Consider the following 56,944-nt stretch of genomic DNA (forward strand, 5'->3'; position numbering starts at 1 on the left):
GCCTGCCGGCCATCTCCCCCCTTGTGGGGGAGATGGCCGGCAGGCCAGAGGGGGTCTTGTCTCCCATTCGCCCCGCGTCCTCGCCCATTCCGCACAGGAGGCCCTTCATGCCCCTCGTTCCTGAAATCGACTATGGCACCCCCGCCTCGAAATCCGCAGACCTGGTGACGCTCACCATCGACGGTCGCGAAATCACGGTGCCGGCCGGGACTTCAATCATGCGCGCCTCGATGGAGGCCGGCATTCAGGTGCCAAAACTTTGCGCGACCGACATGGTCGATGCCTTCGGTTCCTGCCGTCTCTGTCTGATCGAGGTGGAGGGCCGCAACGGCACCCCCGCCTCCTGCACCACGCCCGTTGCGCCCGGCATCGTCGTCCACACCCAGACGGAGCGGCTGAAGGCGATCCGCAAGGGCGTGATGGAGCTTTACATCTCCGACCATCCGCTGGACTGCCTCACCTGCGCCGCCAATGGCGATTGCGAGCTGCAGGATATGGCCGGTGCCGTCGGCCTGCGCGATGTGCGCTATGGTTACGAAGGCGAGAACCATGTGAAGGCGCGGTCTGCCGAGGGCGGCATCAATGCGCAGTGGATGCCGAAGGACGAGAGCAATCCCTATTTCACCTATGACCCGTCGAAATGCATCGTCTGTTCGCGCTGCGTGCGCGCCTGCGAGGAGGTGCAGGGCACGTTTGCGCTGACCATCGAAGGCCGCGGTTTCGACAGCCGCGTCTCGCCCGGCGCGCATGAGGCCTTTCTCTCTTCCGAATGCGTTTCCTGCGGCGCCTGCGTGCAGGCCTGCCCGACGGCGACGCTGACGGAAAAGTCGGTGATCGCCATCGGTCAGCCGGAGCATTCGCTGGTGACCACCTGCGCCTATTGCGGCGTCGGCTGTTCGTTCAAGGCGGAAATGCGCGGCGAGGAGCTGGTGCGCATGGTGCCCTGGAAGGATGGTCAGGCCAATCGCGGCCATTCCTGCGTCAAGGGTCGGTTCGCCTATGGTTACGCAAGCCACAAGGACCGCATCCTGAACCCGATGATCCGCGAGAAGATCACCGATCCCTGGCGCGAGGTGACGTGGGAAGAGGCCTTTGCGCATGTCGCCTCGGAATTCCGCCGCATCCAGTATCAGTACGGCCGCGAAGCGATCGGCGGCATTACGTCGTCGCGCTGCACCAACGAGGAAACCTATCTCGTCCAGAAGCTGATCCGCGCCGGCTTCGGCAACAACAATGTCGATACCTGCGCCCGCGTCTGTCATTCGCCGACCGGTTATGGTCTCGGCCAGGCCTTTGGCACCTCGGCCGGCACGCAGAATTTCGATAGCGTCGAGCATTCGGATGTCGTGCTGGTCATCGGCGCCAATCCGACGGACGGTCATCCGGTGTTCGGTTCGCGGTTGAAGAAGCGGCTGCGCCAGGGCGCAAAGCTGATCGTCATCGATCCGCGCCGGATCGATCTGGTCAAGACTCCGCATGTGGAGGCTGCCTTCCACCTGCCGCTGAAGCCCGGCACCAATGTCGCGGTGCTGACGGCGATTGCTCATGTCATCGTCACCGAAGGCCTGTTTGACGAGGCCTTCATTCGCACCCGCTGCGACTGGTCCGAATTCGAGGACTGGGCGGCTTTCGTCGCCGAGCCGCAGCACAGCCCGGAAGAAACGGAAAAGTTCACCGGTGTTCCGGCGGAAGACCTGCGCGGCGCGGCGCGTCTCTATGCCAAGGGCGGCAATGGCGCGATCTATTACGGCCTGGGTGTCACCGAACACAGCCAGGGCTCGACCACGGTCATGGCGATTGCCAACCTGGCGATGGCCACCGGCAATATCGGTCGTCCGGGCGTCGGCGTGAACCCGCTGCGTGGCCAGAACAATGTGCAGGGCTCCTGCGACATGGGCTCCTTCCCGCACGAACTGCCGGGCTATCGCCACATCTCCGACGATGCGACGCGCGAAACCTTCGAAAAGCTCTGGGGTGTCACGCTCAACAACGAGCCGGGGCTTCGCATTCCCAACATGCTGGATGCCGCCGTCGAAGGATCTTTCAAGGGCATTTACATCCAGGGCGAGGATATCCTCCAGTCCGATCCGGACACCAAACACGTCTCCGCCGGTCTGGAAGCCATGGAATGCGTCGTGGTCCACGATCTCTTCCTGAACGAGACCGCCAATTACGCGCATGTCTTCCTGCCGGGCTCCACCTTCCTGGAAAAGGACGGCACGTTTACCAATGCCGAGCGCCGCATCAACCGCGTGCGCAAGGTCATGACGCCAAAGAACGGTTACGCGGATTGGGAAGTCACCCAGAAGCTGGCGCAGGCCATGGGCCTTGCCTGGGCTTATACGCATCCGTCGCAGATCATGGACGAGATCGCCGCGACGACACCGAGCTTTGCCGGCGTGTCCTACGACTATCTGGAGAAGAAGGGGTCGGTGCAGTGGCCCTGCAATCAAAAGTTCCCGGATGGCTCGCCGATCATGCATATCGACGGCTTCGTGCGCGGTAAAGGTAAGTTCATCCGAACGGAATACGTCGCGACCGACGAACGCACCGGTCCGCGTTTCCCGCTGCTGCTCACCACCGGCCGCATTCTCAGCCAATACAATGTCGGCGCCCAGACGCGGCGTACGGAGAATGTCGTCTGGCACGAGGAGGACCGGCTGGAGATCCATCCGCACGATGCCGAACAGCGGGGCATCAAGGATGGCGACTGGGTGAAGCTCGCAAGCCGTGCCGGCGAGACGACACTGCGCGCGCTGATCACTGATCGGGTGGCGCCGGGCGTGGTCTATACCACCTTCCACCATCCGAACACGCAGGCCAACGTGATCACCACCGACTTCTCCGACTGGGCGACGAACTGCCCGGAATACAAGGTGACGGCCGTGCAGATCTCGCCCTCCAACGGTCCGACCGAATGGCAGGAGGATTACGAGGAACTCAGCCGTCGCTCCCGCCGCATCGCTGGCAAGCTGGAAGCGGCGGAGTAGGGCTCCCGATGGCGGAAAATACCAGCCGTACGGTTCGGGAATGGCGCTTCCGGCAGGGGCAGATGGCGGATGGCCATCGCATCGTGCCGGAAGAGGTGCCGATCGCCTTTTCCTATGGCGGTTCCACCCATGCGGTGATGATGGCGACACCGGCCGATCTCGTCGATTTCGCCTACGGCTTTTCGCTGGCCGAGGAGATCATTGCGTCGGCCGCGGACATTCTCGATGTTGAACCGGTCGAAGCCGGTGCCGGCATTGATGTGCAGGTGACGCTGAAGGATCAAAGCGCAGACGCGCTCACGGCGCGGCGGCGCCGCATGGCGGGTCCTGTCGGCTGCGGGCTCTGCGGCATCGAATCGATCGAGCAGGCGGCGCGTGCCGTGGCGCGCGTGCCGGAGGGGCGTCTTGCCCTGACGCCAGCCATGGTGGCGGATGCGGTGCGTGAGCTCGGCGACGGCCAGACCCTCAACCGCGAAACGCGCGCTGTGCATGCCGCCGGCTTCTATCGTCCCGGCCGGGGCATCGCCGCAATCCGCGAGGATGTCGGCCGCCACAATGCGCTGGACAAGCTCTGCGGCGCCGTGATCCGCGCCGGTCTCAAGCCCGCAGATGGCGTGGTGGTCGTCACCAGCCGCCTTTCGGTGGAAATGGTGCAGAAGACGGCGCTGCTCGGCTGCTCCTGCCTCGTGGCGGTCTCCGCCCCGACCGCGCTTGCCATCGAGACGGCGGAGGAGGCCGGCATCACGCTGATCGGCATTGCCCGCGGCGATGAATTCGAAGTGTTTACCAGGCCTGATCGTCTGACGACGGGAGAAAGCAGCCATGTCGCTTAGCCACACCGATGAAAAGCTTGTCCGCATGGCAAACCAGATTGCCACCTTTTTCGCCTCGCAGCCGGAGGCGGTACGCGTGGATGGCGTTGCGACCCACATCAACAAGTTCTGGGAGCCGCGCATGCGCCGCCGCTTCTTCGAGATGATCGATGCCGGTATCGGTGGCTTCCTGCCGCTGGTGATTTCGGCTGCGGCAAAGATCAGGCGCCCCGAAAATCCAAGGACGGAGGACGTCGGGCTCGGTGCGGATGCAGCAAAGGGCGCGCCGGGCGGCAAGGGACCGGTTGCCGGCGAATCCCTGTCGGAACCCAGCGTTCCTGCGGGCGTGGCGTAATCGGTTCCGGTCCGGAATCAAGTCCAGGACGGCCGTTTGATGGTTTCGCTGACAGGTGGCCCGATGACGGAGAGGTCGCCAGTCTATGTTGCCCGCGCATTGGCTGCGCGAGCGGAAATTTCATTGTCCTGACAGTCCAAGAGGGAGGAGTTCGTCAATGGCAATCGCAGGCGTAAGTGGAGGGGATCTGGCCGGCGCCGGTATTCTCGACCGGGAGCGCATCATCGCAAAACCCGGCTTCAATCGCTGGCTCGTGCCCCCTGCGGCGCTTGCCATCCATCTGTGCATCGGCATGGCCTATGGTTTCAGCGTGTTCTGGCTGCCGCTTTCCAAGGCGCTGCCGGCCACCGATCCGAGCTGCTCGAGCTTGACGCTGCTCGGCGCGCTCACCACCACCGCCTGCAACTGGCGCGTGGCGGATCTGGGCTGGATTTACACACTCTTCTTCGTGCTGCTCGGCTGCTCGGCTGCCATCTGGGGCGGCTGGCTGGAACGGGTCGGTCCCCGCAAGGCGGGCTTTGTCTCCGCCTGCTGCTGGTGCGGCGGCATTCTCGTCGCCTCGGTCGGCGTCATGACGCATCAGCTGTGGCTGATGTGGCTCGGCGCCGGTGTGATCGGCGGCATCGGCCTCGGTCTCGGCTATATCTCGCCGGTGTCCACGCTGGTCAAATGGTTCCCCGACCGGCGCGGCATGGCGACCGGCATGGCGATCATGGGCTTTGGTGGCGGCGCGATGATCGGCGCACCGCTCGCCAACCTGCTGATGACCTCGTTCAAGACGGATGTCTCGCCGGGTGTGTGGCAGACCTTCGTGGTGATGGCGCTCGTCTATTTCGTCTTCATGATGGGCGGCGCCTTCGGCTATCGCATCCCGCCGGCCGGCTGGCGTCCGGATGGCTGGACGCCGCCGGTGGCGAAAAGCAACATGATCACGCACCGCCACGTGCATCTGCGCGATGCGCACAAGACGCCGCAGTTCTGGCTGATCTGGGCCGTGCTCTGCCTCAACGTGTCCGCCGGCATCGGCGTCATCGGCATGGCCTCGCCCATGTTGCAGGAAATCTTCGCGGGCTCGCTGATCGGCCAGCCGGGCGTGGCGTTTGCGCAGCTCGATGCCGGACAGAAGGCGCAGATCGCCGCGATTGCCGCCGGCTTCACCGGCCTGCTCTCGCTGTTCAATATCGGCGGCCGCTTCTTCTGGGCCTCGATGTCCGACAAGCTTGGCCGCAAGAACACCTATTTCTGCTTCTTCATCCTCGGTATCGTCCTCTATGCACTGGCACCCACGCTTGCGCTGATGGGCTCCAAGGCGCTCTTCGTGCTCGCCTTCGGCATCATTCTCTCGATGTATGGCGGCGGCTTCGCCACCATCCCGGCTTATCTCGCGGATATCTTCGGTACGCAGTTCGTCGGCGCGATCCATGGACGGCTGCTGACGGCCTGGGCGACGGCCGGCATTGCCGGTCCCTTCGTCGTGAACTACATCCGCGAGGCACAGATCGCCGCGGGCGTGGCACCGGGGCCGGCGCTCTACACCAGCACGATGTATATCCTTGCCGGCATGCTGGCGGTCGGTCTCATCGCCAATGCCTTCGTCAAGCCGCTGTCGGATAAGTGGTTCATGTCGGATGCGGAGGTTGCGGCCCTGCAGGCGAAGACCGCCGCCGCCAATGCCGGCCCGACGGGTTCCTTCGGCATCGGCAAAGGTGGGCTCGATGCAAAGGCAGCTCTGGCCTGGGCCGTGGTCGGCCTGCCGCTTCTCTGGGGCGTCTGGGTTACGCTGAAGAGCAGTTTCGCGCTGTTCGGCTGAGGCCCGCACCTTATGTCAGAATCCTGCGGGAGCCGGCCTAGTGCCGGCTCTTGCCGTTTCGCCCGTCAGTTCAGCCAGAGATGGATGAGCGCCGCCTCCGGTGTTTCCAACCCGCCGTTCTCGATCCCCGTGCTCCACAATCCCGCACCCGCCGCATAGGTGCCGGGTGTCAGGCCGCCTGCCTCGCACTGGCTGACGGCGCGCAGGCGTTTTCCCGCCGCGACAGCCTCGGCAAGCGCGCCAAGGATTGCCGGATCCTCCATCGCCGTGCCGGAGCCGAACACCCGCAGCACCGCGCCGTCCAGCACCGACAAAGCGGCGGAGAGAAGTTCTGCCGTCATGCCGGGCGAGAGTGTCAGGATCGCCAGCCGGCGGGCCGCATCGAAGTCGCGCCGGCGGGGCGGTGCGGCTTCTGCCTGCGGCTGGGCGCGAAAACTGTCGGCGGCATGGCTGTCATGCTTCACAAGGCCGGCGGCCGGCAGCAGATGTCCGGCAAAGGCCAGATGGACGCCGGCTCCGGGGACGAGTGCTGCGTCCAGCGCCAGCTGAAGATTGCCCTCCGCGTCGCCGCCTTCGCCGAGCGGCACCATGGATCCGCACAGGATGATGCGCCGCGTCTCGCCGGCCATCGCCTGCGTCAGCGCAGCACCCGTGAAGGCCATGGTGTCGGTCCCGTGAGTGATGATGACCGGCAGGTCGGGATGCGCACGGATCGCCGACAGCATGTCGTTCCAGTGGCGCGGGCCGACATTGGCGCTGTCGAGCAGCGGCGAAAATACATGGGTTTCAAGCACGGCATCCGGTGGCAGCAAGGCGGCCAGCGCACCTTCCACCAGTCCCTCGACCGGCCGAAGGCCCTCCGGCCCCGGTGCCATGCCGATGGTGCCGCCGGTATGGATGAGAAGCAGACGCATGGGACCTCTCCGTGACATGCAGGGAGCTGCTTCCTAGACCATTTCCGCTGCAAACGGAATCCATCCTCCCGGTCCCTGGTTTACGCGGTTGCGTCGGCTGGAACGCAAAAGGCAGCGGTGGTCGCCGCTGCCTTTCGGTCTCGATAGTGTCGCCGGACGGGCTCAGGCGGCGAGATCGTCCAGATCGCTGCCCTTGAACATCTTGGAGAGGTTCAGGAAGCAGATCATGCCGTTCTCGCTGGCGATGATGCCTTCGGAGAAGGACTTGTCGAACGAGGCGGAAACTTCCGGTACCGGCTGGATCTGGCTCGACGAGATGGTCAGGATGTCCGAGACCCGGTCGACCAGCATGCCGATGACCATGTTGTGCACTTCGGCCACCACGATGGCGGAACGCTCGTTGGCCACCGTGCTCTTCATGCCGAGCTTGTAGGCGAGATCGATGATCGGGATGACGGAGCCGCGCAGGTTCATCACGCCGATCACGTCGGACGGCGCATGCGGGATCGGCGTGGACGGGGCCCAGCCGCGAATTTCGCGGATCGTGGTCGTCTTCACGCAGAATTCCTGGTCATGCAGCCGGAATGCGATGATCTCGAGGGTCTCGCCGCTGAAGCTTGTCGTGGTGATCGTCGTAGCCATCAGATTTCTTCCCAGTTCTTCGATGCCTTGACCGCGGCGGCTGCACCCGATGGCACCTGCGACCTTAGCCGTGAGTGAGCGAACCGGGCATGCAAGGGCGTGCATCGGGATCGCGCGAAGAAAAGTCTAATGAAAGAATGTTTCTCAAAGCTGAATCGGCACTCTCACTTCTTGCAGCGATTTCTGGGACGCCTGCAGAGAGGTACGTGTCGCCGTGAATGTGCCCCCGGGCTCAGTACTCGCGTTCGTAGAAGACGCCTGCCGAGCCGCCGTCGCTGCCGGCGGACCCCTTCAGCTTCACGCCGCGCCCGACATCCAGATTGATCGAGGCGCGCGCGCCACCGCTGCTGCCGCCCTGCTCCAGCTGGAAATAGGTCCGGTTGTTGATGTAGCGCCCGACGGAAACGGTCGTCTGTCCGCTCGAATCCGTGTTGATGTCGAGATCGTCGACGCCAAGGCTGCTGCGCAGCGTCTGCAGGAGGGAGGTAGATCCGCCGCCGGCAAGCTGCGTCACCGCATCGGCCAGCTGGGCGATCTGCACCGGCGAGAGCTTCGAGATCGACTGACCGAAGATCAGCCGTGCCAGCACTTCGTCCTCCGGCAGGGCCGGGGAGGAGGAGAAGCCGATGGTCGGGTCATTGGCGAGGCCTGTGACAGAAACGGTCACTGTCGTCTGGTCGGCGGTGTTGGAGGCAGCAAGATCCAGCACCGGGATCAGACTGCCGCCAAAAGTAATCTTGCCGGTCGAAAAATCCAGCCGCCGGGTGAGGATCACGATACGGCCGCGCCGCATCTCGAAAGCGCCCGTCACGTTTGGCTCGGCGGCCGTGCCGCGGATGGTCAGCGAACCGCCGAGTTCGGCATCAATGCCACGGCCGCGCACGAAGATGTTGTTCTGGGCCGCCAGCGTAAGGTCGAGGCCGATGCCGGCATTGGTGCCGTTGCCGTCCTTCTTGCCGTCGGGACCGATGCTTTCCAGGAGCGCCCTGACACTCGGCGGTGCATTGACATGCGCCACCTTCAACTGCGCGAGCGAAGCGGGCAGGCTCGCGGGAACCGTGATGTTGGCCCGCCGCACCGTCAGCCGTCCGCCGAGCATGGGCGTCGCGCGCACGGGCCCCGTCAGCGTCAGCGCGCCGTTGACGGTTGCGGTCAGCAGGTTGCCGTCCACATAGGTCGCCTCGTTCAGCGTGATGCGCAGATTAGCGGGCAGGTCACCGGTGATGCCGATGGAGCCATCCACGGCGATGCGGCCGCCGGGCGAGAGTGTGCCGCCAAGGCTGGAGATCACCGCCCTGTCGCGGTTGAAGGTCACGCTGCCGGCCACATCGTTGATTGCCAGATTGCGTTTCACGTCGATCAGCCGCGCGCCGGAGGTCGTAACGCTCCCATCGATGGCGGGGGCTGTGGCCGTGCCGGCGATGGTCACATTGGCCTTCGCGCCACCTTCCAGCACGAAACCCTGATCGGCAAGCAGGGGGCCGAGCAGCGCAAACGGCACGTCGCCGGCAATCTTCATGTCGAGCGGCCGCTCGCCCGCGAGGCCAACCGCACCGCTTGCCGTCAGTGCAAGACCGCTTGCACCGCCAAGCTCGGCCTTCTGCAGGGTGAGGCGATTGCCCTCATAGCGACCGGCAGCGCTGATGCGCATGGACGTCAGGCCTGCTTCGCGCGTCTGCGACAGCGAAGCATCCTCCCAGGAAAGGTCGAACTCAGCGCCACCGGCGCCAGGACCGGGCAGTGCCTTGACCTTGCCGGAAATGCGGCCGGTGGCGCCGAGACCCGGCACGAAGGCATTGGCAAGCGTGGCCGGCAGCGAGAGGATATCGGCAGAAAGATTGAGGACCGGCCCCTGCGGGTCGCTCGGCACTACCGATCCCTGCGCTGTCAGCGACAGGCCCTGCGGACCGCTCAGCACGGTCTCGTCGAGCGTCAGCCGCCCATCCGCGAAGCTGCCGCTCGCCTTCAGCGACAGGCCCGAAAGCCCGGCATCGCCCTGACGGCGGATCTCGCCATTGGCCCATTGCAGGTCATAGCGCAGTTGAGGCGCTGACAGCGTGCCGCCAATGGTGGTCGAGCCGGACACGGTTCCGCCAGCCTGCAGACTCGGCACAAATCCGGACATCAGGCTGGCCGGGATGCTGGCAAGGTCTGCCGAAAGGGCGAGCGTCCGGTCGCCGGATAGTGCCACGCTGCCACGCGCCGAGGCCGACAGTCCGGAGGGACCGGTCAGCTGCATTTCCTCCAGCTTTACCGTGGCCGCTTCCAGCGTGCCGCGCGCCGTGACCGTTAGGCCTGCAAGACCTGCGCTGAGTGTCTGCTGCAGCTGGGCGTTGCGCCAGCGCAGGTCGAAGCGGGCCACCGGGGCCTCCGCCGGGCCGGTTGATGCAATCGTGCCGGAAATGATGCCGCCGGCCTTCAGGTCCGGCAAAACGGCATTGGCGAGCGTGGCTGGCAGCGCTGCGATCTCGGCATTGAGATCGAGTGCCGGAGCGTTCGGGCCAGTCAGGATCACCCGGCCGGCCGCCGTTGCGGAGAGGCCGGAAGGGTCGCTCAGACGTGTTTCGCCAAGTGTCAGTACACCGTTCTCGAAGGAGCCGCGGGCGCGAAGGCTGAGGGCACGCAGGCCCGCCTCGCGGCTCTGGCTGGTTGCGATGTCGTTCACTGTCACGTCGTACTGGGCAACCGGTGCCGTCAGCGCCCCCTTGGCGGCGATGGTGCCGCTCGCGGTGCCGCTCGCTGCAAGCCCGGGGCGGGCAATGTTGGCAAGGGCTGCGGGAAGTGACTGGAAATCGGCTGTGACATCAAGCGTCGGTGCAGAGCCGAGTGCCACTGTCCCGCCGGCGTTCAGTGACAAGCCGTCTGCGCCCGTCAGTTTCGCTTGTGTCAGTGTCAGCGTCTCGCCGGCAAAGCGTCCACTGGCGGACAGTGCCATGGGAGCAATGCCGGCGGCGCGTGTCTGAGCGAGGCTCAGTCCATTAAGGTTCAGCTCGAAGGTGACATCCGGTGCCGGCAATGTGCCACCGATCCGGGCGGTGCCGGACAGGCGGCCCTCCGCGGCCAGATCCGGCATCACCATGTTGATCAGGCTTGCTGGCACCGCGCCGAAGCGGGCCTCGATCAGCAGCGAGCGCTCGCCGCCAAGGTTCACGGTGCCATTGGCATTCAGCGAAAGATCCTGCGGTCCCGTTACCGCCAGCCGGTCGAGCCGCAGCGTCTGGTTTTCGAAATGGCCGTTGGCAGTGGCGCCGATGCCCTCTAGCCCTGCAGCGCGGGTCTCGGCCGTGGAGCCGCCCTTCAGCACAAGCGCAAGATCGGCGATCGGGGCACTCAGCGTGCCGGTCACGGTCGCGCGGCCGCTCAGCATGCCGCGCGCCTCAAGGCCGGGTTTCAGGCTGTTGGCGAGTGCTGCCGGCAGTGCAGAGAGGGTGACGCCGAGCACGACCTGCTGGCTGGATCTGACGCTGATCGTGCCGCTTGCGGTGGCGGCAAGGCCGTTTTCGCCATCCAGTTCCGCCTGGTCGAGTGTAACCGTGCCATCCTCGAAACGGCCACGCGCCAGCACAGAAATGGGCGCGATTGCGCGCTCGCGCATGGCCGCGACGCTGGCATCGGAGAGGGTCAGGCTGTAGCGGATCACCGGGGCCGCCGCCGTGCCGCCGATCGTCACGGCTCCGCCCAGATCGCCTGCGGCGCCGAGATCCGGCACCACGCTGTTGGCAAGCGCTGCCGGTACGTCGCTGGCGCGGAGTGCCATGTTCAGCTGCGGGCCAGCGCTGCCGTCGAGAACCAGCCGTCCGTTGCCGGTCTTCAGGGTTAGGCTCGCGATTTCTGCGCGCCCGTCGACCACGCGGATCGTCGCCGGTTCGGTAAGGGCAAGGGCAATGCCGGCGGGCGCGGCGGTGAAGCGGTCAAGGACAAGGCTCATGCCGGCCGCGTCGCGCGTCACCGCGCCGTCCAGCGTTACCGGTGCACCGGCATAGCGTGCATCAAGGCCGAAGCCGGTGGCAGACCCCTTGTCCAGGAGGGTGAGGCGCGGGGCTTCGATCAGCTGCCCGCCGGTCTCGACCCGATCGGCCGCCACGCTGCCATCCACCTTCGCCTGCAGCAGGTTGCTGCTGTTCAGCGCAACCTTTGGAGCGGCGACCGTAAAGCCCGCGGCAGTGAGCGTCTGGCCGGCGGCATTGATGCTGGCGGACAGAACGCCGTCCGTGTTTGACAGTTTCGCCGTGCCGGAAAGGTCGCCGCGTACCTGCTGGTTGGCAAGGGCCGAGAGAAGGCCGATATCCGGCAGCTGGAACTGCAGGTCGCCGGCCGGCAGATAGTCCTTCGAGAAGGCAAGGGTCCCCGTCACCCGGTTGCCGCCCGCCTCCAGCAGAAGCTTTGGCAGAGCGATCAGGCCGCCGGTCTCGGTGAGATCGGTCTCGATACGGATCGGCTTGCCGTCAACGCGGCCGGTGCCGGTAACATTGCCGCCTTGCTGGCCATCGGCCATCTTGCCCTGCAGCTTGAGGCTGATTGCCTCGAACAGGTGGCCGCTCAGGCGCGCTTCCGCGGAATTGACCTGTGCGGTGGCCTGGAGCGTGTCGAGCGGGCCGGCGACACGGATATCGTAGCCGATCGCGCCCTTGGCGTCCGGCCTCAGGCGCGAAAGGTCCGGCAGGCGGCCGGCAAGGCCCGCCTCCAGCTTTCCGTCCTTCAGCAGCACATTGCCATGGCCTTCGATGATGTTCGACTTCACCACGAGGTTTTCGAGGCTCATGCGCCCGCCGATGGTGGCGTCGACATAGCCCTCGAAGCCGATCATGCCGTTGATATAGTCGCCGATCGCCTCCGGCAGGCCATCCGGGTTGAGCGACATGCGCACATTTCCGGTGACCGTTTTCTGCGAAAGATTGTAGGCGCCGCTGATTGTGCCGGAAATATTGGCGCTTTCGAACGTTGCGGCGTCGAGCCCGATGGCAGGCGGCGCCAGCCTGACCGGCGCATCGAGACGGATCGGCCCGTCGATCAGCCGGTCCAGGTCCGGGTCGGCGAAGTTGGCCTGGGCGGCGCTCGAGCGGGTCCGCACGCTGCCCGTCCAGGCGGAGAGGTTCAGGTCCTCGCTTTCCGCCTGCAGCCGCACCTGGCCGAAGCTGGCGCCGGAGACGGAGACGGAGCGCAGCGCCGCCGTGGCGTTGAAGCGCGAGGCGGTGGTCGGTCCGGTCAGCGTGAAGTTGAGATTGTCGAGACCGACGCGCAGCGGCTCGCCCTGCAGCGGCCATTCCAGCGCGACCGCGCCATTGGTGGCCGCCACACTGGCCGTCAGGCTGTTGTCGCCGGAGGGATCGAAGGTACCGGCAGCGGCCACCTTCATCGCGCCGGTCACGAATTCGCCCTTGCGGATCTCGATACGGCCGCTGCGACCGATCACGGCGCCGAGATTGATATCGGTGCGGCCTGCAAACAATGGCCGAAGCGTCGGCGGCATCAGTTCCGCCAGCTGCCCGCCGCCCTCGATCTGCACGCGGTGTGCCCCTTCCGGCGTCAGTATGTGCTGGCCGTCCATACTTATCACGGGCTTGCCGTCGACGGTACCGCGCAACTGGCCGTTCCAGTTGGAGAGCGGGCCGTAGCCATCGAGCGCCAGCGCCACGGACGGCGCGCCCGGCAGCAGCAACAGTCGCGCCAGAAGCCCGCCCTGCGGCTCGGATACCAGCGCCTGCAGCTTCAGCTCGTTCTGGGCCGGGGCAAACAGGATGTCGGCCTTGGCGATGGCGTTCGGCGCATCCTTGCGATGGGCGGTCAGTGCCAGCGCCACGCGCTGGTCGGTCGCGTCAAGGGCGCCGGTCGCGGCGAGTTCGAACTGCCGGCCGGTGACCGCCGGTTCGATCGTGATGTCGGGCAGCGCCAGACTGTCGATGTCGATGGCGATGGGCAGCGAGAAGCCGTTGTTTTTGGTCTGCGTCGTCTGCTGTGCCCGTGCCGGTGGCGGCACCGGCGGCCGCTCCAGCGCCAGCCGGTCAATGGCGATGCGGTTGGCATGGAAGGTGCCGGAGAAAAGCGCAAGCGGAGACCAGTCCACCTCGATTCCATCCGCCGAGGCAAACATGCCCTCGCTATCCGACAGCCGCACGCTGTCGATCCGGAGCCTTCCTGTCAGCAGGCCCTGAGGCGCGGAAAGTTCGATGGATTGGCCCGGCGATGAAATCAGCGAGGACACCAGCGCGCCGACCAGCCGGTTGCCGGCCGGCGCGAAGCCGAGAAACAGCACGAGACCCGTCAGCAGGACGAACAGGGCCGCCACCGCGCCAAGCGCGATGCGGAAGATCCCTGCCCTGGTGCGGGATGATGACGTCATGAACGCGGGGTCACTCTTGGCTGCCTCTTGGCTGTGCTTATCCTGATCTTCGTTCGCGCGCGACATCAGAATGCCTGTCCGATGCCCGCATAGATACCGTATCGGCTGCCGCCATCAAAGCGATTCAGCGGCAGCGCAACATCCAGCCTCAAAGGGCCGAACGGCGTTGCATAGCGCAGGCCAAGGCCAGTGCCCATACGAATATCAGAGAAATCGGGCACGATTTCGGTCGAGACGGTTCCGATGTCGAAAAACGGAACAATCCCGATCTTTTCGTTCACTTTGAAGCGGGCTTCAAGAGAGGCCACGGTGTAGGAGCGACCGCCGGTCGCCTCGTTGGCATCGTTGTAGGGTGAGATCTCCTGGTAGGCGTAACCACGCACCGAGCCGCCGCCGCCGGCAAAGAAGCGGCGGGTGGTAGGAATGTCCTTCAGGCTGTTTGCACCCACCACGGAGCCGGCGGCCAGATGGCCGGCCAGCACCAGCCGGTCGCTGTTGCCGATGCCGAGATAGCCGGAGGCCGAGCCCTCGAAGGAGGAGAACACGGCGCCGCCGAGCGCCTCGTAGCTTGGTGTCACTCCGGCCGTCAGGCGAAAGCCGTCGGTCGGATCGAGCTTGTTGTTGCGCGCGTCGCGCTCGAAGGTCATCGGAAGCGAGAGGGTGAGGTAGGTATTGCTGCCGAAGGCATCCTCGCTTTCGCTGAGCGCCACCTCGAAACCTGCGCCCACGGTGTCTCGGTCGTTCAGTTCGTAGGAGAGTTTCGAAAGCGCTGTCAGCGAGTTGGCGGTGTAGGTATCCGGCGTTTCGCGCTTGGCCACCAGGCTCGCATCCCAGGTGATGCGCGGCAGGAACGCGCCGGGCTTGGTGAAATAGATGCCCGCCTTGTAGTCGAAGGACGTGTAATCCGTGGTGGCGCCGAGGCCCGACACACTGCCTTCGATGCGCAGGGTTTCCGCCTCGCCGAACAGGTTGCGATGGCCCCAGTAGCCGTTCAGGCCCGCGCCATCCAGCGAGGAATAGCTGGCGCCGACCCCGAAATAGCGGAACTTGCCTTCGGACACCTCGATCGTCAGCGGCAAGGAGCCATCCGGTGCGAGATGATCGGCCTCGCGGATGGTGACGCTGGAGAGCGCGCTCAGCGCCCGCAGGCGCTCGGCGGCTTTCTTCAACTGGTCCGGCGAATAGGTCTGGTTGTCGTCCAGGCGCGAATAGCGGCGGATGAAATCGGAAGAGACGGCGCGCGCGCCCTTGACACTGACGCTGCCGAGGTCGGCGACTGGTCCGCTTTCGGCTTTCAGCGTCACGTCGACGGTGCGGGTGGCGTGATCGGCCACCACGTCACGCGTCACCAGCCGGGCCAGCGGTCTTCCTTCGGCCTTGAGGTCCCGCACGATGCGTTCGCCCGCCTGGATGAGGCGCACGGATCCCGCCTGTCCGCCCGGCACGAGTCCGTAGGTTTTGGGGTCAAGCTTGGCGGCATCGCCCTTGAGGTGCACGGCGCCGAGGGTAAACACCGGGCCGGGATCGATGGTGATCGAGACCGGAACCGGCCGGCTGCGGTCAAAGCTCGGCGTGGGGGGAAGCCTGTCGAGATCCGTGCCGGCAATCGTGATGCGCACCACGCCGCCATAGCGGGCCTCCTCGTAAAGCACGGCCACCAGCCGCTCCCGGTCCTCGCGCGCCTTGACCACGAGGCCGAGATCGCCCGAGACCGGCGCATTAGCGTCCTGCACCAGGGTGGCGGTCGTCTCCAGCCGTTCCGTCAGCGCCGTGTCGGCGCCGGGCGCCGAAAGGGACGCAGTATAGGCGACCGGATCGATCACCTCTTCCTTCTCCTCGTCGCTGCCGAACAGCGTGATGCCGAAGATCTTGAAGGCGTGGGCCGATTGAACGAATCCCGGCCATGACAGGGCGCTCGCTGCAAGGAAAGCTGCGACTGCGGCCCTCTGCAGCGCACGCGCGCGTCCTGGCCCCGGCATGTCGTTACGCACACTCAGTTTCGGCGTTCCCACCCTGCGGACCGTCATGGCCCGATTGATATCCTGCTAATTTATCAGTGAATTCAGCGATTGAATATCGGATTCCTGTCATTGTCCGATGAAAAGACCCCGGAGTTGCCCCCGGGGCCAGCGTTCATGCCTGGACGAAACCCTGCCTCAACGCGGGCAACGGTCCACGTAGCGGTTGCCGTAACGGTCGCGGTAGTAGCACTGTCCCGGCTGTTCCGAGACCGAGCCGATCAGCGCGCCCGAAACGCCACCGATCGCGGCGCCAACGGCAGCACCGCGCACATTGCCGGTTGCCAGACCGCCGATGATGGCGCCCGTGCCGGCGCCGATGCCGGCGCCCTTTTCCGTCTGCGAGCAACCGGCGACGGTGAGGCCCATCACCAGAAGTACCAAAGCCTTTTTCATCATGACTCTCTCCGTTTTCTTGTCAGCGTCGGCCGTTTCGAAGCCGGTCGTTCCCGATCTGCGGCCACCCGAGGCAACCCCGATGGAGAGGAGGATAAGATTCGAAAACCGTAAGTCCAGACGCATCTTTCGGCTTTCGCTTAACAAAATGGCAATCTCGTGCCCTGACAAATAGGAAATGCCCGGAAAGTAACTGTTGATCCCCCGCCAAAAAAGGCAAATGATGGGCACCGTGTTTGAGGAGACACGCGCCCCTTCCATGGGGCAGGAGGAGGACAATATGGCGAAAGTGACGTTGACGGTGAACGGCCGGACGATGTCGGGCGAGTGCGACGACCGCACCCTGCTCGTGCACTTCATCCGCGAGAAGCTGGGGCTTACCGGCACGCATGTGGGGTGCGATACCACCCAGTGCGGCGCCTGTGTGGTGCACATGGATGGCAGGTCTGTCAAAAGCTGTTCCATCCTGGCGGTGCAGGCCTCCGGCTCCACCGTCACGACCATTGAGGGCATCGCCGCGCAGGGCGAACTGCATCCGGTGCAGGCGGCCTTCAATCAGCATCACGGCCTGCAATGCGGCTTCTGCACGCCCGGCATGGTGATGACCGCGGTGGACATGATCGGCCGCCACGGCGGCGCGCTCGACGAGGCGACGGTTCGCCACGAGCTGGAAGGCAATATCTGTCGGTGCACCGGCTATCACAACATCGTCAAGGCGGTTCTTGCCGCCAATGAAGAGATGCACGGCGCCGCGCGGCAGGCCGCCGAGTAGACAGAAGCGAATAGGATGTAGCGAATAGCGAAGAGTTGGCCGCTGTGCGGCCCGTCGCGTTCCCTCTCCCCTATTCGCTATTCGCCACTCACTATTCGCTCGTTTCTGGAGGAGACGATAATGGGAATGGAAGGTATTGGTGCACGCGTGGCCCGCAAGGAAGACAAGCGCTTCCTCACCGGCAAGGGCCGCTACACCGACGACATGGTCGTTGCGGGCATGAAGTTCGCGTATTTCGTCCGCAGCCCCCATGCGCATGCAAAAATCACCGGCATTGATGCCGCGGCGGCGAAGGCCATGCCGGGCGTGATCGACGTGCTGGACGGCCGCCAGCTGCAGGCCGATGGCATCGGCAATCTCATCTGCGGCTGGATGATCCACTCGAAGGACGGCTCGCCGATGAAGATGGGCGCCTGGCGTCCGCTCGCCGTGGACACCGTTCGCTATGTCGGCGATGCCGTGGCGATCGTCGTGGCGGATTCCGCCGCCGAGGCCCGCGATGCGGCCGAAGCCGTCATCGTCGACTATGACGAGCTGCCGGCGGTCACCACCTCGCTCGCAGCCCTTGGCGATGGCGCGCCGCAGATCCATCCGGAAGCCCCCGGCAACCTGATCTTCGACTGGCAGATCGGCGATGCCTTGGCTGCCGACAAGGCGATTGCCGAGGCCGCGCACGTCACCGAGATCGAGATCCTCAACAACCGCCTCTCGCCGAACCCGATGGAGCCGCGCGCCACGCTCGGCATCTATGACAGCGCGGAGGACCACTTCACCTGCTACACCACCAGCCAGAACCCGCATGTGGCGCGCCTCGTGATGAGTGCGTTCTACAATGTGGCGCCGGAAAACAAGCTGCGGGTGATTGCACCGGATGTCGGTGGCGGCTTCGGCTCGAAGATCTACATCTATCCGGAAGAGATCGTCTGTCTCTGGGCCTCCAAGAAGACCGGCGTGCCGGTGAAGTGGACGTCGGATCGCACCGAGGCCTTCCTCACCGATGCGCATGGCCGCGACCATGTGTCGAAGGTGAAGATGGCCTTCGACAAGGATCATCGCATCACCGCGCTGAAGGTCGATACCATCGCCAATCTCGGCGCCTATATGTCGCTCTTCTCCTCGGCAGTGCCGACCTATCTCTATGCGACGCTGCTCTCCGGCCAGTATGCGATCCCGGCGATCCACGCCAATGTGCGCACCGTCTACACCAATACGGTACCGGTCGATGCCTATCGCGGCGCCGGTCGTCCGGAAGCCACCTATCTTCTGGAGCGGACCATGGAGACGGCGGCGCGCGAACTCGGCCTGTCGCCGGCGGAGCTTCGCCGCAAGAACTTCATCCGATCCTTCCCCTACCAGACGCCCGTCATCATGACCTATGACGCGGGCGATTATGAGGCCTCGCTGAACGCGGCCATGCAGGCCGCCGACTGGGACGGTTTTGCGGCCCGCCGGGCAGAGGCCGAACGGCGTGGCAAGAAGCGCGGCATCGGCATGAGCTGCTATATCGAGGCCTGCGGCATCGCGCCCTCGCAAGCCGTTGGTTCCCTTGGTGCCGGTGTCGGCCTGTGGGAATCGGCGGAGGTGCGGGTCAACGCCGTCGGCACCATCGAGGTGCTGACCGGATCGCACAGCCACGGCCAGGGCCATGAAACCACCTTCGCCCAGCTGGTGGCCGACCGCCTCGGCGTACCGATTTCGAGCGTCAACATCGTGCATGGCGATACCGACAAGGTGCAGATGGGCATGGGCACCTATGGTTCGCGCTCCGGCGCGGTCGGCATGTCGGCCATCGTCAAGGCGCTCGACAAGGTGGAGATGAAGGCGAAGAAGATCGCCGCCCACCTGATGGAGGCCGACGAGAGCGATATCGTCATCGAGAATGGCGAGTTGAAGGTGGCGGGCACGGACAAGGTGCTGCCCTGGTTCCAGGTGGCGCTTGCCGCCTATACCGCGCACAACCTGCCGGCCGGCATGGAGCCGGGCCTCAAGGAAAGCGCCTTCTACGATCCGTCCAACTTCACCTTCCCGGCCGGCTGCTATATCGCGGAGGTCGAGATCGATCCGGAAACCGGCAAGACGGAGATTGTCCAGTTCGTGGCGGCGGATGATTTCGGCAACATCATCAATCCGCTGATCGTCGAAGGTCAGGTGCATGGCGGGCTTGCCCAGGGCATTGGCCAGGCGCTCCTGGAAGAGGTGCGCTATGACGAGGCCACCGGCCAGATCCTGACGGCAAGCTACATGGATTATGCCATGCCGCGCGCCGACGACCTGCCGTCGTTCACGCTCTCGCACCAGAACACGCCGTGCCCGGGCAATCCGCTCGGCATCAAGGGCTGCGGCGAGGCGGGTGCCATCGGCTCGCCGCCGGCACTGATCAACGCGATCACCGATGCGATCGGCATAAAATACCTGACAATGCCGGCAACGCCCTTGAAGGTGTGGACCGCCCTGCAGGGTGCCGCCATGCCGATGGCCGCCGAATAGAGAAAAGGGGGAGACCATCATGTATGCTACCAGCTACCACCGTGCATCCTCCGTCGGCGAAGCCGTCAATCTGCGCGCCTCGCATGACGAGGGGCGCTATGTCTCCGGCGGCATGACGCTGATCGCCACCATGAAACAGCGTCTGGCGGCCCCGTCGGACCTCATCGACCTGCGCCACATTGCGGATCTCAGGGGCATCTCCGTCGAGGGGCGCTCCGTGCGGATTGGTGCCGCTACCCCGCACGCGGATGTGGCCGGCTCTGCGGCTCTGCGGACCGTCTGTCCGGCGCTCTGCCATCTCGCTGGCCTGATCGGCGATCCGCATGTGCGCAACATGGGAACGATCGGCGGTTCGGTCGCCAACAACGATCCGGCGGCGGATTATCCCTCCGCCGTCCTGGCGCTGAATGCCACCGTGGTGACCGACCGGCGGGAGATCGCGGCCGATGATTTTTTCCTCGGCATGTTCGATACCGCGCTGGAAGAGGCGGAGATGATCACTGCCTTCCGCTTCGAGGCGCCGGAAAAGGCAGGCTATGCCAAGTTCCCGAATCCTGCCTCACGCTATGCGATCACTGGCGTCTTCGTGGCGAAGACGGCGGGCGGCGCGCGTGTTGCCGTCACCGGTGCCGGTTCTAGCGGCGTCTTCCGGGTGCCGGAGATGGAGGCGGCGCTGTTGTCCTCCTGGGCACCCGAATCAGTCGCTAATGTCTCTGTCGATCCGGCCCAGCTGATGTCGGATCTGCATGCCACGGCCGAGTATCGCGCCAATCTGGTGCGGGTCATGGCGAAGCGCGCCGTGCAGGCATCGCTCTAAAGGTTCCAAGGCGAGCAACTGGGGCGGTTTCGGCCGCCCCTTTTTTGCGCTTTTTGCCCTGGTCTTGATGTGAATCAACTTTCTCTTATCGATACCGTCATAAATTCAAATTGGAATTGTTCAAAAAAATGGGCCAAATGCCGCAGGCGACTGTGATTTGTACCCGTCGGGGTTGACGCCAAAGCAGCTGCGACCGACAAAAGGCGCAGGTTCTGGAGTGTGAGAATGGATTTCGAGGCATTTTTCAAGGGCGAGCTGGACAGCCTTCACCAGGAAGGTCGTTACCGCGTGTTCGCCGATCTCGAGCGGCATCGCGGCAATTTTCCCCGTGCCACTCGCCACACTGCGGAAGGCAAGCGTGACGTCACCGTCTGGTGCTCGAATGACTATCTCGGCATGGGCCAGCATCCGGCCGTGATCGCCGCCATGCATGAGGCGATCGATCACTGTGGCGCGGGTGCGGGAGGCACCCGGAATATTTCTGGCACCAACCACTACCACGTCCTTCTGGAGCAGGAACTGGCCGATCTGCACGGCAAGGATTCCGCCCTCATCTTCAATTCCGGCTACATGTCCAACTGGGCGACGCTTGGCACGCTGGGTGCCAAGATCCCCGGCCTCATCATCTATTCCGACGCGCTGAACCATGCCTCGATGATCGAGGGCATCCGCTATGGCAAGTGCGAGCGCGTGATCTGGAAGCATAACGATCTGGACGACCTGCGCGCCAAGCTTGCGGTCGCTGATCCGAAGGCTCCGAAGCTGATTGCCTTCGAAAGCGTGTATTCGATGGATGGCGATATCGCACCGATCAAGGAGATCTGCGATCTGGCCGACGAGTTCGGCGCCATGACCTATCTCGATGAAGTGCATGCGGTCGGCATGTATGGTCCGCGCGGCGGCGGCATTGCCGAGCGCGAGGGTCTGATGGACCGCATCACCATCATCGAAGGCACGCTCGGCAAGGCCTTCGGCGTGATGGGCGGTTACATCACCGGATCGCATGCGGTCTGTGATTTCATTCGCTCGTTTGCCTCCGGTTTCATCTTCACGACGGCCCTGCCGCCGGCGCTCGCCGCAGGCGCGCTCGCCTCGATCCGCCACCTGAAGGCAAGCCCCTTCGAGCGCGCCCGCCATCAGGATCGCGTGCGCAAGCTGCGCGCCTCGCTCGATGCCCGTGGCATTCCGCACATGCCGAACCCCAGCCACATCGTGCCGGTCATGGTCGGCGATGCCGCCAAGTGCAAGTGGATCTCGGACCTGCTGCTGGATCACTCCGGCATCTATGTCCAGCCGATCAACTACCCGACGGTGCCGCGCAAGACCGAACGCCTGCGCATCACGCCGACGCCGCTGCATTCGGATGGTGATATAGAGCATCTGGTCGGTGCGCTGCATCAGTTGTGGTCGCGGTGCGCGCTTGCGCGGGCTGTCGCCTGACGCTTACATTCCTGGCTTGCATTCGAGGGACGGATCATGGAGACATGATACGTCCTTTGGTTTTTGTGGGGAGTGTCGGCCGTGTCCTTGGATCGTGTGAATGGCCTTCTCGATCAGGTGACGGCGAGCGGTCGCATCACCGGTGCCGTGGTGCTGGTCTACCGCGACGGCGTGCCGGTGCTGGAGCGCGCAGTCGGCTATCAGGATCGCGAAGCCGGCGTGCCGGTCAGCCTCGATACCATCTTCCGCTATGCCTCCGTTACCAAGCCGATCGTGGCGGCCACCGCGCTGGCTATGGTCGAGCGCGGACTTTTTTCGCTCGATGATGCCGTGACCGATCATCTGCCCTGGTTCCGCCCGCTCGATCCGGACGGTGCGCCGGCCGATATTCGCGTGCGCCATCTCATCACCCACACCGCGGGTCTCTCCTATGACGCAGGCCTTGAGCAGCGTTCGGCAGAGCGCGCCGTCAACCAGGGCCTCAGCGATACCAGCCTGTCGCTGGAGGAGAATTTTTCGCGGTTGAGCGGCACGCCGCTGGCCTTCCGCCCCGGCGCACAGTGGCTCTATTCCACCGCCATCGACGTGCTGGGCGCGGTGATCGAGCAGGTGCATGGCGCCTCGCTGGAGGATGCGGTGATCGTGCATGTCGCCGGCCCGCTGCAGATGAAGGATGCGCGTTTCCACGTCACGGACCTGTCGCGGCTTGCCGTCGCCTATGCCGATTCGTCCGAGGGGCCGGTGCGCATGCCGGATCCCTGGCACGCAAAGACCGAAACCTTCGAGGCCTTCTTCTCGCCGTCGCGCATCTTCAACAGCCGCGCCTTCCAGTCCGGCGGTGCCGGCATGGTCGGCACGGCGCGCGATGTGATGCGGCTGCTGGAGGCGATCCGCACCGGCGGCGAGCCGCTGTTTTCCCGCGAGATGGCCGAGGCCGGCCTCTCCAACCAGATCGGCGATGTGCCCGGCAATCCCGGCCAGCGTTTCGGCTATTTCGGCGCGATCATCACCGATCCGGCAGCGGCCATGACGGCGCTGCCGGCTGGTGCCGTGCAGTGGGGCGGCGTCTATGGCAATACCTGGTTCATGCTGCCGGATCAGGGCGTGACGGTGGTCAGCCTCACCAACAATGCGCTGGAAGGCTGCAACGGCGCCTATCCGGAAGAACTGCGCGCCGCCGTCTGCGAAAGCCTCTGACGTCCTGACCCCTCAGACGATCCGGTAGGGAATGATCGAGCGGTTGTCGTGATCGACCGCAAGCCGGCTTTTCAGGGGCGGCATGGCGCGCTGCGGGCAGGTGTGCCGCTCGCAGATGCGACAGGATATGCCGATTGGCTCGAAGGCAGCGCGATTGTCGAGATCGAGGTCGTCGGCATAGACGAAGCTTCCGGCGTCGGAAATCTCGCAGCCGAGCGCCAGCGCATAGCGCGGCTGAACGGCGCGAAAGCCGCCGCTGCCCTTGGTGATCTGCGTGGCAAGGCAGAGATAGCGCACGCCATCCGGCGTTTCCGCCAGCTGGCGGATGATGCGGCCCGGCATTTCGAAGGCCTGATGCACATTCCAGAGCGGACAGGCGGCGCCGAAACGGGCGAATTGCAGCTTTGCCGCGCTATGGCGCTTGGTGATGTTGCCGGCCCGGTCGACGCGGGCGAAGAAGATCGGAACCCCCTTCTGCCCCGGTCTTTGCAGCGTGCTGAGGCGATGGCAGACCTGTTCCAGGCTCGCGCCGAAATGGGCGGCCAACAGGTCGAGATCGTGGCGCAGCGCGCGGGCCCGTTTCAGGAAGTTCTCATAGGGCAGGAGAAGCGCGCCGGCAAAATAGTTCTGCAGGCCGATGCGACAGATATCGGCCGCCTCTGCCGTACGGAAGCCTGCTTCGCGCACCATGCGCTCGATCATGTCTGTGGCGTGCAACTGGGCGATCTGCAGCGCCATCTGGAAATCGCGCGTCGCGGGCGTCGCATAGGCATTCAGAAGCAGGCGGCGGGTCGCCGGGTTGAAGCTGCGGATCAGGTCGTCGGCAAGTACGGCGCGCTCCACGACGATGCCGAAGCGGGTGCCGAGATGGTGCTGCAGCGCCGCATGGTTCTCGCCGCCGCCGAGCCCCAGTTCGCCGGCCAGCGTTTCGGCGGCCACATCCAGATCGTGCAGGTAGTTGTCGACGAAGTGAAAATAGTCGCGCACCTCGTCATAGGGCGTGGCCTCTGTCAGCGCCGCGCGTCCCAGCCGGTCATCCATGCTGGCCAGCTGCTCGCTGGAGCGGCGATAGGCCTGATGGGCGGTGATCAGTGCATGCGCCAGCCCCGGCGCGTTCTGCGTCACCAGCTTCAGGTCGGCAAGGCTCGCATGGTAGCCGTCAAACAGCGGGTCGGAGAGCGCCTCCGACAGGGCGGATAGCAGCCGGTCCCCTTCGCCGGAGGAAAGTTCGGCAAGGCTGATGCCGAATTTTTCCGCCAGTGCCAGCAGCACGGCGGCGGAAACGGGCCGCTGGTTGTTCTCGATCTGGTTCAGATAGCTGGTGGAGATGCCGAGCCGGTCGGCGAACTGCGCCTGCGTGGCGCGTGCCGCATCCCTGAGTTCGCGCACCTTGCGCCCGATATAGAGTTTTCCGATTGCCATGATTTGCAACTTCGCAAAATGCAGTTTGCATATTCATAGATTACACACCGCCACCCATTCAACGAAAATCCATGTTTCGCGTGCAGGTCCAGCAGGATACAACACGGGGAAAAGCAGAATCTGGGAGGCAGCATGCGTGCAGTCTTGAACGAAGTGGAAGCCCGCCGCGCCGAAGCGCGGCTGGGGGGCGGGCAGAAGCGCATCGATGCGCAGCATGCCAAGGGCAAGCTGACCGCGCGCGAGCGCATCGAGGTGCTGCTCGACGAGGGCTCCTTCGAAGAATACGACATGTATGTCACCCATCGCTGCGTCGATTTCGGCATGGACGCGCAGAAGGTGGCGGGCGATGGTGTCGTCACCGGCTGGGGCACCATCAACGGCCGCCAGGTCTATGTCTTCTCCCAGGATTTCACGGTTCTGGGCGGCTCCCTCTCTGAAACCCATGCGCAAAAAATCTGCAAGATCATGGATATGGCGGTTCGGGTCGGCGCGCCGGTGATCGGCCTCAACGATTCCGGCGGTGCGCGCATCCAGGAGGGTGTCGCGTCGCTCGCCGGTTATGCGGAGGTCTTCCGCCGCAACGCGGAGGCCTCCGGCGTCATTCCGCAGATCTCCGTCATCATGGGTCCCTGCGCGGGCGGCGCCGTCTATTCGCCGGCCATGACCGATTTCATCTTCATGGTGCGCGACTCATCCTACATGTTCGTCACCGGCCCGGACGTGGTGAAGACCGTGACGAACGAGATCGTCACCGCAGAAGAACTGGGCGGCGCTTCCACCCACACAAAGAAGTCCTCCGTCGCTGATGCGGCCTATGAGAACGATATCGAGACGCTGGAAGCCGTGCGCCAGCTCTTCGATTTCCTGCCGCTCAACAACCGCGAGAAGCCGCCGCTGCGGCCTTTCTTCGATGATCCTGCGCGCGTGGAAATGCGCCTCGACAGCCTGATCCCGGATTCGGCCACCAAGCCCTACGACATGAAGGAACTGATCTACGCGATTGCCGATGAGGGCGATTTCTTCGAGATCCAGGAGGCTTTCGCGAAAAACATCGTCACCGGCTTCATCCGGCTGGAAGGCCAGACGGTTGGCGTCGTCGCCAACCAGCCGATGGTGCTGGCCGGCTGCCTCGATATCGATGCCTCCCGCAAGGCGGCCCGCTTCGTGCGCTTCTGCGATGCCTTCTCGATCCCGATCCTGACGCTGGTCGATGTGCCGGGTTTCCTGCCGGGTGTCGCGCAGGAATATGGCGGCGTCATCAAGCACGGCGCGAAACTCCTGTTCGCATATTCCGAAGCGACCGTGCCGATGGTGACGCTGATCACGCGCAAAGCCTATGGCGGAGCCTATGACGTGATGGCCTCCAAGCATATCGGCGCGGATGTCAACTATGCCTGGCCGACGGCGGAAATCGCGGTGATGGGCGCCAAGGGTGCCACCGAGATCCTCTACCGCTCGGAACTGGGTGACGCGGAGAAGATCGCGGCGCGGACGAAAGAGTACGAGGAGCGTTTCGCCAACCCCTTCGTGGCGGCAGAGCGCGGCTTCATCGACGAGGTGATCATGCCGCATTCCTCCCGCCGCCGCATTGCCCGCGCCTTCGCGAGCCTGCGCAACAAGCAGGTGACGACGCACTGGAAGAAGCACGACACCATTCCGCTGTGAGGAGGCAGGCAAGATGCCGGTCCTCCTGCGGTGGCATGGTCATCGCTTCCTATTTTATTCCATGGAGGTGGGCGAGCCGCCGCATGTCCATGTGTTGAAGGATGGAAAGCAGTTGAAGGTGTGGCTGGCCGATCTTCGGGTGGCGCGCAATGCAGGTTTTGCGCCGCATGAGGTGAATGATATTTTGAAGGTCGTCGCACGCCATCGGCAGGCGTTTACGGAGGCATGGCATGACTACTTTGGACATTGATGACAAGCAGTTGCTCATTGCCGATGTGGAGGTTGGCACGGAAACGCTGCTGTTCAGGATGCAGGACGGGCGAAAGATCGAAGCGCCGTTATGGTGGTATCCAAACCTGTTCGCAGCCTCGCCAGAGGACCGGAAGAAATGGCAGATCCTTCCGTTCGGCGATGCCGTAGGGTGGGAGGACCTGGACGAGTATATCAGCGCCAAGGCTCTGATCATCGGCGCCGCCGCCCCCGGCGCCAAGCCACCGGCCGAGGCGGCCGAATAAAATCGAGGTGAAAGGGAAAAAGAACGGAAGGTGGCGAAACGTAACCGTCCTCTTCCTATATCATCGCGGGCGTTCCGTTCGCCTCCCTTTCAAAGCTAGGATATTCTCTGATGACCGACACCAAATTTCCGCCGGAAAACAATCTGCCCGCCGGCTATGAGCCGCCCAAGGTCTGGACCTGGGAGCCTGGCAATGGTGGCCAGTTCGCCTCCATCAACCGGCCGATTGCCGGCCCGACCCATGAGAAGGAACTGCCGGTCGGCACCCATCCGCTGCAGCTTTATTCGCTCGGCACGCCGAACGGCCAGAAGGTCACCATCCTGCTGGAAGAACTGCTGGCCGCCGGCCACACCGATGCCGAATATGATGCCTGGCTGATCACCATCGGCAAGGGTGAGCAGTTCGGCTCCGGCTTCGTCGCGGTCAACCCGAACTCCAAGATCCCGGCGCTGATGGATCATCAGCCGAAGGATGGCGGCGAGCCGGTGCGCCTGTTCGAATCCGGTTCCATCCTCGTCTATCTCGCCGAAAAGTTCGGCGCCTTCCTGCCTTCCGATCCGCGCGCCAAGGCGGAAGTGATGAACTGGCTGTTCTGGCAGATGGGCTCGGCGCCCTTCGTCGGCGGCGGCTTTGGCCACTTCTTCTCCTATGCGCCGGTCAAGATCCAGTATGCGATCGATCGCTATGCCATGGAGACCAAGCGCCAGCTCGACGTGCTGAACCGCCGCCTGGCGGAAAGCGAATTCGTCGGCGGCAGCGAGTATTCGATCGCCGACATGGCGATCTGGCCCTGGTATGGCCGGCTGGCTCTCGACAGCTCCTATCCGAATGCCGGCGAATTCCTCTCCACCGGGGACTACGAGCATCTGGGGCGCTGGGCACGGCAGCTTGCCGCGCGCACCGGCGTCAAGCGCGGCTCCATCGTCAACAAGGCCTCGGGCGACCCCGGCACCTTCCTGCCCGAACGCCATGCGGCATCCGATTTCGATACGCTGACGCTCTGACATGAACGACATAGGGTTTCCCCTCGCGCCATCAGCCGGGGGGAGGCCACCCGGCGCGGGGCTGGCTTCCGCGCCAATAGACACATTGAAGGACTGGAGAAGAACACCGTGGCCCTGCCCGACATGACGAAACATCGCGGTTTTCCAGGCGGCATGCCCGGAACCGGCGTCCAGTTCACCATCCGCCGTGCCAATCCGAAGGGTGTGACGCCCATCAAGGCGCTGCCGCGCAAGGCGCGCCCCGGCAGCAAGGAACACCGCATCGATGCGGCCTTCCTGCATGCGCTCTGGCATCATTTCGGGTCTGAGCCCTTCGAGCGCGGCAATCTGGATGCCGCCCGCCTCAACCTGCTGTTCGGCCGTGAGGTGGTTCCGGTGGAGAAGGACTTTGACCCGATGTCCTACGAGGCGCTGCTGCGCATCGACGAACGCGTCGCCCGCCAGAATTTTCCCGAATCCTTCGACGACGTGTTTGAGGTCTGATGATGCCCACATTCGTTTTTGTGCCGGAGCGCGGATGATGGCCAAGATCCCCGAAATGCCGAAGCATCGCGGTTTTCCTCTCGGTCTGCCGGGCACACAATGGCAGTACACCCTGCGCCGCGCCAATTCGAAGGTCACCAAGCTCTACGCCATGCCGCGTTACCGCACGCTGGACCAGACGGTGGCGCTGGCCGATATCGGTTTCGTGCAGGCGCTCTGGCACTTTTTTGGCACCGAGCCGTTCGAACGCGGCAATCTGGATGGCGAGCGGCTCAGCCGCCTGTTCGGGCGCGAGGTGATCGCTGCCGAACGCGGCTTCGATCCGGCCTCCTACACCGCCAAGCTAAAGCTGAATGAGGCCGTGGCGCGGAAGAATTTTCCGCAGGCCTTCGAAGACGTTGCGGAGGGGTGACGGAATGCCGATCCAGAAAATTCTCATAGCGAACCGGGGCGAAATCGCCTGCCGCGTCATCCGCACGGCAAAGAAGATGGGCATCAAGACGGTCGCCGTCTATTCCGATGCGGATGCCAATGCGCTGCATGTGCGCGAAGCCGACGAGGCGGTGCATATCGGTCCGGCACCCTCGTCGCAGTCCTATATCGTCATCGACAAGATTCTGGACGCGATCCGAAAGACCGGCGCGGATGCCGTGCATCCGGGTTACGGGTTTCTCTCGGAAAACCCGCTGTTTGCCGCGGCGCTGGAAAAGGAAGGCGTCACCTTCATCGGCCCGCCGGTCGGCGCGATCCAGGCCATGGGCGACAAGATCACCTCGAAGAAGATTGCCGCGGAAGCCGGCGTTTCCACCGTGCCCGGCCATATGGGCCTGATCGAGGATGCCGACGAGGCGGTGAGAATCTCCGCATCCATCGGCTATCCCGTCATGATCAAGGCCTCTGCCGGTGGTGGCGGCAAGGGCATGCGCATTGCCTGGAACGATGCGGAAGCCCGCGAAGGCTTCCAGTCCTCGAAGAACGAGGCGAAAAGTTCTTTCGGCGATGACCGCATCTTCATCGAGAAATTCGTGACCGAGCCGCGCCACATCGAAATCCAGGTTCTGGGCGACAAATTTGGCAACTGCCTCTATCTCGGAGAGCGCGAATGCTCCATTCAGCGCCGGAACCAGAAGGTCATCGAGGAGGCGCCGTCGCCCTTCCTCGATGAGGCGACCCGCCGTGCCATGGGCGAACAGGCGGTGGCGCTGGCAAAAGCGGTCGGTTATCACTCGGCCGGCACGGTGGAATTCATCGTCGATGGCAAGGCCAACAGGTTCTATTTCCTCGAAATGAACACCCGCCTGCAGGTCGAGCATCCGGTCACCGAACTCGTGACCGGCATCGACCTTGTCGAGCAGATGATCCGCGTCGCCTCGGGCGAGAAGCTTTCGTTGACGCAAGCCGATGTGAAGCTCAACGGCTGGGCGATCGAAAGCCGGCTCTATGCGGAAGATCCCTTCCGCAACTTCCTGCCCTCCATCGGCAGGCTCAGCCGCTACCGCCCGCCCGTCGAAGGCGTTCAGGCCGATGGCACCGTGGTGCGCAACGATACCGGTGTCTACGAAGGCGGCGAGATCTCCATGTATTACGATCCGATGATCGCCAAGCTCTGCACCTGGGGCGAGACGCGCGCCGTTGCGATCGATGCCATGGCGGCGGCGCTGAATGATTTTCAGGTGGAAGGTATCGGCCACAATCTGCCCTTCCTCTCGGCCGTGATGGGGCAGGAGCGATTCCGCTCCGGCCGGCTGACGACGGCCTATATCGCGGAAGAGTTTCCGGAGGGCTTTTCCGGCGTGGCGCCGGATGCGGCATCCTCGCGGAAGCTGGCGGCGATTGCCGCTGTCGTCAATGCGAGGGTTCAAGTCCGCGCGACACAGATCTCAGGCACCATCGGCAACCATGCCCGCGTGGTGGGACGGGACTGGGTGGTCAAGCTCGGCGACGATGCCCATGCCATCAGCCTTTCGGGCACGGCGGAGGCGGAGATCGTGACCTTCGCCGAGGGCGGCGAGAGCGTCACGGTGGCCGGCTCTTGGCATCCCGGACAGACGCATGCGCATTTCGTGCTGAATGGCGAAAGGCTGGGCGTGAAGGTGGATCTGATCGGCTCCGCCATTCGCCTTCGCCTCAACGGCATGGATGTCGCGGCCCGCGTCCGCTCACCGCGTGTTGCGGACCTCGCCAAACTCATGCCTGTGAAGCTGCCGCCGGACACCTCGAAAATGCTGCTCTGCCCCATGCCGGGCGTCATCACCAGCGTGGCGGTCAAGCCGGGTGATACGGTGGAGGCCGGCCAGACGCTGGCGACCGTCGAAGCCATGAAGATGGAAAACGTGCTGAAGGCCGAACGCCGCGGCGTGGTGAAGCGCGTCGCCGCGAGTGCCGGTCAGAGCCTTGCTGTCGATGAAATGATCATGGAGTTCGAGTGAAAATGGGGTGTGCGGCTTCACCCCCCTCTGTCCTGCCGGACATCTCCCCCTCAAGGGGGGAGATCGGGTGTGGAACCCTCTCGCATACCCTCACACGCTTTAAGGGCTACCCGGATTCCTACGATTACTGTCTGCTAAGGCCTTGCTTCATGCCGATCTCCCCCCTTGAGGGGGAGATGCCCGGCAGGGCAGAGGGGGGTATCCGGCTATGCCGGTCTTATCCAAAGGCACCTCGCCGATACTCCAAAGCTATGGGACATAGGTGCAGTACCAAGCCATCAGTCATACACCGTATTCGGCCTTCTTTCGAGCAATCAAAGCCTCGATTTGTGCATGGCTTTCTTCCATGGTCAGGAAGGCCCCCTTGCGTCGTTCATCGACCAGAGCCCGCAACGCCGCAAGCTCCGCCTCTTTCCTCTCGGTCTGCTCACGCAGCAGTTCCAGCCCCTGCTGCACCACGGCGCTCACGCTGGAATAGCGACCTTCCTCAACCAGCCGGCGGGCAAACGCGTCCTGCTGGTCGGAGATCGAGACGGATGCTTTTACGGTCATGGCTCAAGGCTCCCGAGAAGACTAGATCCAATATGCTACTGAGTAGCAATCCCGTCAATCTCAATGCCGCACCGATCATGATGTCGGCCTCTGGAGGATCAGCCCGATGAGCAAGAAAACCGTCGCAGACTGGCAGGCCCTGGCGGAAAAGGAGCTGAAGACATCGCCCGATGCGCTGGTCTGGAACACACCCGAGGGCATTCCCGTCAAGCCGCTCTACACGGCGGAAGATCTTGAAGGTGTCGCGCATCTGGAAAGCCTGCCGGGCTTCAAGCCCTTCGTGCGCGGCCCGCGTGCCACCATGTATGCCGGCCGCCCCTGGACGATCCGCCAATATGCCGGCTTCTCCACGGCAGAAGAAAGCAATGCCTTCTATCGCAAGGCGCTGGCCGCCGGCCAGCAGGGCGTGTCCGTTGCCTTCGACCTCGCCACCCATCGCGGCTACGATTCCGATCATCCGCGTGTTGTCGGCGATGTCGGCAAGGCCGGGGTCGCGATCGACAGCGTGGAGGATATGAAGATCCTGTTCAGCGGCATTCCGCTGCAGGATATTTCCGTGTCGATGACCATGAACGGCGCGGTGATCCCGATCCTTGCCAATTTCATCGTCACCGGCGAGGAGCAGGGCGTCTCACGCGACCAGCTGTCCGGCACCATTCAGAACGATATTCTGAAGGAGTTCATGGTCCGCAACACCTATATCTATCCGCCGGAACCTTCCATGCGGATCATTGCGGACATCATTGCCTATACGGCCAAGGAAATGCCGCGCTTCAACTCCATCTCGATTTCCGGCTATCACATGCAGGAAGCCGGCGCGACCCTGGTGCAGGAACTGGCCTTCACGCTGGCCGATGGCCGCGAATATGTGCGTGCCGCTCTGGCGCGGGGTCTCAATGTCGATGAGTTCGCCGGCCGTCTCTCGTTCTTCTTCGCCATCGGCATGAATTTCTTCATGGAAGCCGCCAAGCTGCGCGCCGCGCGCCTGCTCTGGTCGAAGATCATGGAGGAGTTTGAGCCGAAGAAGCCGGGCTCGCTGATGCTGCGCACCCACTGCCAGACATCCGGTGTCTCGTTGCAGGAACAGGACCCCTACAACAACGTGATCCGCACGGCCTATGAGGCGCTCTCCGCCGTGCTCGGCGGCACGCAGTCGCTGCACACCAATGCGCTCGACGAGGCGATCGCGCTGCCGACGGAATTTTCGGCCCGCATTGCCCGCAACACGCAGCTGATCCTGCAGCACGAGACGGGCGTCACCAAGGTGGTCGATCCGCTGGCCGGCTCCTACTATGTCGAAAGTCTGACGAAGGAGCTGGCGGACAAGGCCTGGGCGCTGATCGAAGAGGTGGAAGCGCTCGGCGGCATGACAAAGGCTGTGGCCGATGGCCTGCCCAAGCGCCTGATCGAAGAAGCCGCCACGCGCCGCCAGGCACGCGTGGATCGCGGCGAGGAGATCATCGTCGGCGTCAACAAGTACCGGCTTGAGAACGAAGAGCCGATCGACATTCTCGATATCGACAACACCGCCGTGCGCAATGCGCAGATCAGGCGGCTGGAACAGATCCGCCGCCAGCGCGATCCGGCCCGGGTGGAGGCGGCCCTTGCTGCGCTGAAGACGGTGGCCGAAACGGGCGAGGGCAATCTTCTGGAAAAGGCGGTGGAGGCCGCCCGTGCCCGCGCCAGCGTCGGCGAGATCTCCGACGCGATGCGCTCGGTCTTCGGCGATCATTCCGCCGTGCCGGAGGTGGTGACGGACATTTACGGCGCGGCCTATGCGGGGGATCCGGAATATCAGACGCTGACCACCCGCCTTTCCGCCTATGCCGAAGCCACCGGCCTTCGTCCAAAGATGCTGGTCGCCAAGCTCGGGCAGGATGGGCATGATCGCGGCGCCAAGGTGATTGCCTCCGCCTTCGGCGATATCGGTTTCCAGGTGGTGGCGGGCCCGCTGTTCCAGACGCCCGAGGAGGCGGCCGATCTCGCCGTTTCGCAGAAGGTGCAGGTGGTCGGCATGTCGTCGCTCGCCGCCGGCCACAAGACGCTCGCGCCGCAGCTGATCGCAGCGCTGAAGGAACGCGGGGCCGAGGATGTCATCGTCGTGGTCGGCGGCGTCATTCCGCGCCAGGATTACCAGTTCCTGCTCGATGCCGGCGTTGCCGCCGTCTTCGGCCCCGGCACGAATGTGCTGGACGCGGCGCGCGCCATCCTCGACCTGATGGAGGGCCGGCGGAGGAATGTGTGATCCGTGCCTTGCCTGAATTAACCTCAAAGGTTATTTATGGAGAAACGCAAGCCGCATTGTTCTCTGGAACGCGTCAAGCTTCTCGTCGAGACGGGGGGTGTGCGGGCAACGGGTTCTGCATTTCTCGGGGCCCGTGCTCTGGGCATTGTTGACCTTGGGGGCATCTGCGAGGTGGTGATGGCGTTGACCTTAAGCAACTTTTACAAGTCCATGACGACCCATGCGGACAATGCCATCTGGCAGGATGTCTACCGAACGCGTACAGGACTGGGTGATGCTGTCTATCTGAAGCTTACCGTGATCGATGACGTGCTGATCGTGTCCTTCAAGGAACTGTGAGATGAAATGTCCGTGCTGCGGGGCGGCCGACCTCGTTCATGACACTCGGGATGTGGCTTATGCCTACAGGGGCGAGAAAACCCTGATCCCCGGTGTGACGGGTGATTTCTGCCCGGCCTGTCACGAAGTAATCCTCGATGCTGCCGAGGGCGATCGGTTTAGCCGGCTGGTGGGTGAATTCCAGCGCAAGGTGAACGCCGTGCTGGTCGATCCCGCCTATATCGCCGCTGTTCGCCGCAAGCTGAAGCTGGACCAGAAGCAGGCCGGTGAGATTTTTGGCGGTGGCGTCAATGCGTTCTCCCGCTACGAAAACGGGAAGACACGTCCGCCTGTGGCCCTCGTCAAGCTGCTGCGTCTGCTGGACCAGCATCCCGAACTGTTGAGCGAAGTTCGGGCCGCCTGACCTCACCCCAGCCTGGCCTTCGCCCGTTGCCGCGCCTCCAGATCGGCCGCAAACACGTCGTCCATGCTGGCGGCGGGTGGCAGATGCGCAAGCTCTTCCATCACCGCTTCGGTGATCTGGGCCATGGAAAGAAAGCCGGTATCGCCGGCGATGAAGGCGTCGAGCGCCACTTCCTTGGCGCCGTTCAGTACCGCGCCCTGCACGCCGCCGCGCGTCATGGCAAGGCGTGCGAGGCGGAGGGCGGGGAAGCGCGCTTCGTCTGGCGCCTCGAAATCCAGCCGTGCCAGTCTGGCGAAATCCAGCCGCTCCACCGGCAGCTTTGCGCGGCGCGGAAATTCCAGCGCATAGCCGATGGCATGGCGCATGTCTGGAGATCCGAGCTGGGCGAGCACCGACCCATCGGAATAGCCGACCATCGAATGGATGATCGATTGCGGATGGACGATCACCTCCACCTGCTCCGGAGCGAGGCCGAACAGGTGCTTGGCCTCGATCATCTCCAGCGCCTTGTTGAACATCGAGGCGCTGTCGATGGAAATTTTGAGGCCCATCGACCAGTTGGGATGGGCGCGCGCGGTCTCCACCGTCACATTTGCCATCTGTTCGCGGGTGAAGGTGCGGAAGGGGCCGCCGGAGGCGGTGAGGATCACCCGTTCGACGGCATGGCGCTGGCTTTCCTCCAGCACCTGGAAGATTGCATTGTGCTCGCTGTCGACCGGCAGCAGCCGTCCGCCGCCCTGGCGCACCGCGGCAACGAACAGATCGCCGGCGGAGACGAGGCATTCCTTGTTGGCAAGCGCAATGTCTGCGCCGCGGCGCGCGGCGGCCAGTGTGGGCGCAAGTCCGGCCGTGCCGACGATTGCTGCCATCACCATGTCGGCCCCGGCATTGGCGGCTTCCATCAGGCCGCTCTGACCGGCCGCCACCTCGATGCCGGTGCCGGACAAGAGGTCACGCAGCGCCACATACTGGCTTTCGTCTGCGGTCACCGCCAGGCGCGCACCATGGGCAATCGCCTGCTCGGCCAGAAGCGCAATATTGCTCGCCCCCGTCAGCGCCACCACCTCGAAGGTCTCGCGCCCGCCAAGATGCGTCAGAACATCCAGTGTATTGGTGCCGATCGAGCCGGTGGAGCCGAGAATGGAAATGCTGCGCGTAGAGGCTGTCATGCATGAGATCCGCGTTGGTCCCGGTTCGTTTACAGCTGGCGAAGGTCCCTCACAAGGGCGGATGCGCCGCATTGAATTTCGTCCCCGCCGATGCCAGATGCGATAGACTGCGGGACGCGGCAATGATGACGGATGGGTGGAGACAGGATCATGGGTGACGAAGCACGGACAACGACCTGCGCCATTGCCGGCGGCGGCCCGGCGGGCCTGATGCTGGGCCTGCTTCTGGCGCGGGCCGGCGTCGATGTCACCGTCATCGAGAAGCATGGCGATTTCCTGCGCGATTTTCGCGGCGACACCATCCATCCCTCCACGCTGGAGGTCATTTACGAACTCGGCCTGGAAGAGGCCTTCCTGAAGCTTCCGCATACGCGGGCGCCAAAACTGTCGGCGGAGATCGGCGGACAGACGATCACCATGGCGGATTTCTCCCGCCTGCCGGTGCGCAATCGCTTCATCGCCTTCATGCCGCAATGGGATTTTCTCGACTTCCTGTCGAAGGAGGCGGCACGCTATCCGAATTTCCATCTGATGATGGCAACGAAGGTGGTGGACGTGATCTTTCGGAACGGCCGTGTTTCCGGACTTCGGCTGGAGCGGGACGGTGTTCGTTTCGATCTTGCCGCAACGCTGGTGGTGGCTGCCGATGGCCGCCATTCGGTGGTGCGCGAAAAGGCGGGCCTTGCGGTCGAAAGCTTCGGCACACCCAGCGAAGTCGTCTGGATGAAGCTCTCCAAGCAGACGGGCGATCCTGCTGAGACCATGGGCCATGCCGGCCCGCGCCAGGGTTTCGTGCTGATCGATCGCGGCGATTACTGGCAGTGCGGTTTCATCGTGCGCCGCGGCACCTTTGCCGAGATTCGCGCCGGCGACCTGGAGGCTTTTCGCGACATGGTGCGCGCCGTCTCGCCGCTTCCCGCCTCACGCATGGCGGAAATCGCCGGTTGGGAGGATGTCAGCCTGTTGCAGGTGCGTATCGACCGGCTGAAGCAGTGGTGGAAGCCCGGCCTGCTGGCGATCGGGGATGCGGCGCATGCCATGTCGCCGATCGGCGGCGTCGGCGTCAATCTCGCCATTCAGGATGCGGTGGCGGCCGGCAATCTTCTCGCCCGGCCTCTGAAGGAAGGAAGGCTGACGGATCAGCATCTTGCTGCCGTCGAAAAACGCCGGCTGTTTCCGACCAGGGCGACGCAGAGGCTGCAACTGATGATGCGCTCCAGCAGGCGCAAGGATCAGGCGGACGACGAGCGCCGCAAGGGGCCGCCCGCCTTCATCCGCGGCATCGCGCGCTTTCCGCTGCTTGCCCATCTCGCCGGCCGGCTGATGGGGCTTGGCTTTCGCATGGAGCATGTGCGCCTGCGTTGATTCTGCACGCCGCCCGCCAGTCCTTCGGCCCGACACAGGATCAGCGTCACCTGTGCCGGAACCGTTCATGCCGGCCCTTGACCGGTCGGGTCCTGTGCCTTGGCGGGACCGTCATCCACAGCCTCGCTCAATCTTTGTGCGCTAGCGTTGACACGATCATTTCTGAGGCTACTCATCATTTCCGACAATTTTAACTTTTGTTTTTGAGTTCCGGCAGCGGTGTTCAAGCATGGCGCAAGCGGCCCGCCGCTTACCAACCGTCGCCCCGGCCGGAAACCGAAGACCTCCAACGTCCTGCCAGGAAACGACCATGACGATCGACAGTATGGATGCAATCGGGCTGCGGAATCTGGTGGCGACCTGCGACCGCCAGGATGCGCTCTCCATCCCGAAAAGCCTGTCCGCCTACGTGACCGATATGCTGGATGCGCGTCAGCCGAGTGTCTACCTCGTTGATCTGCTGCCGTCGCTAAGTACAGCCATGCAGGCCTTCCTCACCGCCATCGGTGCCTTCAACCTGTCCCCCTTGCCGGAACCGGAAGTCACCAGTCGTCGCAACCGGCTGCTCGAATGCCTGGATACCTTCATCGACGAGGCCAGGCTCTGCCAGCAAAGCGTCGTGTTCATGGATACAATCTCTGCCGCCGCCCATCGCTAGTGCGGCGATGATAGCGCTAACGTGGCGGAGCACGGCGTTTTCGGATGCCTCCGTGACGTGCGTTACCGGCTTTTTGCGCGACCTCCTCTTCGCATCCGGCATCTCCCTTCCCATATCCTGCCGGTGCCGGCCTGATGCAACGAGACCGGCCGGACAAGGAGTGGCGTGAGACGAACAGGGATCTGCACCGGGCGGAGGAATGCTGTCCCCCGCGAAATATCTCGAGGGATGATGGCGGAAGGATGCGGTCATGGCTGACATGGCATCCGAAACGAGCCGAGACGGTCTGGCGCGTCTGCTGGAGGCTCTGCCGGAGCGGCTTGGGCCTGGTCGTGCGACGCTTGGCCGCCTGCTGGCGATCCTCGGTGAACATGCGACCGCGCTGGTGCTGCTGGTCTTTTCCATTCCGGCGATCATTCCAACGCCTGGCATCCCGGCCGGAATGGTGTTTGGCACCGCACTCGCGTTGCTGGCCGCGCAACTGGTGATCGGTGCGGACCGGTTTATCCTGCCGCAGCGGCTGGCGCGCGTCGAGGTGCCGCAGGCGCTGCTGAAGGCCATGGCGGTGCGGCTTGGGCCCAAGCTTGCCTGGCTGGAAACCTGGCTGAGGCCGCGGCTGACGGGGCTGGCCGGTCGCGCCGCCCTGCGTCCATTGGGACTTGTCGTTTTCGTGATGGCCGTCCTGATTGCTTTGCCCATCCCGTTCGGCAATGTGCTGCCGGGGCTTTCGATCTTTTTCGTGGCCTTGGGACTTGCCCAGAGAGATGGCGCCGCTGTGGTGGGTGGACTGGTGTTCGCGCTTGCCTCACTCGCCTTCACCGCCTTCATCCTGCTCGGGGGCTGGTGGCTGATCAGCGATTGGCTGGGGCTTGGCGGAACTGGAGCCGGCTAGGGATTAGCCAGCAAGGTCAAGCAGGTGAGGGGGAAGTGGTGTCCACGAGAGGATTCGAACCTCCGACCCCAGGATTAGGAATCCTGTGCTCTATCCTGCTGAGCTACGTGGACCGATAGCAGATGACTGGCTACATACCGCAGGCCGGCGCTGCCGACAAGTCGGCAGGCCGGCAGTGGTTGGCTTTGTTGGTGCCTCAGTCGGCGAGGCGCTGCTCGACGAGTTTCACCCAGTAGGAGACGCCGTAGGCGATCGCCTCGTCGTTGAAATCATAGGCCGGGTTGTGCAGCGCCGCCGTGTCGCCGTTGCCGATCATGATGTAGGCGCCGGGGCGGGCCTGCAGCATGAAGGCGAAATCCTCGCCGGCCATGCTGGGATCGACCTCGGTATCCACGTTCTTCTCGCCCACGATCGCCATGGCCGCCTTGGCTGCATGGATGGTCTCTTCGGGATGGTTGACGGTCACCGGGCAGGCGCGCTCATAGTCCACCTCCGCCACGCAGTCATTGGCGGCGGCAATGCCTTCGGCGATCTGGCGGATGCGGGCTTCGGCCATGTCGCGCACCGCCTCGTCCAGGCTGCGCACCGTACCGGCGATCATTGCTTCTTCGGGGATGATGTTGTGCGTGGTGCCGGCATGGAACTGGGTGATGGAGACGACGACCGAGCGCAGCGGATTGGCGTTGCGCGCCGCGATCAGTTGCAGTCCGTTGACGATCTGGGCGCCGATGACGATCGGATCGGCGGTACGGTGCGGTTCGGCCGCATGGCCGCCACGGCCCTTGATCTGGATGGTGAACTTGTCGGGGGCCGCCATGATGCCGCCCTTGCGGATGGCGAAGGTGCCGAGCGCCATGCCCGGCATGTTGTGCATGCCATAAACCTCCTGGATGCCGAAACGGTCCATCATGCCGTCCTCGACCATGGCGAGCGCGCCGCGACCGCCTTCCTCCGCCGGCTGGAAGATGAGGGCGACGGTGCCGTTGAAATTGCGGGTCTCGGCCAGATACTGTGCCGCGCCCAGCAGCATGGCGGTGTGCCCGTCATGGCCGCAGGCATGCATCTTGCCGTCCTTGCGGGAGGCCCAGGGTTTCCCCGTGATCTCGGTCAGCGGCAGGGCATCCATGTCGGCGCGCAGCCCGATGACCCGGTCACCCTCGCCGCGACCGCGAATGAGGGCCACGACGCCGGTGCGACCGAGGCCGGTGACGATCTCGTCCACGCCGAAGCTCTTCAGCTTGTCTTCCACGAAGGCGGCGGTCTCTTCCACGTCGTAAAGCAGGCCCGGATTTTCATGGATATGGCGCCGCCAGGCGCTGATTTCGGCCTGCATGTCGGCGGCTCTGTTCAAGATCGGCATCGCATGTCCTGTTTATTGCACGTGCTCGGGCGAAGTGCCCGCATTGGCCGCGATATTGCGCCGCGGAATTGACGGAATCAATGATCTTTGCCATTCCTTGGCCATAGAGGCGGTCTACCCGCCACCGAGATCTGGCGTTCCATCACGAGGCCGCTCCTTGCCCCACAGCCCGAACCGACCGTCAGCCGCGTTCCGCAGGCTTGCCCTTGCCCTCTCCACAGCACTTCTGTGCGCCGGGCTTCCGCAACTGGCCGCCGCCAATCCGAAAATGGTGGTGGATGTTGCGAGTGGACGGGTGATCGCGCATCAGGAAGCGTTCCGCAAGTGGTACCCGGCCTCGCTCACCAAGCTGATGACCATCTACGTCACCTTCGAGGCGCTGAAGGCCGGCAAGGTGACGCTGGAGACGCCGGTGGTGATGAGCCGCAAGGCCGTCGACCAGCCGCCGAGCAAGATGTTTGTGAAGCCCGGCGCCACGCTCACGATCGATGCCGCGCTGAAGATCCTGGTGGTGAAGTCGGCCAATGACGTGGCCATGGGGCTTGCGGAAACCGTGGGCGGCGGCAGTGCCGACCAGTTCGTCGCCATGATGAACGATGCCGCCCAGCGTCTCGGCATGACGTCGTCGCATTTCATCAATCCGCACGGCCTGCCCGGCAAGGGGCAGTATACAACCGCGCGTGACCTCGCGGTGCTGGCGCTGACGCTGCGCCGCAACTTTCCGCAATATGCCAGCTATTTCGCGCTGGAAGGCATCACCACCGGCGCCAAGGATTATCCGAACTACAACATGCTGATTGGCCGCTTCAACGGTGCCGATGGCATGAAGACCGGCTTCATCTGTGCCTCCGGCTTCAACCAGGTATCCTCTGCCACCCGCAACGGCCGGACTGTTGTCTCCGTGGTGCTCGGCTCCGACAGTCTTGCGGGGCGTGCCGAGGAATCGGCGGCCCTGTTGCAGGCAGCGCTGACGGAGGATCCGGGCAAGGGTGTGCCGCTGTCGAGCCTTGCGCCCTACGGTCCGGACCGTGACGAGGTGGTGGATATCAGCGCCGATATCTGCAATCCGAAGGCCGCGAAGGTGCGCAGCGAAGGCCGCGACGAGCAGGGGCGCATGATGATCCATTCGCCCTATATTGCCGAACGCGAGGCGCCGCCGGCCTTCAGCATGGCCGAGATCGTTTCTCCCCCCGAGCCTGCCAAACCGGCAGCCGATGCAGGCACCGCCCCCGGCCGTCCGGCCAAGGCGGGTGATGTGCGCTCCGGCGCCTCCGTACCGGTGCCTATCCCGCGGCCGACCGCGCTTTAAATTGCGCGTCCCCGCCTGGGGGCGTCGTATTCTCGTTCTTCCGCATCCGTCACGGATCCCGCGTGTCACGCTTTCGTCCGGATGCGCCAACTCCAGCATGGGACGATCCACATGGCCCTGGCAAGCGAACGCATTCCGGTCTCGATCCTGACCGGCTTCCTCGGGGCGGGCAAATCGACCCTGCTCAACCGCATCCTCAAGGACCCGCAGGCGCATGACACCGCCGTCATCATCAACGAATTCGGCGAGGTCGGCATCGACAATTTCCTGGTCGAGACCTCGGGCGATACGCTGCTGGAACTCTCCAACGGCTGCCTGTGCTGCACCGTGCGCGGCGAACTGGTGGAAACGCTGGCCTCGCTGGTCGACCAGATCCAGACCGGCCGCCTGAAGCCGATCCGCCGCGTGGTGATCGAGACGACCGGCCTTGCAGATCCTGCGCCGGTGATGCAGGCGGTGATGGGCAATCCGGTCATTGCCCAGAGCTTCTCGCTGGATGGCGTCATCACCGTGGTGGATGCGGTGCATGGTCTTTCGACGCTGGCACGTCATCCGGAAGCCCTGCGTCAGGTGGCGGTGGCCGACCGTCTGGTTCTCACCAAGAAGACGCTTCTGGCACCAGATGCGCTCTCACCCCTTCTGCAGCGCCTCCAGGAACTCAACCCGCGCGCCAGGGTGAGCGATGGCGATGCCGGGGAGGCGGGCACCGCGGCCCTGCTCGTCAACGGCCTCTACGATCCGGACAGCAAGATCGCCGATGTTTCCCGCTGGCTGCAGGAAGACCACGAGGACGATCACCACCATGATCATGATGATCACGGTCATCATCACCACGATCACCATCATGGCCACGATCATGTGCCGCGTGGCCACCATCATCACCATCACGACGTCAACCGTCACGGGGATGACATCCGCTCCTTCGCCATCGTCCACGACCGGCCGATCGAGCCGATGGCGGTGGAGATGTTCGTGGACCTGCTGCGCTCGGCGCATGGCGAAAAACTGTTGCGCATGAAGGCGATCGTCCAGCTCGCCGACAACGTGGAGCGGCCGCTGGTGCTGCACGGGGTGCAGAGCATCTTCCATCCGCCGGAGCGTTTGCCACGCTGGCCGGCAGGCAGCGACCGGCGCACACGCATGGTGCTGATCACGCAAGGGCTGTCGGAAGAGTTCGTGACGGATCTTTTCGCGGCTTTTACCGGTCAGCCGCGCATCGACCGGCCGGATCGTGCCGCGTTGGAGGACAACCCGCTCGCAGTGCCCGGCCTGCGCCTCTGACAGACTGCGCAGCGCCGGCCTGTGCTGGCTGCGGCTCAGAAATCCTCGTCGCTGCGGGGTGGCGGGTCGCACTCCTTGCGGATCAGGAAACGATGGCCGAAGGCGGTCGCCTCGCTTGCCAGCAGGGTCTGGCCGTCTTCGCGGCACGCATGCGGAATGTCGATGGCCGCCAGCCCGTCCGTGGTCTCGACCGAGAGTTCTGCGCCGATCGGCAGGCCGGCCAGCTTCCTGCGGGTCTTCAGCACGGGGAGGGGGCATTTCAGCCCCTTCAGGTCATAGATGATCGGCTCCGCCACCGGCGGCTTACCAGAACTTCCAGAAGGGCTTCTTCTGATCGTCGCTCACCGGCTGAACAGCGGCATAGGCGAGCGGATTGGGTGCCGGCACCGGAATGGCGCCTGTGGTGGTGCTGGCCGGCTGAACGCTGGCGGTGAGCGGAGCGGCGGCAGGGCGGTTCCCACTGTTCATGGCCGTCGCGACCGACATGGTGGAGCGGTCGCCGGCCGGAGCTGTCGTGGCCAGCAGGCGGGACTGCTTGGCAGCGGCGCCGGACGGCTGTGCGGAAGCCAGCATGGTGCCGGGCGGCTGGGTCTTGGCAAGGCGGGCGGCCATCAGCTTGTCGAATTCGGCGGGTTCCACCAGCTTGCCGGCGGCCAGCGAGGTGCCGGTCGGCGCATAGGCGAGATCGCGGCCCTTGCGCTTGTCGGCGACGACGGCCTTGCGCTCGGCCTCGGTCGGTTCGTACCACACCTTGCCGTCCAGCTTGTCCATCGCCTTGGTATAGGCAAGCTGGTATTCCTTCTCGTAGGTCGAGAGGGCGGCTGTCAGCGCCGGCGGCGTCGACATCGGCGGGCAGGCAGCGGTGGGCGAAAACCCTCCGGAGCCCTGGACCTGCTGGTTGAAGACGTATTTCTTCTCGCAGACATTCACCTCCGGCGGCCGCTTCGTCACTTCGAAGTGGTCGTAGCCCACCTTCAGCATCTTCCAGAATTCGAGGTTTTCGCTGTTGCGATGGCGGGCCATGTTTTCCGCCGTCATGCGGAAGGGGAAGGCCTCCAGCTGAACCGAGGTCTGGCCGCCACGGAAGGCATCCCGGGCAAAGGCGTAGATTTCCAGGATCTGCTGGTCCGTCATCGAATAGCAGCCGGACGAGGAGCAGGCGCCATGGATCATCAGGTTGGAGCCGCTGCGGCCGTTGGCCGCATCATAACGGTTCGGGAACCCGGTGTTGATGGCGAGGTAATATTTGGAATTGGGATTGAGATGCGCGGGCGTAAGGTTGTAGAAGCCTTCCGGCGCCTGCCGGTCGCCTTCCTTCACCTTGGGGCCAAGCTTGCCCGACCAGGCGCAGATGTCATATTCGGCGATCTTGTCGAAGCGGTTGTCCGCCTTCGCCTTCCAGATCTCCATCTTGCCTTCTTCTTTGAAGACACGAATCATGATCGGCGAATTGCGCGGCATGTTCTTCTTCTGCATTTCCGCAACGATGCGGTCCGGCAGAGGCTGCTCGACCTTGTTCTTCACCTTGGAGAGATCGATCGACGTCGTATCAAGCGCGTCGTTGCACCCGGCGAGCGCGGTTGCCATCAGGAAAATGGAGGCGATCAGTTTCAAGCGCATCGGACAAATCACGTGTGACGATCAACAAGGCATATGACGAAGCACATACCCATTCTGCCATTCGTAATAAAGCGGTAAGCTTTACATAATCTTACCGCGTCGTGCCGCAGGCCTGGCACAAAATCGTGAAGAGCGGAAGAATCTGCTCCTCACGATCTAAGAGTTGATCAGAGATTGCGGCCGATTTCCAGAAATTTCTGGCGTCGGTGCTTGCGCAGGTCCTCCGGCGACAGCTGTCCGAGTTCCTTCAGCGAGGCTTCGATCAGCGCACCGGCGGTTTCGATCACCGTCTCCGGTTCGCGATGTGCGCCGCCAAGCGGTTCCGGGATGATGTCGTCGATGACACCGAGCGCCTTCAGATCCTCTGCGGTGATCTTCATGTTGGTGGCGGCTTCGCGGGCGCGCGTCGAATCACGCCACAGGATGGAGGCCGCCCCTTCCGGTGAAATGACCGAATAGATCGCATGCTCCAGCATGAACACCTTGTTGCCGGTGGCAATAGCGATCGCACCGCCCGAACCGCCTTCGCCGATGATGATCGAGATCATCGGCACCTTCAGTGCCAGACACATTTCGGTGGAGCGGGCAATCGCTTCCGCCTGGCCGCGTTCCTCGGCGCCGACGCCGGGATAGGCGCCTGCCGTATCCACCAGCGAAATCACCGGCAGGCCGAAGCGGTCGGCCATTTCCATCACCCGGATCGCCTTGCGATAGCCTTCCGGACGCGGGCTGCCGAAATTGTGCTTGATGCGCGACTTGGTGTCGTTGCCCTTTTCCTGGCCGATGATCGCCACGGGCTGGCCGCGGAAGCGCGCAAGGCCTGCCTGGATCGCGGCGTCCTCGCCGAAGGTGCGGTCGCCGGCCAGCGGCGTGAATTCGGTGAACAGGTGCTTCTGATAATCGATGAAGTGCGGGCGCTGCGGATGGCGGGCGACCTGCGTCTTCTGCCAGGCGTTGAGCTTGGAGTAGATCTCCTGCATCGCCTCGCGCACGCGCACTTCCAGACGCTGGATCTCGTCGGATGTGTCTATGCTCTCATCTTCCGCCGCCAGCTTCTTCAGCTCGTGGATCTTGCCTTCCAGGTCGGAGATGGGCTTTTCGAAGTCGAGATAGGTCTGCATGAGCTCCGTGTTCCGATCGTGTTGGCGGCCGTGCCGCCCCCCGCCCGCGCTCTAATCAGGGTTTTTGGTGGCTTTTGCAAGAGGGTGGTGCATTTCCACCACTTCTCTCAGCCGTTCTTCCAGCACGTGGGTATAGATTTGTGTGGTGGAAATGTCCGAATGGCCGAGCAGTTCCTGAACCACGCGCAGGTCTGCCCCGTTCTGCAACAGGTGGCTGGCAAAGGCATGGCGCAGCACATGCGGGGAAATGGCGCTGGTGCGGATGCCGGCGCGCGCGGCCAGACCCTTGAGATCGCGGGCAAAGACCTGCCGTGGCAGATAGCCCTGCTTGCCGGCAGACGGAAAGAGCCAGGAGCTTTCCGCCTCGCGCCCGGCGGCGATCGCTTCGTTTCGGGCCTTGCCATAGGCGGTCATGGCGGCGATCGCCGAACGCGACAGCGGCACCAGCCGTTCCTTGTTCCCCTTGCCGCGGATCATCAGGAAGCGGCCTTCCTGATCCATCACCTTGGCTGGCAGCGAAACGAGTTCGCTGACGCGCATGCCCGTCGCATAGAGCAGTTCCAGCAGCGCCAGCATGCGCAACCGGCCGATGCGCTCGCCGACAGAGCCTTCCGGCGCGGCCGCTTCTTCGGCTGCACGCGCGAGAAGCCGGCCGACTTCGGCTTCGCTGAGGATCTTCGGCAGTCCCCGCTCCTTCTTCGGCGCATCGAGAATGCCGGTCGGGTCGTCGCCGCGCAGTCCCTCGGTATAGAGAAAGCGATAGAACTGCCGCATCGCCGAGAGCCGGCGCGCCTGCGAGGAGGCGGCAAAACCCTGGCCCGCCAGATGGGCGAGATAATCTGTGAGATCGGTGCTGCTGGCGGCGGTAAGGCCGATCTTGCGCGTCGACAGAAAGCTCGCGAGATCCTCCAGGTCGCGCTCGTAAGAGGCAAGCGTGTTGGCGGCGGCACCGCGTTCGGCGCTCATCATTTCCAGAAAGGCTTCCGCATGGGCGCGGGACAGATCGGCCACGGCAGCTCTCACGGTTGGGGCGGGTTGAGACGCTCGGAAGGCACGCGCACCGTGACGTCGCGCGCGCGCGGCTCGACCAGCACGGCCAGCGCCATCATGCTTCCATAGACCAGGCCGCACAGCACGGCGATGATGGACAGGAAACGAAAGAGGGTCGGCATGCGCTGCTCCGTTCATCGAGGCGCTTCCCTTATGGGGAAAGCCGGCTGCGAGCGCAAGAACAAGTGCCACGACCACCTTTCCGCCCGCCTGTGGCTTGACGCTGCACATCCATTTGTCGATAGGGTTGCCGACAAAGGACCGCGAGAGGACACATTTAAGACCGCGATGCCCGATCTCGTCACACCACCGACAGAGCCCTTGACGCTGAGCGAGCGGGCGCGCGCGGCCCTGCGGGGGCGCAATCTGATTTTCGTCGGCCTGATGGGTGCGGGCAAGTCCGCCATCGGCCGGATCGTTGCCCAACAACTCGCCATGCCCTTCGTCGATACCGATGCCGAGATCGAGCGCGTATCGCGCATGACGATCCCGGAACTGTTTGCCGCCTATGGCGAGGCAGAGTTCCGGGCGCTGGAAACCCGCGTCATCGAGCGCCTGCTGAAAAGCGGGCCGCGCGTGGTCTCGACCGGCGGTGGTGCCTTTATCAACGAGCGCACCCGCGCGGTGATCCGCTCCGGCGGCCTGTCGCTCTGGCTGCGGGCCGACCTCGACGTGTTGTGGGATCGCGTCAACAAGCGCGACAACCGCCCGCTTTTGAAGACCGAGAACCCGAAGCAGACGCTGGAAAACCTGATGCACCAGCGCTACCCCATCTACGCGGAGGCCGACGTGACGGTCGAATCCCGCGACATTCGCAAGGATGCCATGGCCCAGGAGGTTCTGGCGATCCTTGCTGCATTGGCCGAGGAAGGCAAAGCGCAATGAACAGTGCAGCTGACAATAGTCCGGAACGTCTTGTCCATGTGCCGCTCGGCGAGCGCGCCTACGACATCCTGATCGGGCCGGACCTGATTGCCCATGCGGGCGGCGAGATCACCGCGCGCCTCAAGGGTCGCAAGGCGGCGATCGTCACAGACGAGCATGTCGCGCCGCTCTACCTGGAAGCGCTGATGGACAGCCTGCAGACCGACGGCATCGAGGCGGTCTCTCTGACGCTGCCGGCCGGTGAAAAGACCAAGAGCGTGGAGCCGCTGGTCGCCGTCTGCGACATGGCATTGTCGGCCCGCATCGAGCGTAACGACTGCATCATCGCGCTCGGCGGCGGCGTGATCGGCGATCTCGCCGGCTTTGCCGCCGGCATCGTCAGGCGCGGCGTGCGCTTCGTGCAGATTCCGACGACGCTGCTGTCGCAGGTCGATTCCTCCGTGGGTGGCAAGACCGGCATCAATACCCGTCACGGCAAGAACCTGCTTGGCGTGTTCCACCAGCCGGATCTGGTGCTCTCCGATACCGGCGCGCTCGATACGCTGAGCGAACGCGAGTTCCGCGCCGGCTATGCCGAGGTCGCGAAATATGGCCTGATCGACAAGCCGGATTTCTTCGCATGGCTGGAGAAGAACTGGCGGGCCGTGTTTGCCGGGGGGGCTGCCCGCGCCGAGGCGATTGCGATCAGCTGTCAGGCCAAGGCCGACGTCGTGGTCGAGGACGAGCGCGAAACGGGCCGTCGCGCCCTTCTCAATCTCGGCCATACCTTTGGCCATGCGCTGGAAGCTGCCACGCAATATGACAGCCGCCGGCTGGTCCACGGCGAAGGCGTTGCGATCGGCATGGTGCTGGCGCATCGCTTCTCGGCCCGCATGAATCTCGCAAGCCCTGATGATGCAGCCCGCGTCGAGGCGCATCTGAAGGCTGTTGGCTTGCCGACGCTGATTTCCGACATACCTGGGGAGGCTCTGCCGACCGAGGTGCTGATGAACGCCATTGCCCAGGACAAGAAGGTGAAGGGCGGCCAGCTGACCTTCATCCTGACCCACGGCATCGGCCAGTCCTTCATCGCCGACGATGTACCGGCATCCGAAGTCCAGTCCTTCCTGGAGGAGACGCAAAAGGGGTGATGCTGCAGGAGATCCTTGCCTTCCTGGCCGAGTACTGGCTGACACTCGTATCCGTTCTGCTGCTGATTGCCGCCTCGGCCTTCTTCTCGGGTTCGGAAACGGCGCTGACGGCCGTGTCGCGTGCGCGCATGCACACGCTGGAAAGCAACGGCGATCTCCAGGCCGGGCTGGTCAATCGGTTGATCGAGCGGCGCGACCGGTTGATCGGTGCGCTGCTGATCGGCAACAATCTCGTCAATATCCTCGCTTCCTCGCTCACCACAAGCCTGTTCCTCGGCCTGTTCGGCCAGACGGGCGTGGCGGCCGCCACTGTCCTGATGACGGTGCTTCTCGTCGTCTTTTCCGAAGTGCTGCCGAAGAGCTGGGCCATCTCGACACCGGATCGCTTCGCCATCGCCGTGGCGCCTGCGGTACGCGTTTTCGTTGGTCTTGCCGGTCCGCTCTCGAGTGGTGTGAATGCGATCGTCCGCTTCATTCTCTCCCTGTTCGGGGTCAACCTGTCGCGTGGCATTTCCATGCTGACCGCGCATGAGGAGCTGCGCGGCGCGCTGGACCTGCTGCACAAGGAAGGCTCCTTCATCAAGGCGGACCGCGACCGGCTGGGCGGCCTCCTGGACCTGGAAGAACTGGAAGTCTCCGACGTGATGAAGCACCGCACGGTGATGCGGGCGATCAATGCGGACGACCCGCCCGACGTGGTGGTGCGCGCCGTGCTGGAAAGCCCCTTCACCCGCATGCCGCTGTGGCGCAACTCCACCGAAAACATCATCGGTGTTGTGCACGCCAAGGACCTGCTGCGGGCGCTTGCCGAGCCGGACATGGAGCCGCGCGATCTGGATATCGTGAAGATTGCCCAGAAGCCCTGGTTCGTGCCCGATACCACCAGCCTGAAGGATCAGCTGAACGCTTTCCTGCGCCGCAAGATGCATTTTGCTGTCGTGGTGGACGAGTATGGCGAGGTGCAGGGCATCGTGACGCTGGAGGATATTCTGGAAGAGATCGTCGGCGATATCGCCGACGAGCACGATCTCGAGATCCAGGGCGTGCGCCAGGAGGCCGACGGTTCGATCGTGGTCGATGGCGCCGTTCCGATCCGCGACCTCAACCGCGCGCTCGACTGGAATCTGCCGGACGAGGAGGCCACCACCATTGCCGGTCTCGTCATCCACGAATCCAAGCTGATTCCCGAGGAGCGGCAGAGCTTCACCTTCCACGGCAAGCGCTTCACGGTGATGAAGCGGGAAAAGAACCGCATCACGCGGCTGCGCATCCGCCCGGCCGAAGACATCCCTTTGAAGGCTTGAGTGGCCGACACCGGGGGCCGCGGCTTTCTGCCGCTACCAGCGCGTCGTCTCCCCCGGTGCTGCCGCTTCGATGGCCAGTGCATGCAGGCCCGCATCCAGTTCCGGCTTCAGAAGCGCATTCACGATGCGGTGGCGCTCGACGCGACCGACGCCCGCGAAACGCTCGGACACCACCCGGACCCGCATGTGTGTCTCGCCGGTGCCGGTGATGTTCGGCTGGTGTCCGGCGTGGTGATGGCTTTCGTCGATCACCTCCAGCCGCGCCGGTTTGAGCGCCTCGAAGAGCGTCGTTTCGATGCGGGCGCGCACGGATGGGGTCGGGCTGATCGACTTGCTCATGGGCTGGCTCCGGACTTGCGAAAAGGGGGTCCCAGAAAGCAGCAACAAACCGCTTTGTCAATTCTTGTTGTCCCTGCCGCGGCACCCCATAATCTGCTCGCATGAGACTGGATTCCAAATATTTCGACCGTATCCGCACGCGCCGCAAACGGGAGCAGGACGCGGCGCCGCAGGCGCCTACCTGCCAATGGGACGGCTGTGACAAGCCGGGCGCCCACCGCGCCCCCGTGGGCCGCAATGCGGAGGGTCAGTTCTTCCTGTTCTGCTTCGAGCACGTGAAGGAATACAACAAGGGCTACAACTATTTCTCCGGCCTGTCGGACAACGAGATTGCCCGCTACCAGAAGGAAGCGATCACCGGCCATCGCCCCACCTGGACGGTCGGCGTCAACAAGTCGGCGCGCGAGGCGCCGTTGCATGCCAGCCAGCGTTCCGGTTCGGCGGCGAGCTTCAACCGTGTGAAGGACCCGTTCGGCTTCGTGCGTGACAGCCAGGCCGGCAGTCGCCCCAGCCAGCCGGCGGTTCGGCGATTAAAGACGCTGGAAGCGAAAGCTTTCGACACAATGGGCTTGACCGCAGGCGCCACGGCGGCTGAAATCAAGGGCCGCTACAAGGAACTCGTCAAAAAACATCATCCGGACGCGAATGGCGGCGATCGCGGGTCGGAGGAACGTTTTCGCGCTGTCGTACAGGCCTACCAATTGTTAAAGCAGTCCGGTTTCTGTTAAGCCGTTCTGATGCATGGCAGCAAGGATTGCGGCCGCACCGTCCCGGGTGCGGCGTGGAGTGGTGATGAGCAAAATCGATCTTGATATTTCCAACCTCCCGGATACGACGGTGTCTGTCCGGGACGTCTTCGGCATTGACACGGACCTGAAGGTGCCCGCCTACAGCAATGGCGACCCTTACGTTCCCGACCTCGACCCCGATTACCTGTTTGACCGCGATACGACGCTCGCCATTCTGGCCGGCTTCGCGCACAACCGTCGCGTGATGGTGTCCGGCTTCCACGGCACCGGCAAGTCCACCCATATCGAGCAGGTCGCTGCCCGCCTCAACTGGCCCTGCGTGCGCGTCAACCTCGACAGCCATGTCAGCCGTATCGATCTCGTCGGCAAGGACGCGATCGTCCTGAAGGACGGCAAGCAGATCACCGAGTTCAAGGACGGCATCCTGCCCTGGGCCTACCAGCACAATGTCGCGCTCGTCTTCGACGAATACGATGCCGGCCGTCCGGACGTGATGTTCGTGATCCAGCGCGTGCTGGAATCGTCCGGTCGCCTGACGCTGCTCGACCAGAGCCGCGTGATCCGTCCTCACCCGGCCTTCCGCCTGTTTGCGACCGCCAACACGGTCGGCCTCGGCGACACGACCGGCCTCTATCACGGCACCCAGCAGATCAACCAGGCGCAGATGGACCGCTGGTCGATCGTCACCACGCTGAACTACCTGCCGCACGAGAAGGAAGTCGATATCGTCGCCGCCAAGGTGAAGAGTTTCGGCGCCACCGCGCAGGGCCGTGAAACCGTCTCCAAGATGGTCCGCGTTGCCGACATGACGCGCTCGGCCTTCATCAACGGCGATCTCTCCACCGTGATGAGCCCGCGCACCGTCATCACCTGGGCGGAAAATGCGGAAATCTTCGGCGATGTCGCCTTTGCCTTCCGCATCACCTTCCTCAACAAGTGCGATGAACTGGAGCGCACGCTGGTGGCCGAACAGTACCAGCGCGCCTTCGGCGTCGAACTGAAGGAAAGCGCCGTGAACATCGTTCTCGGCGCCTGAGGCGAATGAGCAGGCAAGCAAGGTAGATCGAAAATGGCAGGCCGGGGTGACAATTCGAAGGCAAAGAGCGGCGGGCCGGTGGATACCGAGCCGCTGCGCCGGGCCATCACCGGCTGCGTCCGTTCGATCGCCGGCAGCAACGAGGTGGAGGTTTCCTTCGCCAACGAGCGGCCGGGCATGGCGGGCGAGCGCATTCGCCTGCCGGAAATCACCAAGCGGCCGACGGCGCAGGAAGTGGCCGTGACCCGCGGTCTCGGTGATTCCATGGCGCTTCGGCTTGCCTGCCACGATACCGATGTGCATGCGACGATGTCGCCGCAGGGCACGGATGCGCGCGCCGTGTTCGACGCGGTCGAGCAGGCGCGCGTCGAATCGCTCGGTTCTCTGCGCATGGCGGGCGTTGCCGCCAACCTCAACAGCATGAATGCCGAGAAATATTCCAAGGCGAATTTTTCCGGCGTCGAGCGCCAGGAGGACGCGCCGATCGGCGAGGCCATGGCCATGCTGGTGCGCGAAAAACTGACGGGCACCGCGCCGCCGGCCAGCGCCGGCAAGGTTCTCGATCTCTGGCGGCCCTTCTTCGAAGACAAGGTGGGCGCCGATCTCGACAATCTGAAGGGCGTGATCGAGGACCAGCAGGCCTTCGGCAAGCTCGTTCGCCACATGCTCTCCTCCATGCAGATGGCGGAGGACTATGGCGACGAGGACAACCAGCCGGAGGAGATGGAGAACGAGAACGACGAGGAGCAGCCGCGCAGCAACGAGACCGAGAATGACGAGGTCGAGGAAGATGCGGGCTCTGATGCGGCACCCGCCGAGGAGAGCCAGGCCGCCGAGGAACAGCTCGACGACGGCGAGATGGACGGCGCGGAAATTTCCGACGACGACATGAGCGACGACGAGGACGACCAGTCCGAGACGCCCGGCGAGACCCGTCGCCCGAACCTGCCCTTCGACGATTTCAACGAGAAGGTGGATTACCACATCTTCACGCAGGAATTCGACGAGGAGATCACGGCGGAAGAACTCTGCGACGAGGCCGAACTCGACCGACTGCGCGCCTTCCTCGACAAGCAGCTGTCGCATCTGCAGGGCGCAGTCGGGCGTCTGGCGAACCGCCTGCAGCGCCGCCTGATGGCGCAGCAGAACCGCTCCTGGGATTTCGACCTGGAGGAGGGCTATCTTGATCCGGCCCGCCTCGTGCGCCTCGTCATCGATCCCATGCAGCCGCTGTCCTTCAAGCGCGAGCGCGATACACAGTTCCGCGACACCGTCGTGTCGCTCGTCATCGACAATTCCGGTTCGATGCGCGGCCGGCCGATCACGGTTGCGGCCACCTGCGCCGACATTCTTGCCCGCACGCTGGAACGCTGCGGCGTGAAGGTGGAAATCCTCGGCTTCACCACCAAGGCCTGGAAGGGCGGCCAGAGCCGCGAGCAGTGGCTGGCCAGCGGCAAGCCGCCGACGCCCGGCCGCCTGAACGACCTGCGCCACATCGTCTACAAGGCGGCGGATGCGCCCTGGCGCCGCTCGCGCCGCAATCTCGGCCTGATGATGCGCGAGGGCCTGCTCAAGGAAAACATCGATGGCGAGGCGCTGATGTGGGCGCATAACCGTCTGATCGGCCGCCCCGAGCAGCGCAAGATCCTGATGATGATCTCGGACGGCGCGCCGGTTGATGATTCAACGTTGTCGGTCAATCCGGGCAATTATCTGGAGCGCCATCTTCGCGCCGTCATCGACCAGATCGAGAACCGCTCGCCGGTCGAACTTTTGGCGATCGGCATCGGTCACGATGTGACGCGCTACTATCGCCGCGCCGTTACCATCGTGGACGCGGACGAACTGGCCGGTGCCATGACCGAGCAGCTCGCGTCGCTGTTTGACGAGAAGACCGGCGGCAGCCCGCGCGGGCGTCTGCGCCGGGCCGGCTGATCGCGCCGCGCATGAGACTGCGGCGCGCTGTCTGCATTCTCGCCCTGATTCTTGTCTCCGTCACCATGACCGCGGCGGAGACCGTGCCAGTGTCGGTCACCGCCCGCCGGATCGAACATTTCCGCGCGAAGTCCGAGGAGCGTCGCTTCGGCGCCTTCGAATTCGTTGGCGGCCTCGAACTCACTTCCCGCCAGCCGCTGTTCGGCTCGCTCTCGGCCATCCGGTTCAGGGCGGATGGGCAGCATTTCGTCTCGGTGCTCGATACAGGCTACTGGCTGACAGGCCGGATCGAGCGCGACGCCAAGGGACATCTCTCCGGGGTTTCGGATGTGCGGATCACCGGCATGCGCGATCAGCGCGGCCGCGAACCGCGCAACAAGGCCGATATCGATGCGGAAGGGCTGGCGCTCAGGGCCGGCCAAGTAGCCGTCAGTTTCGAGCGCCGCCATCGCGTCGATCTCTATCCCGATCCGGGCTACGAGGAGGCAAGACCCCAGCGCAGCCTCGATCTCCCGATCCCCAAGCAAAGCCTCAGCCGCAATGGCGGGCTTGAAACGCTGGTGGCGGCACCGGTGGATGGGCCTCTGAAGGGCGCGCTTCTGACAATTGCCGAAGACAGCACGGATCGCGACGGCCATCTTTATGCGGCCATTCTCGACGGACCGCTGAAGGGGGCGTTTCGGGTGGTACGCAACGATCCCTGGAGCGTGACGGACGGCGCGTTCCTGCCGGGCGGGGATCTTCTGCTGCTCGAGCGTCGCTTCAGCGTGATCGGGGGCGTCGGCATGCGCATTCGCCGCATTGCAGGCAACGCCCTGCGGCCCGGCGCTCTGATCGATGGTCCGGTGCTGCTGGAGGCGGACATGGGGTTCGAGATCGACAATATGGAAGGCATCGACGTCATCGCCGGCGCGGATGGTCATCCGCATGTCATTCTCGTATCGGATGACAACCAGTCGGTCTTCCAGCGCAGCCTGATGCTGGAATTCCGTCTGCTGCAGTAGGCCGATCGGAGACAAGGCATGGCGCGTATTCACATCATGGGAGCCTCCGGCTCCGGCACGACGACGCTCGGGCGCATGCTTGGCGAGCGGTTGCGGATCCCGCATCTCGATACCGACAGCTTCTTCTGGATGCCGACCGAGCCGCCCTTCACGACGCCGCGTCCGGTGCCGGAACGCCTTCAGCTGATCGAGCAGGCGATCGCCGGCGTGCCCAGCTGGGTGCTGTCCGGTTCCGCGCTGAAATGGGGCACGCCGCTGGAGCCGCTTTATGATCTGATCGTCTTCCTGCGACTTGATCCGGAGGTGCGGATGGCCCGCATCCGTCGGCGCGAGAGCGAGCGCTATGGCGACCGAATCCTGCCCGGCGGCGATATGGCCGAGACGAGTCGCGCTTTCCTTGAATGGGCGGCGAGTTACGATACGGCCGGGCCGGAGCAGCGCAGCCTTGCCGCCCACGAGGCCTGGCTTGCCGGCCGCGAGACCCCCGTGCTGCGTCTCGATTCGATGCTTCCCGCAGAGGAACTGGCGGAGGTCGTGCTCCGCCATCCCGTCATCGGGCAGGCATCGTAAGACGGAAGATCAGGCCGCCTTTGCAGGCGGCATCGGCTTCAGAATGCTCATCAGCGCGCCATAGGGCAGCAGCATGACGAGGCCGACCAGAAGTTTGACGGTGAAATCGCCGATGGCCCAGGAAATCCAGCGCGGGGCCTCCGTGGCAAGGATGCCAAGGACCGGAGCCTGGCTGATGGCGAAATCGTCATTGGCGCCCAGGAAGGCGAAAGCCGGCGCGAAGGACAGCGAGAAGAACAGGACCGTATCCAGCATCGAGCCGAACAGCGAGCCGGCCAGCGGCGCCTGCCACCAGGTCTGCCGGCGCAGGCGGTTGAAGACGGAGATATCGAGCAGCTGGCCGACCAGATAGGCGGTGCCCGAGGCCATCGCGATGCGCGGCAGCGAGGTGTAGAAGGAGATCGTCACGCCCACCACGAAGCCGGCCAGCACCACGCGGCGGGCGACCGTCGGTCCGAACTGGCGATTGGTGAGATCTGTGACCAGGAAGGCGGCGGGATAGATGAAAGCGCCCCAGGTGAGCAGATCGCTCAGCTTGATGCCGAACAGGGTGCCGAGAACCGGGAACTGGACAAGGAAATTCGAGGCGACGACGACAAGCGTCATCAGCAGCACATAGATGATGGTCGCGCGGAGATACTGCATTTTTTTACCCTGGGTGATGCCACCAGCAAGAGGAAACGAACGGCAACAGAAAAGGCCTGATCGGCGAACCGTCAAGCCTCTTCGAAGCGGGTGATGGAGGCTTTAGCCTTAGGCGGCTGCAGCTTCTGCGGTCTTCTTGACGATCTGGCGGCGCAGCAGACGAGCGCGCATCGACAGTTCGGTCTCGTCAGCCTTCAGCAGGAAGGCATCCAGGCCACCGCGATGCTCGACGGAGCGCAGGGCATGGGCGGAAACGCGCAGACGGTAACGCTGGCCGAGAGCATCGGAAATCAGCGTGACGTGGCAGAGGTTCGGCAGGAACCGACGCTTCGTCTTGTTGTTGGCATGGCTGACATTGTTGCCCGACTGGACGCCCTTGCCGGTCAATTCGCACACACGGGACATGGGTACACCTTTGTTCTTCTTAGCAATTGAACGGGGATTCGGGCAACGCCCGGCCTGCCGATCCAACTGGTCCTGATTGGAAAGTTGCGGTTCTATAGTCAGTGGGGCCGCGCCCGTCAAGCCAAACATGGTGCAACCGGGCAGATTCCGCCGCGCGCCGTATTTTCTCCCGCTATTTTCTTGCCACACTGCGCAGGTTATAGTGAGCAAGCGTCACTTCACACCCAAGGCCAGACCATGCTCCGCCGGAGCCGTTCCCTTCTTTTGTTGACCGCCTGTCTCGGACTGTTCGCCACCCCGGCGACCACGGCCGGCATCCGTCATCTCAGCGAATACGACATTTCGCTGGGTGTGCTGCCGATCGCGCGGGCATCGTTTTCCAGCGAATTCGATCGCGACGATTACCGGATCAACGGATCCTTCAAGTCCTCCGGGCTCGTCAGTCTGTTTTCCGACATCTCGGCCGATACCAGCGTCAACGGCGCCATTCGCGGGCAGCGGTTGCAGGCACGGGCCTATTCGCTGATTTATCGGCAGGACAGGAAAACGCGGCGCTACGAGATCCGCTACCGCAACGGCGATGTCGTCTCGACCTCTGTCGATCCGGAACCGAAGGCGCGACCTTCCAACTGGATCCCGGTCAGCAATGGCGACCTTCGTTCGGTGCTCGATCCTCTCTCCGGCCTGATATTCCCGGAGGGGGCGAAGATCTGCCCCAGCCGGCTGCCGATCTATGACGGCGAATCCAGGCTCGACCTCATCCTGTCGCCCAAGGGCAGCAAGCCCTTCTCCACCAAGGGCTTCAGCGGGGACGCGATTGTCTGCGAGGTGCGCTATGTACCGAGGTCCGGTTACAAGCAGGGCCGCAGCGATATCGAATATCTGAAGAGCGTCAGCATGGAGGTCTGGTTTGCCAAGGCAGACAAGGTCAATGTATATGCTCCCGTCTACGCCCGCATCCCGACCAAGGTCGGGGACGTCTATGTGACGGCGGTGAAATACGGCGGATAATCGGGGCCGAACCTGTCGGCCCGCATGGTGCTGCAGGGGGCAGATGTGAAGATCAAGGG

Annotated in this window: 50 protein-coding genes, 1 tRNA gene and 1 pseudogene (1 of these 52 cut by a window edge); 34 read left to right on the top strand and 18 right to left on the bottom strand. The window is 64.0% G+C overall.

Going from position 1 to position 56,944, the window contains the following annotated elements:
• The first annotated feature begins 107 nt into the window (after positions 1-107).
• The 4 genes from fdhF to FNA46_RS20645 all read left to right on the top strand — a co-directional run bounded on the left by fdhF (position 108) and on the right by FNA46_RS20645 (position 5,967).
• A complete protein-coding gene (gene fdhF, locus FNA46_RS20630) occupies positions 108-2,990 on the top strand; it encodes a formate dehydrogenase subunit alpha (protein ID WP_143127099.1) in 2,883 nt (960 codons plus the stop codon).
• 8 nt (positions 2,991-2,998) lie between these two features.
• Positions 2,999-3,823, top strand: coding sequence for a formate dehydrogenase accessory sulfurtransferase FdhD (fdhD, locus tag FNA46_RS20635; protein WP_143127100.1), 825 nt, complete (start codon positions 2,999-3,001; stop codon positions 3,821-3,823).
• The gene (locus FNA46_RS20640; RefSeq protein ID WP_143127101.1) at positions 3,813-4,157 is read left to right on the top strand and encodes a formate dehydrogenase subunit delta; all 345 of its coding nucleotides are present in this window, start codon (positions 3,813-3,815) and stop codon (positions 4,155-4,157) included. Before fdhD ends, FNA46_RS20640 begins: the two co-directional genes overlap by 11 nt.
• 157 nt (positions 4,158-4,314) lie before the next feature.
• Positions 4,315-5,967, top strand: coding sequence for an OFA family MFS transporter (locus FNA46_RS20645; protein ID WP_143127102.1), 1,653 nt, complete (start codon positions 4,315-4,317; stop codon positions 5,965-5,967).
• A 65-nt stretch (positions 5,968-6,032) separates the two neighbouring features.
• On the opposite strand, the gene FNA46_RS20650 is transcribed toward FNA46_RS20645, so the two are convergent.
• From FNA46_RS20650 to FNA46_RS20670, 5 genes are all read right to left on the bottom strand, one after another.
• Positions 6,033-6,881, bottom strand: a complete 849-nt coding sequence (locus FNA46_RS20650) for an asparaginase domain-containing protein (protein WP_143127103.1) — start codon at positions 6,879-6,881, stop codon at positions 6,033-6,035.
• Between the two features lie 162 nt (positions 6,882-7,043).
• Positions 7,044-7,523, bottom strand: a complete 480-nt coding sequence (locus FNA46_RS20655; RefSeq protein WP_143127104.1) for a chemotaxis protein CheW — start codon at positions 7,521-7,523, stop codon at positions 7,044-7,046.
• A gap of 232 nt (positions 7,524-7,755) precedes the next feature.
• The gene (locus tag FNA46_RS20660) at positions 7,756-13,863 is read right to left on the bottom strand and encodes a translocation/assembly module TamB domain-containing protein (RefSeq protein WP_143127105.1); all 6,108 of its coding nucleotides are present in this window, start codon (positions 13,861-13,863) and stop codon (positions 7,756-7,758) included.
• Positions 13,864-13,928: 65 nt separating this feature from the next.
• Positions 13,929-15,842: an autotransporter assembly complex protein TamA gene (locus FNA46_RS20665; RefSeq protein ID WP_143127175.1), complete on the bottom strand. Its 1,914-nt coding sequence runs from the start codon at positions 15,840-15,842 to the stop codon at positions 13,929-13,931.
• 177 nt (positions 15,843-16,019) lie between these two features.
• Entirely contained in the window at positions 16,020-16,277 is a 258-nt protein-coding gene (locus tag FNA46_RS20670; RefSeq protein WP_143127176.1) for a YMGG-like glycine zipper-containing protein, read from the bottom strand.
• A 280-nt stretch (positions 16,278-16,557) separates the two neighbouring features.
• Here FNA46_RS20670 and FNA46_RS20675 point away from each other — a divergent pair, with 280 nt between their 5' ends.
• The 5 genes from FNA46_RS20675 to FNA46_RS20695 all read left to right on the top strand — a co-directional run bounded on the left by FNA46_RS20675 (position 16,558) and on the right by FNA46_RS20695 (position 22,990).
• A complete protein-coding gene (locus FNA46_RS20675) occupies positions 16,558-17,049 on the top strand; it encodes a (2Fe-2S)-binding protein (RefSeq protein ID WP_143127106.1) in 492 nt (163 codons plus the stop codon).
• Between the two features lie 120 nt (positions 17,050-17,169).
• Positions 17,170-19,536 (top strand): xanthine dehydrogenase family protein molybdopterin-binding subunit, encoded by a 2,367-nt coding sequence (locus FNA46_RS20680; protein ID WP_143127107.1) that lies wholly within the window; start codon positions 17,170-17,172, stop codon positions 19,534-19,536.
• Positions 19,537-19,555: 19 nt separating this feature from the next.
• A complete protein-coding gene (locus tag FNA46_RS20685; protein ID WP_143127108.1) occupies positions 19,556-20,353 on the top strand; it encodes an FAD binding domain-containing protein in 798 nt (265 codons plus the stop codon).
• Positions 20,354-20,578: 225 nt separating this feature from the next.
• Positions 20,579-21,793: a 5-aminolevulinate synthase gene (gene hemA, locus FNA46_RS20690; protein ID WP_143127109.1), complete on the top strand. Its 1,215-nt coding sequence runs from the start codon at positions 20,579-20,581 to the stop codon at positions 21,791-21,793.
• 81 nt (positions 21,794-21,874) lie between these two features.
• Positions 21,875-22,990 (top strand): serine hydrolase domain-containing protein, encoded by a 1,116-nt coding sequence (locus FNA46_RS20695; RefSeq protein WP_246103253.1) that lies wholly within the window; start codon positions 21,875-21,877, stop codon positions 22,988-22,990.
• A 12-nt stretch (positions 22,991-23,002) separates the two neighbouring features.
• Here the strand turns inward: FNA46_RS20695 and FNA46_RS20700 are convergent, their stop codons facing one another.
• Positions 23,003-24,412 (bottom strand): helix-turn-helix domain-containing protein, encoded by a 1,410-nt coding sequence (locus FNA46_RS20700; protein ID WP_143127111.1) that lies wholly within the window; start codon positions 24,410-24,412, stop codon positions 23,003-23,005.
• Positions 24,413-24,544: 132 nt separating this feature from the next.
• On the opposite strand from FNA46_RS20700, the gene FNA46_RS20705 reads away from it, so the two are divergent.
• The 7 genes from FNA46_RS20705 to FNA46_RS20735 all read left to right on the top strand — a co-directional run bounded on the left by FNA46_RS20705 (position 24,545) and on the right by FNA46_RS20735 (position 30,508).
• Positions 24,545-26,077 (top strand): acyl-CoA carboxylase subunit beta, encoded by a 1,533-nt coding sequence (locus FNA46_RS20705; RefSeq protein ID WP_143127112.1) that lies wholly within the window; start codon positions 24,545-24,547, stop codon positions 26,075-26,077.
• 13 nt (positions 26,078-26,090) lie between these two features.
• Positions 26,091-26,327: a DUF4160 domain-containing protein gene (locus FNA46_RS20710; RefSeq protein ID WP_143127113.1), complete on the top strand. Its 237-nt coding sequence runs from the start codon at positions 26,091-26,093 to the stop codon at positions 26,325-26,327.
• Positions 26,308-26,592, top strand: a complete 285-nt coding sequence (locus FNA46_RS20715; protein WP_143127114.1) for a DUF2442 domain-containing protein — start codon at positions 26,308-26,310, stop codon at positions 26,590-26,592. The genes FNA46_RS20710 and FNA46_RS20715 overlap by 20 nt, the downstream gene beginning before the upstream one ends.
• 110 nt (positions 26,593-26,702) lie before the next feature.
• The gene (gene yghU / locus FNA46_RS20720) at positions 26,703-27,596 is read left to right on the top strand and encodes a glutathione-dependent disulfide-bond oxidoreductase (RefSeq protein ID WP_143127115.1); all 894 of its coding nucleotides are present in this window, start codon (positions 26,703-26,705) and stop codon (positions 27,594-27,596) included.
• 123 nt (positions 27,597-27,719) lie between these two features.
• Positions 27,720-28,079 carry a hypothetical protein gene (locus FNA46_RS20725; protein WP_143127177.1) on the top strand — a complete coding sequence of 120 codons (360 nt, stop codon included), beginning with the start codon at positions 27,720-27,722 and terminating at the stop codon, positions 28,077-28,079.
• A gap of 37 nt (positions 28,080-28,116) precedes the next feature.
• Positions 28,117-28,491 carry a hypothetical protein gene (locus FNA46_RS20730; protein ID WP_143127116.1) on the top strand — a complete coding sequence of 125 codons (375 nt, stop codon included), beginning with the start codon at positions 28,117-28,119 and terminating at the stop codon, positions 28,489-28,491.
• Positions 28,492-28,495: 4 nt separating this feature from the next.
• Complete coding sequence (locus FNA46_RS20735) at positions 28,496-30,508, top strand: acetyl-CoA carboxylase biotin carboxylase subunit (RefSeq protein ID WP_143127117.1); 2,013 nt, start codon at positions 28,496-28,498, stop codon at positions 30,506-30,508.
• Between the two features lie 282 nt (positions 30,509-30,790).
• Here the strand turns inward: FNA46_RS20735 and FNA46_RS20745 are convergent, their stop codons facing one another.
• A complete protein-coding gene (locus FNA46_RS20745) occupies positions 30,791-31,060 on the bottom strand; it encodes a type II toxin-antitoxin system ParD family antitoxin (protein WP_143127118.1) in 270 nt (89 codons plus the stop codon).
• Between the two features lie 106 nt (positions 31,061-31,166).
• Here FNA46_RS20745 and scpA point away from each other — a divergent pair, with 106 nt between their 5' ends.
• From scpA to FNA46_RS20760, 3 genes are read left to right on the top strand one after another with little or no spacing between them, the layout of a single operon-like run.
• Positions 31,167-33,305 carry a methylmalonyl-CoA mutase gene (scpA, locus tag FNA46_RS20750; protein ID WP_143127119.1) on the top strand — a complete coding sequence of 713 codons (2,139 nt, stop codon included), beginning with the start codon at positions 31,167-31,169 and terminating at the stop codon, positions 33,303-33,305.
• Between the two features lie 36 nt (positions 33,306-33,341).
• Positions 33,342-33,644: a type II toxin-antitoxin system MqsR family toxin gene (locus FNA46_RS20755; RefSeq protein ID WP_143127120.1), complete on the top strand. Its 303-nt coding sequence runs from the start codon at positions 33,342-33,344 to the stop codon at positions 33,642-33,644.
• A 1-nt stretch (position 33,645) separates the two neighbouring features.
• Positions 33,646-34,047, top strand: a complete 402-nt coding sequence (locus FNA46_RS20760; protein WP_143127121.1) for a type II toxin-antitoxin system MqsA family antitoxin — start codon at positions 33,646-33,648, stop codon at positions 34,045-34,047.
• 2 nt (positions 34,048-34,049) lie between these two features.
• Here FNA46_RS20760 and dxr read toward each other — a convergent pair whose 3' ends face one another.
• Positions 34,050-35,216: a 1-deoxy-D-xylulose-5-phosphate reductoisomerase gene (gene dxr / locus FNA46_RS20765; protein ID WP_143127122.1), complete on the bottom strand. Its 1,167-nt coding sequence runs from the start codon at positions 35,214-35,216 to the stop codon at positions 34,050-34,052.
• Between the two features lie 150 nt (positions 35,217-35,366).
• Here dxr and FNA46_RS20770 point away from each other — a divergent pair, with 150 nt between their 5' ends.
• The 3 genes from FNA46_RS20770 (at position 35,367) to FNA46_RS20780 (ending at position 38,131) form a co-directional block, all read left to right on the top strand.
• The gene (locus FNA46_RS20770) at positions 35,367-36,581 is read left to right on the top strand and encodes an FAD-dependent oxidoreductase (protein ID WP_185969939.1); all 1,215 of its coding nucleotides are present in this window, start codon (positions 35,367-35,369) and stop codon (positions 36,579-36,581) included.
• Between the two features lie 310 nt (positions 36,582-36,891).
• The gene (locus tag FNA46_RS20775; RefSeq protein ID WP_143127124.1) at positions 36,892-37,239 is read left to right on the top strand and encodes a hypothetical protein; all 348 of its coding nucleotides are present in this window, start codon (positions 36,892-36,894) and stop codon (positions 37,237-37,239) included.
• Positions 37,240-37,489: 250 nt separating this feature from the next.
• Complete coding sequence (locus FNA46_RS20780; protein WP_143127125.1) at positions 37,490-38,131, top strand: exopolysaccharide biosynthesis protein; 642 nt, start codon at positions 37,490-37,492, stop codon at positions 38,129-38,131.
• A gap of 36 nt (positions 38,132-38,167) precedes the next feature.
• Here FNA46_RS20780 and FNA46_RS20785 read toward each other — a convergent pair.
• Positions 38,168-38,244, bottom strand: a tRNA-Arg gene (locus tag FNA46_RS20785).
• Positions 38,245-38,327: 83 nt separating this feature from the next.
• Positions 38,328-39,491: a M20 aminoacylase family protein gene (locus tag FNA46_RS20790; RefSeq protein ID WP_143127126.1), complete on the bottom strand. Its 1,164-nt coding sequence runs from the start codon at positions 39,489-39,491 to the stop codon at positions 38,328-38,330.
• Between the two features lie 157 nt (positions 39,492-39,648).
• On the opposite strand from FNA46_RS20790, the gene FNA46_RS20795 reads away from it, so the two are divergent.
• Complete coding sequence (locus FNA46_RS20795) at positions 39,649-40,800, top strand: D-alanyl-D-alanine carboxypeptidase family protein (RefSeq protein WP_244618022.1); 1,152 nt, start codon at positions 39,649-39,651, stop codon at positions 40,798-40,800.
• Positions 40,801-40,911: 111 nt separating this feature from the next.
• On the top strand, positions 40,912-42,081 hold the full coding sequence (locus FNA46_RS20800; RefSeq protein WP_143127128.1) for a CobW family GTP-binding protein: 1,170 nt from the start codon (positions 40,912-40,914) through the stop codon (positions 42,079-42,081).
• A 35-nt stretch (positions 42,082-42,116) separates the two neighbouring features.
• Here the strand turns inward: FNA46_RS20800 and FNA46_RS20805 are convergent, their stop codons facing one another.
• From FNA46_RS20805 to FNA46_RS26185, 5 genes are all read right to left on the bottom strand, one after another.
• Positions 42,117-42,377, bottom strand: a complete 261-nt coding sequence (locus FNA46_RS20805; protein ID WP_143127129.1) for a sulfurtransferase TusA family protein — start codon at positions 42,375-42,377, stop codon at positions 42,117-42,119.
• A gap of 7 nt (positions 42,378-42,384) precedes the next feature.
• Entirely contained in the window at positions 42,385-43,701 is a 1,317-nt protein-coding gene (locus tag FNA46_RS20810; RefSeq protein ID WP_143127130.1) for a L,D-transpeptidase family protein, read from the bottom strand.
• 167 nt (positions 43,702-43,868) lie between these two features.
• Positions 43,869-44,822 (bottom strand): acetyl-CoA carboxylase carboxyltransferase subunit alpha, encoded by a 954-nt coding sequence (locus FNA46_RS20815; RefSeq protein ID WP_143127131.1) that lies wholly within the window; start codon positions 44,820-44,822, stop codon positions 43,869-43,871.
• Between the two features lie 51 nt (positions 44,823-44,873).
• Positions 44,874-45,833, bottom strand: a complete 960-nt coding sequence (xerD, locus tag FNA46_RS20820; protein ID WP_143127132.1) for a site-specific tyrosine recombinase XerD — start codon at positions 45,831-45,833, stop codon at positions 44,874-44,876.
• Between the two features lie 8 nt (positions 45,834-45,841).
• Complete coding sequence (locus FNA46_RS26185; RefSeq protein WP_185969940.1) at positions 45,842-45,994, bottom strand: hypothetical protein; 153 nt, start codon at positions 45,992-45,994, stop codon at positions 45,842-45,844.
• Positions 45,995-46,160: 166 nt separating this feature from the next.
• Between FNA46_RS26185 and FNA46_RS20825 the strand changes: the two genes are divergently transcribed.
• The 3 genes from FNA46_RS20825 to FNA46_RS20835 are packed head-to-tail and all read left to right on the top strand — an operon-like array spanning position 46,161 to position 49,191.
• Positions 46,161-46,757: a shikimate kinase gene (locus FNA46_RS20825; protein ID WP_143127133.1), complete on the top strand. Its 597-nt coding sequence runs from the start codon at positions 46,161-46,163 to the stop codon at positions 46,755-46,757.
• The gene (gene aroB, locus FNA46_RS20830) at positions 46,754-47,887 is read left to right on the top strand and encodes a 3-dehydroquinate synthase (protein WP_143127134.1); all 1,134 of its coding nucleotides are present in this window, start codon (positions 46,754-46,756) and stop codon (positions 47,885-47,887) included. Before FNA46_RS20825 ends, aroB begins: the two co-directional genes overlap by 4 nt.
• Positions 47,887-49,191, top strand: a complete 1,305-nt coding sequence (locus FNA46_RS20835; RefSeq protein WP_143127135.1) for an HlyC/CorC family transporter — start codon at positions 47,887-47,889, stop codon at positions 49,189-49,191. Before aroB ends, FNA46_RS20835 begins: the two co-directional genes overlap by 1 nt.
• 33 nt (positions 49,192-49,224) lie before the next feature.
• Here FNA46_RS20835 and FNA46_RS20840 read toward each other — a convergent pair whose 3' ends face one another.
• Positions 49,225-49,530 (bottom strand): BolA family protein, encoded by a 306-nt coding sequence (locus FNA46_RS20840; RefSeq protein WP_143127136.1) that lies wholly within the window; start codon positions 49,528-49,530, stop codon positions 49,225-49,227.
• Positions 49,531-49,631: 101 nt separating this feature from the next.
• On the opposite strand from FNA46_RS20840, the gene FNA46_RS20845 reads away from it, so the two are divergent.
• The 5 genes and pseudogenes from FNA46_RS20845 to FNA46_RS20865 form a co-directional block, all read left to right on the top strand.
• Complete coding sequence (locus tag FNA46_RS20845) at positions 49,632-50,258, top strand: J domain-containing protein (RefSeq protein ID WP_143127137.1); 627 nt, start codon at positions 49,632-49,634, stop codon at positions 50,256-50,258.
• A 64-nt stretch (positions 50,259-50,322) separates the two neighbouring features.
• Positions 50,323-51,315 carry a cobaltochelatase subunit CobS gene (cobS, locus tag FNA46_RS20850; RefSeq protein WP_143127138.1) on the top strand — a complete coding sequence of 331 codons (993 nt, stop codon included), beginning with the start codon at positions 50,323-50,325 and terminating at the stop codon, positions 51,313-51,315.
• A gap of 33 nt (positions 51,316-51,348) precedes the next feature.
• On the top strand, positions 51,349-53,250 hold the full coding sequence (gene cobT / locus FNA46_RS20855) for a cobaltochelatase subunit CobT (RefSeq protein WP_143127139.1): 1,902 nt from the start codon (positions 51,349-51,351) through the stop codon (positions 53,248-53,250).
• An 11-nt stretch (positions 53,251-53,261) separates the two neighbouring features.
• The gene (locus tag FNA46_RS20860; protein WP_246103255.1) at positions 53,262-54,254 is read left to right on the top strand and encodes an esterase-like activity of phytase family protein; all 993 of its coding nucleotides are present in this window, start codon (positions 53,262-53,264) and stop codon (positions 54,252-54,254) included.
• Positions 54,255-54,272: 18 nt separating this feature from the next.
• A pseudogene (locus FNA46_RS20865) lies at positions 54,273-54,832 on the top strand (ATP-binding protein); the annotation flags it as partial.
• A gap of 1 nt (position 54,833) precedes the next feature.
• Here the strand turns inward: FNA46_RS20865 and FNA46_RS20870 are convergent.
• Positions 54,834-55,469, bottom strand: coding sequence for a queuosine precursor transporter (locus FNA46_RS20870; protein WP_143127141.1), 636 nt, complete (start codon positions 55,467-55,469; stop codon positions 54,834-54,836).
• Between the two features lie 108 nt (positions 55,470-55,577).
• Positions 55,578-55,874 carry a 50S ribosomal protein L28 gene (gene rpmB, locus FNA46_RS20875; protein WP_143127142.1) on the bottom strand — a complete coding sequence of 99 codons (297 nt, stop codon included), beginning with the start codon at positions 55,872-55,874 and terminating at the stop codon, positions 55,578-55,580.
• Positions 55,875-56,111: 237 nt separating this feature from the next.
• Here rpmB and FNA46_RS20880 point away from each other — a divergent pair, with 237 nt between their 5' ends.
• Both FNA46_RS20880 and yddG read left to right on the top strand, forming a co-directional pair.
• Positions 56,112-56,885, top strand: a complete 774-nt coding sequence (locus tag FNA46_RS20880; protein WP_143127143.1) for a DUF3108 domain-containing protein — start codon at positions 56,112-56,114, stop codon at positions 56,883-56,885.
• 45 nt (positions 56,886-56,930) lie between these two features.
• Positions 56,931-56,944: the start of an aromatic amino acid exporter YddG gene (yddG, locus tag FNA46_RS20885; protein ID WP_143127144.1), read on the top strand. The gene runs 874 nt beyond the window's last position; 14 of the gene's 888 nt are visible here — the first part of the coding sequence; it begins with the start codon at positions 56,931-56,933; its stop codon lies beyond the right edge, outside the window.

It is taken from the genome of Affinirhizobium straminoryzae, from assembly GCF_007004135.1.
In the GTDB taxonomy this organism is placed as follows: domain Bacteria; phylum Pseudomonadota; class Alphaproteobacteria; order Rhizobiales; family Rhizobiaceae; genus Neorhizobium; species Neorhizobium straminoryzae.

Coding starts and splice junctions, on each gene's coding strand:
- FNA46_RS20780 (WP_143127125.1), top strand. CDS start 37,490: ATGGCTGACATGGCATCCGAAACGAGCCGAGACGGTCTGGCGCGTCTG.
- FNA46_RS26185 (WP_185969940.1), bottom strand. CDS start 45,994: ATGCCGACCCTCTTTCGTTTCCTGTCCATCATCGCCGTGCTGTGCGGC.
- FNA46_RS20675 (WP_143127106.1), top strand. CDS start 16,558: ATGGCGAAAGTGACGTTGACGGTGAACGGCCGGACGATGTCGGGCGAG.
- FNA46_RS20665 (WP_143127175.1), bottom strand. CDS start 15,842: ATGCCGGGGCCAGGACGCGCGCGTGCGCTGCAGAGGGCCGCAGTCGCA.
- fdhD (WP_143127100.1), top strand. CDS start 2,999: ATGGCGGAAAATACCAGCCGTACGGTTCGGGAATGGCGCTTCCGGCAG.
- FNA46_RS20655 (WP_143127104.1), bottom strand. CDS start 7,523: ATGGCTACGACGATCACCACGACAAGCTTCAGCGGCGAGACCCTCGAG.
- FNA46_RS20680 (WP_143127107.1), top strand. CDS start 17,170: ATGGGAATGGAAGGTATTGGTGCACGCGTGGCCCGCAAGGAAGACAAG.
- FNA46_RS20790 (WP_143127126.1), bottom strand. CDS start 39,491: ATGCCGATCTTGAACAGAGCCGCCGACATGCAGGCCGAAATCAGCGCC.
- FNA46_RS20685 (WP_143127108.1), top strand. CDS start 19,556: ATGTATGCTACCAGCTACCACCGTGCATCCTCCGTCGGCGAAGCCGTC.
- yghU (WP_143127115.1), top strand. CDS start 26,703: ATGACCGACACCAAATTTCCGCCGGAAAACAATCTGCCCGCCGGCTAT.
- FNA46_RS20775 (WP_143127124.1), top strand. CDS start 36,892: ATGACGATCGACAGTATGGATGCAATCGGGCTGCGGAATCTGGTGGCG.
- FNA46_RS20650 (WP_143127103.1), bottom strand. CDS start 6,881: ATGCGTCTGCTTCTCATCCATACCGGCGGCACCATCGGCATGGCACCG.
- cobT (WP_143127139.1), top strand. CDS start 51,349: ATGGCAGGCCGGGGTGACAATTCGAAGGCAAAGAGCGGCGGGCCGGTG.
- FNA46_RS20745 (WP_143127118.1), bottom strand. CDS start 31,060: ATGACCGTAAAAGCATCCGTCTCGATCTCCGACCAGCAGGACGCGTTT.
- FNA46_RS20835 (WP_143127135.1), top strand. CDS start 47,887: ATGCTGCAGGAGATCCTTGCCTTCCTGGCCGAGTACTGGCTGACACTC.
- dxr (WP_143127122.1), bottom strand. CDS start 35,216: ATGACAGCCTCTACGCGCAGCATTTCCATTCTCGGCTCCACCGGCTCG.
- FNA46_RS20770 (WP_185969939.1), top strand. CDS start 35,367: ATGGGTGACGAAGCACGGACAACGACCTGCGCCATTGCCGGCGGCGGC.
- FNA46_RS20845 (WP_143127137.1), top strand. CDS start 49,632: ATGAGACTGGATTCCAAATATTTCGACCGTATCCGCACGCGCCGCAAA.
- FNA46_RS20645 (WP_143127102.1), top strand. CDS start 4,315: ATGGCAATCGCAGGCGTAAGTGGAGGGGATCTGGCCGGCGCCGGTATT.
- FNA46_RS20860 (WP_246103255.1), top strand. CDS start 53,262: ATGAGACTGCGGCGCGCTGTCTGCATTCTCGCCCTGATTCTTGTCTCC.
- FNA46_RS20660 (WP_143127105.1), bottom strand. CDS start 13,863: ATGACGTCATCATCCCGCACCAGGGCAGGGATCTTCCGCATCGCGCTT.
- hemA (WP_143127109.1), top strand. CDS start 20,579: ATGGATTTCGAGGCATTTTTCAAGGGCGAGCTGGACAGCCTTCACCAG.
- rpmB (WP_143127142.1), bottom strand. CDS start 55,874: ATGTCCCGTGTGTGCGAATTGACCGGCAAGGGCGTCCAGTCGGGCAAC.
- FNA46_RS20670 (WP_143127176.1), bottom strand. CDS start 16,277: ATGAAAAAGGCTTTGGTACTTCTGGTGATGGGCCTCACCGTCGCCGGT.
- scpA (WP_143127119.1), top strand. CDS start 31,167: ATGAGCAAGAAAACCGTCGCAGACTGGCAGGCCCTGGCGGAAAAGGAG.
- FNA46_RS20810 (WP_143127130.1), bottom strand. CDS start 43,701: ATGCGCTTGAAACTGATCGCCTCCATTTTCCTGATGGCAACCGCGCTC.
- fdhF (WP_143127099.1), top strand. CDS start 108: ATGCCCCTCGTTCCTGAAATCGACTATGGCACCCCCGCCTCGAAATCC.
- cobS (WP_143127138.1), top strand. CDS start 50,323: ATGAGCAAAATCGATCTTGATATTTCCAACCTCCCGGATACGACGGTG.
- FNA46_RS20880 (WP_143127143.1), top strand. CDS start 56,112: ATGCTCCGCCGGAGCCGTTCCCTTCTTTTGTTGACCGCCTGTCTCGGA.
- FNA46_RS20640 (WP_143127101.1), top strand. CDS start 3,813: ATGTCGCTTAGCCACACCGATGAAAAGCTTGTCCGCATGGCAAACCAG.
- FNA46_RS20700 (WP_143127111.1), bottom strand. CDS start 24,412: ATGGCAATCGGAAAACTCTATATCGGGCGCAAGGTGCGCGAACTCAGG.
- FNA46_RS20705 (WP_143127112.1), top strand. CDS start 24,545: ATGCGTGCAGTCTTGAACGAAGTGGAAGCCCGCCGCGCCGAAGCGCGG.
- FNA46_RS20825 (WP_143127133.1), top strand. CDS start 46,161: ATGCCCGATCTCGTCACACCACCGACAGAGCCCTTGACGCTGAGCGAG.
- FNA46_RS20760 (WP_143127121.1), top strand. CDS start 33,646: ATGAAATGTCCGTGCTGCGGGGCGGCCGACCTCGTTCATGACACTCGG.
- FNA46_RS20800 (WP_143127128.1), top strand. CDS start 40,912: ATGGCCCTGGCAAGCGAACGCATTCCGGTCTCGATCCTGACCGGCTTC.
- FNA46_RS20735 (WP_143127117.1), top strand. CDS start 28,496: ATGCCGATCCAGAAAATTCTCATAGCGAACCGGGGCGAAATCGCCTGC.
- FNA46_RS20815 (WP_143127131.1), bottom strand. CDS start 44,822: ATGCAGACCTATCTCGACTTCGAAAAGCCCATCTCCGACCTGGAAGGC.
- FNA46_RS20755 (WP_143127120.1), top strand. CDS start 33,342: ATGGAGAAACGCAAGCCGCATTGTTCTCTGGAACGCGTCAAGCTTCTC.
- FNA46_RS20840 (WP_143127136.1), bottom strand. CDS start 49,530: ATGAGCAAGTCGATCAGCCCGACCCCATCCGTGCGCGCCCGCATCGAA.
- FNA46_RS20730 (WP_143127116.1), top strand. CDS start 28,117: ATGGCCAAGATCCCCGAAATGCCGAAGCATCGCGGTTTTCCTCTCGGT.
- FNA46_RS20725 (WP_143127177.1), top strand. CDS start 27,720: ATGACGAAACATCGCGGTTTTCCAGGCGGCATGCCCGGAACCGGCGTC.
- FNA46_RS20710 (WP_143127113.1), top strand. CDS start 26,091: ATGCCGGTCCTCCTGCGGTGGCATGGTCATCGCTTCCTATTTTATTCC.
- FNA46_RS20715 (WP_143127114.1), top strand. CDS start 26,308: ATGACTACTTTGGACATTGATGACAAGCAGTTGCTCATTGCCGATGTG.
- FNA46_RS20870 (WP_143127141.1), bottom strand. CDS start 55,469: ATGCAGTATCTCCGCGCGACCATCATCTATGTGCTGCTGATGACGCTT.
- aroB (WP_143127134.1), top strand. CDS start 46,754: ATGAACAGTGCAGCTGACAATAGTCCGGAACGTCTTGTCCATGTGCCG.